Annotated in this window: 71 protein-coding genes and 1 pseudogene (1 of these 72 cut by a window edge); 25 read left to right on the forward strand and 47 right to left on the reverse strand. The window is 59.2% G+C overall.

Annotated elements, in window-relative coordinates:
* Window positions 1-45: 45 nt before the first annotated feature.
* The 10 genes from HU729_RS25940 to HU729_RS05350 all read right to left on the reverse strand — a co-directional run bounded on the left by HU729_RS25940 (window position 46) and on the right by HU729_RS05350 (window position 10,220).
* Window positions 46-642, reverse strand: coding sequence for a tail fiber assembly protein (locus tag HU729_RS25940; protein WP_272995640.1), 597 nt, complete (start codon window positions 640-642; stop codon window positions 46-48).
* A complete protein-coding gene (locus HU729_RS05310; RefSeq protein WP_186708726.1) occupies window positions 642-1,730 on the reverse strand; it encodes a hypothetical protein in 1,089 nt (362 codons plus the stop codon). Before HU729_RS05310 ends, HU729_RS25940 begins: the two co-directional genes overlap by 1 nt.
* Before the next feature lie 9 nt (window positions 1,731-1,739).
* Window positions 1,740-2,597 (reverse strand): hypothetical protein, encoded by an 858-nt coding sequence (locus HU729_RS05315; RefSeq protein WP_186708729.1) that lies wholly within the window; start codon window positions 2,595-2,597, stop codon window positions 1,740-1,742.
* Window positions 2,598-2,910: 313 nt separating this feature from the next.
* Window positions 2,911-6,381 carry a phage tail protein gene (locus tag HU729_RS05320; protein WP_186708732.1) on the reverse strand — a complete coding sequence of 1,157 codons (3,471 nt, stop codon included), beginning with the start codon at window positions 6,379-6,381 and terminating at the stop codon, window positions 2,911-2,913.
* A gap of 60 nt (window positions 6,382-6,441) precedes the next feature.
* Window positions 6,442-7,044, reverse strand: a complete 603-nt coding sequence (locus HU729_RS05325; RefSeq protein ID WP_186708735.1) for a tail assembly protein — start codon at window positions 7,042-7,044, stop codon at window positions 6,442-6,444.
* A gap of 61 nt (window positions 7,045-7,105) precedes the next feature.
* On the reverse strand, window positions 7,106-7,465 hold the full coding sequence (locus HU729_RS05330) for a hypothetical protein (protein ID WP_186708738.1): 360 nt from the start codon (window positions 7,463-7,465) through the stop codon (window positions 7,106-7,108).
* Between the two features lie 30 nt (window positions 7,466-7,495).
* Window positions 7,496-8,113, reverse strand: a complete 618-nt coding sequence (locus tag HU729_RS05335) for a hypothetical protein (RefSeq protein WP_186708741.1) — start codon at window positions 8,111-8,113, stop codon at window positions 7,496-7,498.
* 145 nt (window positions 8,114-8,258) lie between these two features.
* The gene (locus HU729_RS05340; RefSeq protein ID WP_186708744.1) at window positions 8,259-9,032 is read right to left on the reverse strand and encodes a KilA-N domain-containing protein; all 774 of its coding nucleotides are present in this window, start codon (window positions 9,030-9,032) and stop codon (window positions 8,259-8,261) included.
* On the reverse strand, window positions 9,029-10,081 hold the full coding sequence (locus HU729_RS25745) for a phage antirepressor N-terminal domain-containing protein (protein WP_238348308.1): 1,053 nt from the start codon (window positions 10,079-10,081) through the stop codon (window positions 9,029-9,031). Before HU729_RS25745 ends, HU729_RS05340 begins: the two co-directional genes overlap by 4 nt.
* On the reverse strand, window positions 10,059-10,220 hold the full coding sequence (locus tag HU729_RS05350) for a hypothetical protein (protein ID WP_186708747.1): 162 nt from the start codon (window positions 10,218-10,220) through the stop codon (window positions 10,059-10,061). Before HU729_RS05350 ends, HU729_RS25745 begins: the two co-directional genes overlap by 23 nt.
* A gap of 76 nt (window positions 10,221-10,296) precedes the next feature.
* On the opposite strand from HU729_RS05350, the gene HU729_RS05355 reads away from it, so the two are divergent.
* The 3 genes from HU729_RS05355 to HU729_RS05365 all read left to right on the forward strand — a co-directional run bounded on the left by HU729_RS05355 (window position 10,297) and on the right by HU729_RS05365 (window position 12,131).
* Window positions 10,297-10,701 (forward strand): Arc family DNA-binding protein, encoded by a 405-nt coding sequence (locus HU729_RS05355; RefSeq protein WP_189662302.1) that lies wholly within the window; start codon window positions 10,297-10,299, stop codon window positions 10,699-10,701.
* Window positions 10,702-10,740: 39 nt separating this feature from the next.
* A complete protein-coding gene (locus HU729_RS05360) occupies window positions 10,741-11,070 on the forward strand; it encodes a hypothetical protein (protein ID WP_186708753.1) in 330 nt (109 codons plus the stop codon).
* 341 nt (window positions 11,071-11,411) lie between these two features.
* Window positions 11,412-12,131, forward strand: a complete 720-nt coding sequence (locus HU729_RS05365; RefSeq protein WP_186708756.1) for a DUF2971 domain-containing protein — start codon at window positions 11,412-11,414, stop codon at window positions 12,129-12,131.
* An 81-nt stretch (window positions 12,132-12,212) separates the two neighbouring features.
* Here the strand turns inward: HU729_RS05365 and HU729_RS05370 are convergent, their stop codons facing one another.
* Window positions 12,213-12,572 (reverse strand): hypothetical protein, encoded by a 360-nt coding sequence (locus tag HU729_RS05370; protein WP_186708759.1) that lies wholly within the window; start codon window positions 12,570-12,572, stop codon window positions 12,213-12,215.
* Entirely contained in the window at window positions 12,569-12,988 is a 420-nt protein-coding gene (locus HU729_RS05375) for a hypothetical protein (RefSeq protein ID WP_186708762.1), read from the reverse strand. Before HU729_RS05375 ends, HU729_RS05370 begins: the two co-directional genes overlap by 4 nt.
* A 231-nt stretch (window positions 12,989-13,219) precedes the next feature.
* Here HU729_RS05375 and HU729_RS05380 point away from each other — a divergent pair, with 231 nt between their 5' ends.
* Window positions 13,220-13,483, forward strand: a complete 264-nt coding sequence (locus tag HU729_RS05380; RefSeq protein ID WP_186708764.1) for a hypothetical protein — start codon at window positions 13,220-13,222, stop codon at window positions 13,481-13,483.
* Here the strand turns inward: HU729_RS05380 and HU729_RS25750 are convergent.
* From HU729_RS25750 to HU729_RS05500, 25 genes are all read right to left on the reverse strand, one after another.
* Complete coding sequence (locus tag HU729_RS25750) at window positions 13,461-13,892, reverse strand: hypothetical protein (RefSeq protein WP_238348309.1); 432 nt, start codon at window positions 13,890-13,892, stop codon at window positions 13,461-13,463. The genes HU729_RS05380 and HU729_RS25750 overlap by 23 nt on opposite strands.
* Complete coding sequence (locus HU729_RS05390; protein WP_186708767.1) at window positions 13,837-14,673, reverse strand: C40 family peptidase; 837 nt, start codon at window positions 14,671-14,673, stop codon at window positions 13,837-13,839. Before HU729_RS05390 ends, HU729_RS25750 begins: the two co-directional genes overlap by 56 nt.
* Window positions 14,674-14,675: 2 nt before the next feature.
* Window positions 14,676-15,425 carry a phage minor tail protein L gene (locus tag HU729_RS05395; RefSeq protein ID WP_186708769.1) on the reverse strand — a complete coding sequence of 250 codons (750 nt, stop codon included), beginning with the start codon at window positions 15,423-15,425 and terminating at the stop codon, window positions 14,676-14,678.
* Window positions 15,422-15,760: a phage tail protein gene (locus HU729_RS05400; RefSeq protein WP_186708771.1), complete on the reverse strand. Its 339-nt coding sequence runs from the start codon at window positions 15,758-15,760 to the stop codon at window positions 15,422-15,424. Before HU729_RS05400 ends, HU729_RS05395 begins: the two co-directional genes overlap by 4 nt.
* Window positions 15,761-15,762: 2 nt before the next feature.
* Window positions 15,763-19,050 carry a phage tail tape measure protein gene (locus HU729_RS05405; RefSeq protein ID WP_186708773.1) on the reverse strand — a complete coding sequence of 1,096 codons (3,288 nt, stop codon included), beginning with the start codon at window positions 19,048-19,050 and terminating at the stop codon, window positions 15,763-15,765.
* Window positions 19,051-19,091: 41 nt separating this feature from the next.
* Window positions 19,092-19,334, reverse strand: a complete 243-nt coding sequence (locus HU729_RS26035; RefSeq protein WP_346655288.1) for a hypothetical protein — start codon at window positions 19,332-19,334, stop codon at window positions 19,092-19,094.
* A complete protein-coding gene (locus HU729_RS05410; RefSeq protein ID WP_186708775.1) occupies window positions 19,331-19,675 on the reverse strand; it encodes a hypothetical protein in 345 nt (114 codons plus the stop codon). Before HU729_RS05410 ends, HU729_RS26035 begins: the two co-directional genes overlap by 4 nt.
* A 40-nt stretch (window positions 19,676-19,715) precedes the next feature.
* Window positions 19,716-20,216: a hypothetical protein gene (locus HU729_RS05415; protein ID WP_186708777.1), complete on the reverse strand. Its 501-nt coding sequence runs from the start codon at window positions 20,214-20,216 to the stop codon at window positions 19,716-19,718.
* A 54-nt stretch (window positions 20,217-20,270) separates the two neighbouring features.
* Complete coding sequence (locus HU729_RS05420; protein ID WP_063545375.1) at window positions 20,271-20,657, reverse strand: DUF3168 domain-containing protein; 387 nt, start codon at window positions 20,655-20,657, stop codon at window positions 20,271-20,273.
* Window positions 20,650-21,150 (reverse strand): HK97 gp10 family phage protein, encoded by a 501-nt coding sequence (locus HU729_RS05425; protein ID WP_186708779.1) that lies wholly within the window; start codon window positions 21,148-21,150, stop codon window positions 20,650-20,652. Before HU729_RS05425 ends, HU729_RS05420 begins: the two co-directional genes overlap by 8 nt.
* 3 nt (window positions 21,151-21,153) lie before the next feature.
* Window positions 21,154-21,336 carry a hypothetical protein gene (locus tag HU729_RS05430; protein ID WP_186708781.1) on the reverse strand — a complete coding sequence of 61 codons (183 nt, stop codon included), beginning with the start codon at window positions 21,334-21,336 and terminating at the stop codon, window positions 21,154-21,156.
* Between the two features lie 8 nt (window positions 21,337-21,344).
* Window positions 21,345-21,671 (reverse strand): phage head closure protein, encoded by a 327-nt coding sequence (locus HU729_RS05435; RefSeq protein ID WP_186708783.1) that lies wholly within the window; start codon window positions 21,669-21,671, stop codon window positions 21,345-21,347.
* Window positions 21,668-22,009, reverse strand: coding sequence for a head-tail connector protein (locus HU729_RS05440; RefSeq protein WP_125929544.1), 342 nt, complete (start codon window positions 22,007-22,009; stop codon window positions 21,668-21,670). Before HU729_RS05440 ends, HU729_RS05435 begins: the two co-directional genes overlap by 4 nt.
* Window positions 22,010-22,013: 4 nt before the next feature.
* Window positions 22,014-22,547, reverse strand: coding sequence for a hypothetical protein (locus HU729_RS05445; protein WP_186708785.1), 534 nt, complete (start codon window positions 22,545-22,547; stop codon window positions 22,014-22,016).
* A 48-nt stretch (window positions 22,548-22,595) separates the two neighbouring features.
* The gene (locus HU729_RS05450; protein WP_186708787.1) at window positions 22,596-23,777 is read right to left on the reverse strand and encodes a phage major capsid protein; all 1,182 of its coding nucleotides are present in this window, start codon (window positions 23,775-23,777) and stop codon (window positions 22,596-22,598) included.
* Between the two features lie 2 nt (window positions 23,778-23,779).
* A complete protein-coding gene (locus tag HU729_RS05455) occupies window positions 23,780-24,637 on the reverse strand; it encodes a head maturation protease, ClpP-related (RefSeq protein ID WP_176509435.1) in 858 nt (285 codons plus the stop codon).
* A gap of 16 nt (window positions 24,638-24,653) precedes the next feature.
* The gene (locus tag HU729_RS05460) at window positions 24,654-25,952 is read right to left on the reverse strand and encodes a phage portal protein (protein WP_186708789.1); all 1,299 of its coding nucleotides are present in this window, start codon (window positions 25,950-25,952) and stop codon (window positions 24,654-24,656) included.
* A 150-nt stretch (window positions 25,953-26,102) separates the two neighbouring features.
* The gene (locus tag HU729_RS05465) at window positions 26,103-27,782 is read right to left on the reverse strand and encodes a terminase large subunit (RefSeq protein ID WP_186708791.1); all 1,680 of its coding nucleotides are present in this window, start codon (window positions 27,780-27,782) and stop codon (window positions 26,103-26,105) included.
* A 3-nt stretch (window positions 27,783-27,785) separates the two neighbouring features.
* Window positions 27,786-28,286: a terminase small subunit gene (locus HU729_RS05470; RefSeq protein ID WP_186708794.1), complete on the reverse strand. Its 501-nt coding sequence runs from the start codon at window positions 28,284-28,286 to the stop codon at window positions 27,786-27,788.
* Window positions 28,287-28,443: 157 nt separating this feature from the next.
* Complete coding sequence (locus HU729_RS05475) at window positions 28,444-28,782, reverse strand: HNH endonuclease (RefSeq protein WP_186708797.1); 339 nt, start codon at window positions 28,780-28,782, stop codon at window positions 28,444-28,446.
* On the reverse strand, window positions 28,782-28,940 hold the full coding sequence (locus HU729_RS05480) for a hypothetical protein (protein ID WP_186708799.1): 159 nt from the start codon (window positions 28,938-28,940) through the stop codon (window positions 28,782-28,784). Before HU729_RS05480 ends, HU729_RS05475 begins: the two co-directional genes overlap by 1 nt.
* Before the next feature lie 12 nt (window positions 28,941-28,952).
* Window positions 28,953-29,183, reverse strand: coding sequence for a hypothetical protein (locus HU729_RS05485; protein WP_186708802.1), 231 nt, complete (start codon window positions 29,181-29,183; stop codon window positions 28,953-28,955).
* Window positions 29,184-29,186: 3 nt separating this feature from the next.
* Window positions 29,187-29,384, reverse strand: a complete 198-nt coding sequence (locus HU729_RS05490) for a hypothetical protein (RefSeq protein ID WP_186708804.1) — start codon at window positions 29,382-29,384, stop codon at window positions 29,187-29,189.
* Window positions 29,381-29,710 (reverse strand): hypothetical protein, encoded by a 330-nt coding sequence (locus tag HU729_RS05495; protein ID WP_186708806.1) that lies wholly within the window; start codon window positions 29,708-29,710, stop codon window positions 29,381-29,383. The genes HU729_RS05490 and HU729_RS05495 overlap by 4 nt, the downstream gene beginning before the upstream one ends.
* Complete coding sequence (locus HU729_RS05500; RefSeq protein WP_186708808.1) at window positions 29,710-30,081, reverse strand: chemotaxis protein; 372 nt, start codon at window positions 30,079-30,081, stop codon at window positions 29,710-29,712. The genes HU729_RS05495 and HU729_RS05500 overlap by 1 nt, the downstream gene beginning before the upstream one ends.
* A 137-nt stretch (window positions 30,082-30,218) precedes the next feature.
* Here HU729_RS05500 and HU729_RS05505 point away from each other — a divergent pair, with 137 nt between their 5' ends.
* A complete protein-coding gene (locus HU729_RS05505) occupies window positions 30,219-31,016 on the forward strand; it encodes a hypothetical protein (RefSeq protein ID WP_186708810.1) in 798 nt (265 codons plus the stop codon).
* A 100-nt stretch (window positions 31,017-31,116) separates the two neighbouring features.
* Here the strand turns inward: HU729_RS05505 and HU729_RS05510 are convergent, their stop codons facing one another.
* Genes HU729_RS05510 through HU729_RS05540 form a run of 7 tightly spaced genes read right to left on the reverse strand, consistent with a single transcriptional unit; the run spans window position 31,117 to window position 35,507 of the window.
* Entirely contained in the window at window positions 31,117-31,506 is a 390-nt protein-coding gene (locus HU729_RS05510) for an antiterminator Q family protein (protein ID WP_027609633.1), read from the reverse strand.
* Between the two features lie 11 nt (window positions 31,507-31,517).
* Window positions 31,518-31,835 carry a hypothetical protein gene (locus HU729_RS05515; RefSeq protein WP_186708812.1) on the reverse strand — a complete coding sequence of 106 codons (318 nt, stop codon included), beginning with the start codon at window positions 31,833-31,835 and terminating at the stop codon, window positions 31,518-31,520.
* Window positions 31,832-33,133, reverse strand: coding sequence for a site-specific integrase (locus tag HU729_RS05520; RefSeq protein WP_186708814.1), 1,302 nt, complete (start codon window positions 33,131-33,133; stop codon window positions 31,832-31,834). The genes HU729_RS05515 and HU729_RS05520 overlap by 4 nt, the downstream gene beginning before the upstream one ends.
* Entirely contained in the window at window positions 33,130-33,558 is a 429-nt protein-coding gene (locus HU729_RS05525; protein ID WP_186708816.1) for a VRR-NUC domain-containing protein, read from the reverse strand. Before HU729_RS05525 ends, HU729_RS05520 begins: the two co-directional genes overlap by 4 nt.
* A complete protein-coding gene (locus HU729_RS05530; RefSeq protein WP_186708818.1) occupies window positions 33,555-33,851 on the reverse strand; it encodes a DUF1364 domain-containing protein in 297 nt (98 codons plus the stop codon). Before HU729_RS05530 ends, HU729_RS05525 begins: the two co-directional genes overlap by 4 nt.
* A gap of 2 nt (window positions 33,852-33,853) precedes the next feature.
* A complete protein-coding gene (locus HU729_RS05535; protein WP_054892299.1) occupies window positions 33,854-34,666 on the reverse strand; it encodes an ATP-binding protein in 813 nt (270 codons plus the stop codon).
* Window positions 34,656-35,507, reverse strand: coding sequence for a replication protein (locus tag HU729_RS05540; RefSeq protein ID WP_186708819.1), 852 nt, complete (start codon window positions 35,505-35,507; stop codon window positions 34,656-34,658). The genes HU729_RS05535 and HU729_RS05540 overlap by 11 nt, the downstream gene beginning before the upstream one ends.
* A gap of 504 nt (window positions 35,508-36,011) precedes the next feature.
* On the opposite strand from HU729_RS05540, the gene HU729_RS05545 reads away from it, so the two are divergent.
* The 7 genes and pseudogenes from HU729_RS05545 to HU729_RS05570 all read left to right on the forward strand — a co-directional run bounded on the left by HU729_RS05545 (window position 36,012) and on the right by HU729_RS05570 (window position 40,561).
* Window positions 36,012-36,818, forward strand: a complete 807-nt coding sequence (locus HU729_RS05545) for a S24 family peptidase (RefSeq protein ID WP_186708821.1) — start codon at window positions 36,012-36,014, stop codon at window positions 36,816-36,818.
* 2 nt (window positions 36,819-36,820) lie between these two features.
* Window positions 36,821-37,053 (forward strand): annotated as a pseudogene (locus tag HU729_RS25755) (hypothetical protein).
* Window positions 37,054-37,171: 118 nt separating this feature from the next.
* Window positions 37,172-37,801 (forward strand): hypothetical protein, encoded by a 630-nt coding sequence (locus tag HU729_RS05550; protein WP_186708823.1) that lies wholly within the window; start codon window positions 37,172-37,174, stop codon window positions 37,799-37,801.
* Window positions 37,788-38,930 (forward strand): XRE family transcriptional regulator, encoded by a 1,143-nt coding sequence (locus tag HU729_RS05555; RefSeq protein ID WP_186708825.1) that lies wholly within the window; start codon window positions 37,788-37,790, stop codon window positions 38,928-38,930. Before HU729_RS05550 ends, HU729_RS05555 begins: the two co-directional genes overlap by 14 nt.
* 187 nt (window positions 38,931-39,117) lie before the next feature.
* Window positions 39,118-39,546 carry a hypothetical protein gene (locus tag HU729_RS05560; protein WP_125929521.1) on the forward strand — a complete coding sequence of 143 codons (429 nt, stop codon included), beginning with the start codon at window positions 39,118-39,120 and terminating at the stop codon, window positions 39,544-39,546.
* A gap of 153 nt (window positions 39,547-39,699) precedes the next feature.
* On the forward strand, window positions 39,700-39,993 hold the full coding sequence (locus HU729_RS05565) for a hypothetical protein (RefSeq protein WP_186708827.1): 294 nt from the start codon (window positions 39,700-39,702) through the stop codon (window positions 39,991-39,993).
* A gap of 61 nt (window positions 39,994-40,054) precedes the next feature.
* A complete protein-coding gene (locus tag HU729_RS05570) occupies window positions 40,055-40,561 on the forward strand; it encodes a hypothetical protein (protein ID WP_186708829.1) in 507 nt (168 codons plus the stop codon).
* Between the two features lie 50 nt (window positions 40,562-40,611).
* On the opposite strand, the gene HU729_RS05575 is transcribed toward HU729_RS05570, so the two are convergent.
* Window positions 40,612-40,944, reverse strand: coding sequence for a DUF1654 domain-containing protein (locus HU729_RS05575; protein WP_186708832.1), 333 nt, complete (start codon window positions 40,942-40,944; stop codon window positions 40,612-40,614).
* A 488-nt stretch (window positions 40,945-41,432) separates the two neighbouring features.
* Here HU729_RS05575 and HU729_RS05580 point away from each other — a divergent pair, with 488 nt between their 5' ends.
* From HU729_RS05580 to HU729_RS05605, 7 genes are all read left to right on the forward strand, one after another.
* Window positions 41,433-42,107, forward strand: coding sequence for a polysaccharide lyase family 7 protein (locus HU729_RS05580; protein ID WP_186708835.1), 675 nt, complete (start codon window positions 41,433-41,435; stop codon window positions 42,105-42,107).
* A gap of 145 nt (window positions 42,108-42,252) precedes the next feature.
* A complete protein-coding gene (locus HU729_RS25760) occupies window positions 42,253-42,747 on the forward strand; it encodes a ParB N-terminal domain-containing protein (protein ID WP_238348310.1) in 495 nt (164 codons plus the stop codon).
* A 42-nt stretch (window positions 42,748-42,789) separates the two neighbouring features.
* Window positions 42,790-43,104 carry a hypothetical protein gene (locus HU729_RS25765; protein ID WP_238348312.1) on the forward strand — a complete coding sequence of 105 codons (315 nt, stop codon included), beginning with the start codon at window positions 42,790-42,792 and terminating at the stop codon, window positions 43,102-43,104.
* A gap of 3 nt (window positions 43,105-43,107) precedes the next feature.
* The gene (locus HU729_RS05590) at window positions 43,108-43,491 is read left to right on the forward strand and encodes a helix-turn-helix transcriptional regulator (protein WP_186708838.1); all 384 of its coding nucleotides are present in this window, start codon (window positions 43,108-43,110) and stop codon (window positions 43,489-43,491) included.
* A gap of 19 nt (window positions 43,492-43,510) precedes the next feature.
* Entirely contained in the window at window positions 43,511-43,777 is a 267-nt protein-coding gene (locus tag HU729_RS05595; RefSeq protein ID WP_186708841.1) for a hypothetical protein, read from the forward strand.
* Complete coding sequence (locus HU729_RS05600; RefSeq protein ID WP_186708843.1) at window positions 43,774-44,232, forward strand: hypothetical protein; 459 nt, start codon at window positions 43,774-43,776, stop codon at window positions 44,230-44,232. The genes HU729_RS05595 and HU729_RS05600 overlap by 4 nt, the downstream gene beginning before the upstream one ends.
* An 81-nt stretch (window positions 44,233-44,313) precedes the next feature.
* A complete protein-coding gene (locus HU729_RS05605; protein WP_186708845.1) occupies window positions 44,314-44,832 on the forward strand; it encodes a hypothetical protein in 519 nt (172 codons plus the stop codon).
* Here HU729_RS05605 and HU729_RS05610 read toward each other — a convergent pair.
* Window positions 44,829-45,455 (reverse strand): NYN domain-containing protein, encoded by a 627-nt coding sequence (locus HU729_RS05610; RefSeq protein WP_186708847.1) that lies wholly within the window; start codon window positions 45,453-45,455, stop codon window positions 44,829-44,831. The two genes, HU729_RS05605 and HU729_RS05610, sit on opposite strands and share 4 nt — an antisense overlap.
* A gap of 116 nt (window positions 45,456-45,571) precedes the next feature.
* Between HU729_RS05610 and yejK the strand changes: the two genes are divergently transcribed.
* On the forward strand, window positions 45,572-46,582 hold the full coding sequence (gene yejK, locus HU729_RS05615; RefSeq protein WP_186708849.1) for a nucleoid-associated protein YejK: 1,011 nt from the start codon (window positions 45,572-45,574) through the stop codon (window positions 46,580-46,582).
* A 6-nt stretch (window positions 46,583-46,588) separates the two neighbouring features.
* Here the strand turns inward: yejK and HU729_RS05620 are convergent, their stop codons facing one another.
* Window positions 46,589-46,936, reverse strand: a complete 348-nt coding sequence (locus HU729_RS05620) for a hypothetical protein (RefSeq protein ID WP_186708851.1) — start codon at window positions 46,934-46,936, stop codon at window positions 46,589-46,591.
* A gap of 103 nt (window positions 46,937-47,039) precedes the next feature.
* Here HU729_RS05620 and HU729_RS05625 point away from each other — a divergent pair, with 103 nt between their 5' ends.
* The 5 genes from HU729_RS05625 to HU729_RS05645 all read left to right on the forward strand — a co-directional run.
* Entirely contained in the window at window positions 47,040-47,663 is a 624-nt protein-coding gene (locus HU729_RS05625; RefSeq protein ID WP_186708853.1) for a hypothetical protein, read from the forward strand.
* 297 nt (window positions 47,664-47,960) lie between these two features.
* Entirely contained in the window at window positions 47,961-48,806 is an 846-nt protein-coding gene (locus tag HU729_RS05630) for a DNA adenine methylase (protein ID WP_186708855.1), read from the forward strand.
* Between the two features lie 19 nt (window positions 48,807-48,825).
* Window positions 48,826-49,749: a DNA cytosine methyltransferase gene (locus tag HU729_RS05635; protein WP_186708858.1), complete on the forward strand. Its 924-nt coding sequence runs from the start codon at window positions 48,826-48,828 to the stop codon at window positions 49,747-49,749.
* 1,099 nt (window positions 49,750-50,848) lie between these two features.
* Entirely contained in the window at window positions 50,849-51,460 is a 612-nt protein-coding gene (locus HU729_RS25770; RefSeq protein ID WP_238348313.1) for a hypothetical protein, read from the forward strand.
* Window positions 51,451-51,622: the start of an HNH endonuclease gene (locus HU729_RS05645; RefSeq protein ID WP_186708861.1), read on the forward strand. 206 nt of this gene lie beyond the right edge of the window; only the first 172 of its 378 coding nucleotides appear in the window; its start codon is at window positions 51,451-51,453; its stop codon lies off the right edge, out of view. Before HU729_RS25770 ends, HU729_RS05645 begins: the two co-directional genes overlap by 10 nt.

Here is a 51,622-nt window from a genome sequence, read left to right on the forward strand (position 1 = left end):
AAAAAAAAACCCCGCCAGCGGCGGTCGTGTGTCGGATGTGTAGATTTATGCCGGCGGCGCTGGCCAGTCGATGGTGTGCGGGTAGCCGTCCTGCTCAGGCAGGCGATTGAGCGCCACGCGATAGCGCTTCCATTCCTTCAGTAGCGCCACCTCCGCCTCTGTGGCTTCGTCGAGATCGACGGCATCTTGCAACGGGGCGATTGCGGAGTCGGCCACACCTCGGCGCCGAGACACCTCGGCGAGGGCGGCGACAAGCATTTGCTCGGCAGCGGCTGCGGCTTTCTGTTCAGCAGTGATGACCTGGCTCCAATCAATAACGCCTACCGCGGCGGGCGCAGTATCCCCCAACTCCTGCCCAGGAAGCCGGATCTGCCCCTCAGCCGGGTCAACGATATCAGCGGGGAATCGCGCTGACTCTGGAGCATCGGCGGCGTGCGGCAGACGCAGCGTTACGACGAGCTTTCCGTCGACACGCTCAACCGGGTCCATAACGCATCCACCACCCACGGCATCGGCCGGCAGCGTGGCACCATCCGGAAGTCGCGCAAAGTCCAATGCGATGTTGTTGATTGTCAGCATGTCGCCCAGGCGGGTGACACAAAGTTGCGCGTCAGAGCGCACAGGAGAAAGCTTAATGATCATTAGTACCACCGCCCTTTCGCAAGCCAGGCAATTGTGACCGCCGTCGACGTTGACGAGTACGCCTGTATCGTCGCGGAGTTCAGGTTGACATTTGTTGGCCTTGCACCGAATCCAGAGCCTGAAGTGATTGTTGGAATAACAACTATCGAGCCTGCAAAGGCAGCGGGAAATGCAATAGAAATGTTGGCGAAGTAGATCACTCCGGCCGTAGACCCCGTGAAGTTGCTTGATGTGAGCGGAAGCGTCCCAGAGTCCAGCGTGCCCCAGCACTCAAGTGTGCCGTCGGCGTACTTTGTGTAGTTACCACTGGCATTCGCACCGCGCTCAATAATTGCCCCGGTGGGTACCCCGGAGGCCTGAGTGGCCGTACCCACGATGTTTCCAGAATGAACAAGCCGACGTAGCGGGTACTCAGTCGAGCCAGCTCGCTTTCCCAGATAAACGTCGAGGCTTGCATCGCCCACGACTGGATGAACAAGGCGCAACGCACTCGTGTCGTTATCCCAGGGAAACGTGTGTACAAGCGACGTGTTCGCGGAGGGAAGTCCGCCAGAGTCGCCGTTGAGAGCACGCGTTCCGCCCTTCGTCAGCGTCGATAGAGCCGTTGTCGATCGGGCCGGTGCGTTTCCGCCCAGGCCATGATCGCCTACGCCGAGCAGGCGTCCGGCGGTGCTGTCTATCGGGGACGCAGTGCGCACCAGGCCGAGATTCGTCCTGGCATCAGCCTGGGTTGTCGCCCCAGTACCACCCTTCGAAACCGGAACGATGTTCTCTGTCGCCACCGTGCCCAGGCTGGCGAGGGTTGCCCCCCACTGATCCACGAGCAGCTTGACCCGATCGGCAAGGTCCTTGGGATACCCCTGCATCGGCTTTATTACATAGCTGCCAGCAGAAACAGTCACGCCTCGATATGCAGGCAAGATGCTTAGCGCGGTAGATGATGGGACATTGGCAATTTCATATTCTAGGCCATCAGGCCCAACAAAACCGTCACCGGCCCGAGCGTTCAGGGTGAAGTTTGTACCAGTCCCAGTTACTGTCGTTTGCCCGGCGGTGACTGCAACGGTTCCTACTTTGTACCACGGCATAGGATTTACCTAGTTGAATGGAAATGGATAGCTTGAAGTTTTAATTGCAAGCGCCACCGGGTAGCGGTCTGTCGGCACATCAATATAAAGTTGGTAGCTCTGTATTGGTGTCCTATTCTGCGGCAGCTTTGTTGATCTTGCTGCAATGCAGAAGATGAACTCCACGCCACCGGAAACTCCGTATGCGCCTTCTTGCTGTGCAGTCAGAAATGGATAGTTCTGAGGGTCAGCGCCAAGCGCGGCCACTCTGGAAAAATTCGTATAGGCCGCATATTCCTGACCCGCCTGCAAATTGACCTTCACCCAAGACAACTTGTTAGGTGGCCCACCTGGAGTTGCCGGCCCGATGGATCCCGTACCACCAACATAAGGGGTGCTCCGGTAGGTTGTACCAGGGATAACTATCGGTCCAGGCTCTGGAGGAGTTGCCGTGGCGGTGATGTTGAGAGGCACCTGGGCAGTATTGAAGGTCAGCACGCCATCTTCACGGAAATGTTTCATTCCGGTGATAAGTCCGTTATCCCGCATTGTGTCGAAATAGTAGAACTTAGTCTGAGTCGTTGCGGCGATGAAATAGAACGTCGTCACATTGCCTGACGTAGAAGACCCGCACGCACATCCTCGACCTGAAATGAACACCATGGGTGCCACAGCTCCAGTTACGGAGAAGCCAAGTATCGGATCGGCCTCGGCACTTTCGGTCCAGCTTGAAGGGTCGCCAGGATCTGACTGCGCAGACCGCAGGTCGAGTCTAGGCCAGCTTGTCACGGCTGAAAGATAGCCGCTTTTCAACAGGCCATAGGTTATCTTCCGAGTGTCGTACAGCAGTAGGCCATCTTCGCGATAAGCCTCGAATAATGCAGGCATATTGGCCCCAACTAAAAATATCCGTAGTGGATTCGGCAGTTCATCGAGTAGAACCCCCACCCACCGGCGTAGGAATAGGTCCACGACAAAGTGTTTCCACTGAGGGTCACACCTGGTCGCTTGCCCAAGTACCTGTCCTGCGGGCTGAGGTCAGAAATGGCGTAGAACAGGGTTCTGCCTGCAGGCGCCGCCGGTATGACTGCTGACCCATTTGCCGCGTTGGTATCCACATACCCGAGCATCTGACTGATCGGAACAGTCATATCAACGAGCGGTGTGCCGTCCATGGCAAACGATAGGAAGCCGGTAGCCATCAGATGTTGATCCCCATCTTCGTGGCCACCTGGCCGTTCGGGTAGTAGGTGTTCACCGAGCTGTTCGTGATCGTCAGTCGTTCACCACTGGTGCCGGTACCGTTGATCTCGATCGCTCCACTCTTCTGAATGCGCCAGCCACGCTGCCCGGCAATAAAGTCATTCGACTGGATCGTGTCACCGATCATGGCGTTGGTGATCCAGCCAGTGCCGATCAGGGCCTGACTGATGAACACCTGGCCACCCTGGACAGTGAACGGCGAGGTGAGCGTCCCGTTGATGTTGTTCACTACAGCGAAGCGCCCAGCATCGATCAGGAAAGTGCTCTGCAGTCCGGCAGGTCCGTTCTCGATTCCGAGCCCAATCCCGGCAGCGACATACTGCCCCTGCGAGTTGACCTGCAGCTTGACCGCCCACATTGCGCTTGCTTTGCCGTCGAGCTCGGCCTGCGCCTGGCTTACCGTCTGCACAGCTGCATTGGTCTCACCGACTGTTGCCTCGAGCGTTTCGGTCTTGCGAACGATCGCGGCCTCACGGGTCGCTGTTGCCTTGACCTCAGTGGCAAATGCTGCGGTCGAATCCCACTGTTGTAGCGCGCCAGCCAAGTCGCCGTCGGCGTTATCGTCACGATATGACGCGCGGAGCACCTGAAGACTTTCAGCAGTCACGGTGACCCGGTCATCCACCTCCTCGATCCTGGTCGTGTTCGTCTGAACCTGCTGGGCCAGGCCGTTGGCAGACTCGATCGACTGACCCACGTCATCCCACAACGCTGGATTCGGTGGGGCATTGGCGCCAGATGGGTCAGCTGGCACTGGGTTGCGCGCTTGGTAGATCCGACCGTCGCCAACGACCATCTGGCCTTTCTCGTACGCCTCGTCCTTGTTGTAGGCCTTGAGCCCATCCAGGGCGTCGATCTGGTCTTGCAGGCCATCGATCTTGTCCTTGAGCTCCTCTCCGAGCATCGACTCGTCGATTTCACCGCTGATCAACTCGAGGATCGGGCCGGGATCGGTGCTTGCCGTTCCCTGGACGGCTGTCGGCGGCACCGGGAAGAATGGGCCGATGTTGCCGGTACGATCCACCAGGCGCGCCCAGAAGAAGAACGAAGCGCCAGCAGACAGGCCGGAGAGCACGTACTCCGACTGGGGGTAGGACAGGTCGGCCAGCTTGGTCGCCGTGGCCAAATCGTTCGCCGGGTTACGCCAGATCTCGGTGCGCTGGGTGTCCTCAGCACCTGCAGGAATGCCCCAGTTCAAACGGATGGCGAACAGCTCACTGGTAGCAGTCAGGAACGTCACCGCCGGTGGCTGGCCCTCCTTTCCCTTCAGGTCGGTCAGCATCGAGTCACGCCAGATCGACGTGATATCGAACGCACTGACCGCCCGAACACGCGCAAGGTAGGCGCCAGCGTAGATGCCCGTCACGTCCACTGACGTGGTGCCCACTCGCTGCAAGCGTATCCAGTTGCCGTTGTTCCTGCGCCACTCCACTTCGTATGCGACCGCGCCCTCCACTGCCGGCCATGCGATCGTCATCGTGCTGACAGCAATGCCCTGGTCGACTGCGTAGCCAGAGGTCAGGGTTACGCTCGCCGGCGGTGGCACCGTTGTCACAGGGATAACGCTGATCGGCCGCTCCTCGAGCTTGGCGCCTGTGTCGATTGCTGCGAACTTGCTTGGGTTGAACTCCAGCGCGGTGAACTCGTACTCGCCCTCAGTGGTGCGCACGCGCTTGAGCACACGGAACAGCTGGACGGCCAGGTCTTCGTAGTCGATCGCCCACTGCAGCTCAGGTTCTGGCTGCAAGCCATAGGCAGTCGTCACAGTCACTGCGCGACCGCTCACCGACTGCACGGTCCTGCCTTGGGCGGTGCCGTTGGGCAGGTTGATGATCAAGCGGTCACCGGCCTTGATCGGCGTGTCACGGTCCAAGGTCACGACGCGGCCTGCGGCGGCAGAGATGCGGCCACCGTTCGGGCGCCCGGCGACGAGCTCATCAGCAACCGGGATGACGAAGCCAGGCAACACGTTTGCGCCTTCCATCCCGGTCTTGAACGAGACCGTGCGGTCCTGGTTGTTGCTCAGCAGCGCCCACTTGCCGCGGCGCTGGGCCTCGCTGGCACGGGTGCAGCCGATGGCGGAGATTTCAACGGGGCGATCCCGGTAGCGGCGCTGCAGTGCAATGTCGGTGACCGGTATTACGTCCGTGTCGTAGTTGTTCGCCGGGTTGTCGTAGCTCACCAGGGCGCGGCTGTAGTGCGTGTCGCGACCGGCGCCGCCGTAAACAAAGTCGCCGTCGATTACGTTCGACCGAGTGAAGACGTAGTCGATGTCCTGCGCACGCGGCATGTCGGCCTGCATGTACAGCGAACCCTGCGCCCAATAGACCATCCCCCGATAGATTGCAGAGAGGTCGCGCAGCAGCGTCCAGGCCTCTGCCTTCCCTTGGAGGTTCAGGTCGCACAGGTAGCGAGGCTCCTGGCCGCCCAAGCCGTCCGGCACGAGCTGGTCGCAATACTGGGCGATGCGGTACATCTCCCACTTGTCGACCATCCATGGCTGGATTCGCTTGCCCAGGCCGAAGCGGTCATTCACACACAGGCCGTAGGTGGCCCACACCGGGTTGTTGGTCCAGGCCTGCTTGAAAGTGCCATCCCAAATGCCTGTGTAGGTACGGGTCTCCGGGTCGTAGTTGCTCGGTACCGGCCAGCGCTGCGCCTTGCAGTTAACCGTCACCGCCGGGATGTTCTGGAACTGCTCGGCGTTGAACTCGATGTACAGCAGCGCGGTGTTCGGGTAGCGCAGCTTCTGGTCAATGATCTCGGTGTAGCCAGCGATCACCATCTGGTCGGCAATTGTGCCGCTGTTGGCGTTGGGCGTAATGCGGCGAACACGGAAGGCCCAGCCGGAGGTGGCCGGAGGTAGGTTCACAGACTCGGACCGCTGGTAGCCATTGGTGGTCTTGCCGTCCACGGCTGAACGCAGGGATTCCACGAACGCACCACCGTCGGTGGAAACATCGATGGCGTACTCGATCCGGTAACCATTGGTGTTGCCGCTGCTGTCCTGGCTGACCAGGCGCTGCCATGAGAACCGGACACGAACCCGCGAGAGCTGCAGGTTACTCAGCGTGCGCGTGAAGGGCGTGTCGCTGCGGAGCTCGACGTTCACCGTCGTCTCGTTCTCGATCGCTGGAATACCCTGGATGTAGTCCTGCTCGATCGAGCCTGGGCGCCACTCCCACTTCACGCCGGGGAAATTCACGTTGCCGCTGGCATCCATGATCGGCGTGTTGTCGAGGTAGATATCGCGGTCGGTCGGCGTACCGTCGAACTCGCCCTCGCCCACTGCCAGCAGGATCTTGGCGATGTTCGTCGATCGCAGGCTGTCCGGTGCTTCGACCGGGTTCGTCGGCTTCTTCTCGCCGCCCTTGGCGCCGGTGACTTCTGGCAGGAGTGCTGCGCCCATGCTTTCCTCCGGGCAATAAAAAACCGCCAGGAGGCGGTTGGTGGTGTTTCGTTCGAGTGACTACGCTTTGTCCTCTGCGTAGACAGAGGCGGATATGATCGCCCCGCCCCAGCGCCGCTTACCGATACAGATCGGTACCGGGTTGCCGCTGGCCGTGGTGTTCTTGGCGCTGCCAAAGGCATACGAGGGTAGGTTCTCGGGCGCGCCACTCATGGATAGCCCTTTGGCTTGAGGGCTGAGCATCTGGATGACGCCTCCGAGCGCCATTGACCCACCACCCATGCCAACTGCAAGCGCAGTAGCCGCGGACCATCCGAGGGGGTTCCACCATGCCAAAGCGACAATCGCGACACCGATGATGGTCTGGATCAGGCCTCCACGCTTGCTACCGCTGACAACGGGCGCAATACGAATTTCCCCATCCCCAGCGAAGCAGAGCTCCTCTTCCTTGAGATTCCTTGAACCTCGGAAGACTGCGAACTCAACCCCTTCGCTCTTGGCCGTTATGAGAAACCTTTCAAATCCCGGAATCTGCACGCAGAGCGCCTTGATCGCCTCCGCTGGAGATCGCACGGACAGCCTGAACGACCGCCCGAACTGCCTGAGTTTTCCGTAAAGCACCACGGTGGTAACCGGCTGATATTCGATTGCAAGAGCCGCCATTATTTTCTCCAGACAATAAAAAACCACCCGAAGGTGGTTTGTGAGTAGCAGGACCAATCTATCAGATGCAGCCTTTGACGCCAGCGGTAACGCGGTCGAGCGGCGACTGCCAGGTCCGGTAGAAGTGGTATTTGACCAATGACCCCTTTCCGCTCGGAATAATATCGACCAAGTGGAGCGGTGACTGAGCGTCTGGTGCCAATACCGAATAGCGGTTTCCGGAGGTTTGTAGAACTCCGCCAATGCTCGCCCCCAGCACTGTTGTGTTCTGCCAGGTATTGCGAATGCATTCCGCAACTGCCCTCGGAGTCTTCGATGACTGAAGCTCCAATAGTGGTGGGTTACTCCGGGTATCCCCAACACTCGCGCAGCCCCCCATTACCATCAACATCAAAGCCGCAGCAGCGATCAGAATTCGCATGTGACCCCTCCCGTGAGCATACGATGCATCTTACCTAACCATGTCCAAGATTTTCGACTCAAGGGTTCCCTTTGCAAAGCAGGTTAGCTCGGGAGACGAGTGCGGGCTTTTGGTCGAGAAGTCAAAGGTCACGCTCTGATTGCCGCCTGGACGCCCATCGAACCCTACCGCTCTGAAATCGACTGTGAACACGTATTTCGTATTGACTGAAATATCGGTGCCCTCTTGGCTAGGGGCCACGTACACATTAACCCTGCCTTCAAGCTTGGTAGCCCGAAATGCGTTAAATGCGATGTGCTGGTCGTTCACCACAACGAACTGCGACGAGTCCGCTGGCAGATAGGTATAGACCTGCTCGCCGCGAGCATTGCTGAAGCGTCGAGTAGTCGAGCCGCAGTCAATGAACTCCGAAGGACGAGATGAAGAGAAGCTGACATTGATCAGTCGAGAGCTTTTGTCAATGTTGTTGATTACAAAAAAATCAGCGCTTAGCTGGCGGACTAGGTCATCCCAGGCTCTGTCAAAATCCTTCAAGACTTTCTTTGTGTTCGTTATGGACGACCCACTAGGTGGCCGATAGTCAACGGATGAGGTGGCGCAGCCAGATATGGAGGCGGCAATAACCATCAAACCAACAACTTTGCGCATCTTTCAGCTCCTTTGAAGATGGCACAAAAGTATCACAAAGCCGCCTCAACCGGCGATAAGCACAAAAACCCCGCGACGGCAGGGTTCGGCTTTGATCAGATGATTACCGCGTCAAGCCATGCGCGACGACCTCCGGTATTTCAGCCTAGAGCTTCTCTGTAAGGCGACTCAGCGGCTTGGCCACCGACTCCTTCCAGAGGATCTGCTGGATTGGCTTGCCGTCGTTGTGCTTCTTGGCGGTGTCGGTAATGACCGCGAACTCCTTGCCTTCCGGAGTGACCTCCCAACGTTTCTTGCCAGGTTTGTAGGTGACGTGATGCTGGAGTCCGCACTGCGCAAGCAGCTTGTTCATGCTGTTCGCAGTCATCCCGAACTTCGCGCCAAGCTCGCTGGGCAGAAAGTTCAACTCCTGGGCTTCGTTGAGCAGCCGCTTCACGCCGGCCATTTCCATCAGATCGATACCGATCGCCGAGCGGACCATGCTGTTGGCACTGAGAATAGCCTGATTCCCTTCAAGGCCCAGGTTCTCGGCGATGCGCTTGGCGGCGTCGAAGTTGTCGGCCGCCACGGGCAGACACCGCTCCAGGGGAATCACCGAGTCGTTCGCCGCCGCCAATTCGAATGTACGAATTACATGGAGGTGGAATTTTGCGCTGACCCACATGGCATAGGAATAAACCAGCTCCTTCACCACGTAGGTGCCACCATAGCGGCCAGCCTTGGAAGCCGTAGGGGCGTAATTCTGCTCCACGGCAGAGTTAGAAATTTCCTCGATCAGTTCAATAGTTTCCGGACGCTTCATGAAGAACGCCGGCTGATGCTTCGTTTCGCCTCCGGCTGCCCTATGGAAATCGTTCAGGCTGAAGCGTCCATGATGGTCTTGGTGAATCTCGATACTCGCGATCATTAGTGCGCTCATGCTGTTGCCCTCCTCTCAGATACTTCGACCGCATAACGGGTTGGCCGCTGCATGGCAACGCCCAGGCCAGTCAGGAATGAGTTCAGGTCATACAGCCTATTGCGCAGGCTTCGAACCTCGAACCAAGCTCCGTCGATCTCGTAACCGGCATCGCGGAGCTCGCACAAGATCTTCTCGCACAAGGACAGATCCTGTGGGCGCGAGCAGACATCACTCATGCTCACGTCGAGCCAGGCCTGGCCCATGCCGCGATGCTCAAGCATCTCAGGGCGGCGCCGGACCAGAGTTTCGAGCGGATAGTAGATATCCAGTTTTGGCTTAGGTTTTTCGTTGCCGAGGAATTCACCCTCAAGCACTGCGTATGAAGCGATAAAATTGCGAGCACCATCCAAGTGCTCTGCCGGGATGTCAGCCGCTGAGCGAACGCCAAAGGCAACGTGGACTTGGGACCAGATCTTTGCTGTGACCCTGCGTTGGATAGGAGCAGGAAACGAAGATACCTTGCCCTTCACAATCGCCCCCAACATGTGGAAGCCATCGGTTCCGATGGTCTGGCCGAGCAGGGTCATTGATTGATTCAGCTCGCGATGATTCACCGCATGCCCCTCGCTCCAGTACGACCACAAGGCGTCATCACACTCGTTCTGGTAGGCGAGCACGCCATCGCGCAGCTCCAGGCGAACCTTGCTGGCGTGAATCGACATCAGCCAGCCCGCGAGTTTACGCAGGGGAAGACATGCCATTTCGTACTGCTTACCGTCGGCACCAGTTGTGGTGATCATCACCATGACTGAATTGAATCGACCCCCTTGAAGCTTTGCGTGCTGGCTTTTCCAATCCAGCCCCATGCCTTCGACCACTGGCTTCATTGGAACGAATGGCTGACCGTCGTGCTCAACGAGCAGGAGCTTTGCCGAACGGAACGGGATGACACTGGATACAGCTGTGCTATTATTCATCTCGACGTTTTTCCTAGACCGATTGACGTTATCCAAAGCCTCAGCGCCTGCCAGCACTGGGGCTTTTTCATGCTCGCTTGAGTTGCTCATCTCGCACCATCGCCTCCCTCAAAGCTTTCGCGGCAAGCCAGTTTTGGCTTCGATCATCCTGCTTTGCCTTTCTCTCCAACCACTCCTTCACATCTGGCTCGATGCGCAGAATCACCTGTGCCATGTCACGCACCCTCATGATTGCCTCCTAATGCATCACCGTTGTGCACGAAACAAATGTAGAACGGTGGTGCATTGCTGTCAATACCACCGTGATGCATTCTTGTAATACCAGTCAACTTTCCCATTGCGTGGTATTCGTGAGCCGCACCGACCCCCAATTCAATCTCCGCATACCTGAAGCCTTGCGTGACAAGGTGATGGCTGCCGCTAAGGACAATAAGCGTTCGGCTACTGCCGAGATCCTGGCCCGTTTGGAGGGTAGCTTTTCGGAGCAAGAGGGGTTTGATGGTTCTCGGGCAGCAGGGCCGAAGAAGGATATGCTGGTTATTGGTGCGGATGGGCCTGGCGCTCGCCCTATCACCAGAGCTGAAATTTGGGATGTTTTGGGGCAAGCCATTGAGCAAGCGCTTGACGAAATGACCATTGGATCGCCGCCGGACGGAGGGCCATCAACTAGCAGTCGCCAAAAACCGCGTACGGGACGACCCAAGAAGTAGTTCAATCCCGGCCAAACGCCGCTCATTCAAGGAGATCCGATGCACAAAGTTTTGCTCGCTGTCAGAGTCGTCCAGAAGGGTGAATTGGTAGGCTACTGCAGCCATCAGCTCGACCTTCCATTCGTGCCTTTTCCCGGCCTCCACCTTGAGCAAGGCACCAGCTGCAAGCTCTGGGAAACAATGACCGGGTCAGAGCTTGAACCTGCCGTTGAGCGCGTCATCTACGATCTGGATGAAGAGCAGTTTGTCTGCCTATTCAACGTCGACATCCCATTGCGTGCCTCGTTTTGGTACGACGATGTCGATCCTACCCCTGGGACGACCAGTGCCATAGGCGAATACTTCCGCCACATGCGTATCCCAGCATGAACCTGATGGGAAAGCTCATAGCCGCCATTCAGAGATTTCAGAGACAACCGTATGCCGAGCTCAGCGACTGGGCTCTAACATTGATAGGCATACCTAATTTCTTGGTGGGCGCCTACTACTTGTGGGTGTCAGGAAACTCGACCATAGATTTGGTCCAGTGGTCCAAAGACCATGCCATCACATGGGACGCCGCCTTAGCTTTCGTTTTTGTCGGGTTGATCGCATTCAGCGGCCTGTATTTCGCAACCGTTGCTCGTCGGTGCTACGAGCTGATTTACGAACGAAATTTTAAGTAACCCCAAGCCCGGCCAAGCGCCGGGCTTTTCAAATCAGGAGCGGCGATGATCGTTTACAAGTACATGAGCCTGGCTGGTTTAGATGCTTGCCTTTCGAGTCGAACGATCCGCTTCACCAAGCCGATCAGTTTTAACGATCCATTCGACTGCGCAGCCTCAGCCAGCGACACCATGCAGGGTTTGAACATTCGTACAGTCGGATCAACAAATGCCGATCGACTGTTCTGCATACGAAACGCGATCGGGATACTGTCGCTCACTCGCAATCCGCTAAATCCCCTGATGTGGGCCCACTACGGACAGAACCACACTGGCGGCGTCGTCGCAATCGATGCCGAGGCAGCCGGCCTGGAATGTGCGGACTCGAACATCATCACCGCCAGTACAGGAAACATCATCTATACCACGGTAAGACCAAGCGTGGATGGTGATGAGCTTCCATACCACGATGAGATTTCCGCTCAGCATGACAGACTTATGCTCGAAAGACTGTTCCTGTACAAATCACTGCATTGGTCATACGAGGAAGAGGTCCGGGTAGCTCGGCGCGTGGAGTATACACCGCAGGTCAAGCATCAAGACTTCACGATTCCACAATCAGCGATCGTCGAGGTCTTTCTGGGCGCCAAATATTTTTCAGCTCTAAACGAGGACTACGACGGAAAGCTACCGAAGGTGCATTTACTGTATCCCGAGTTCTCGTATCGGTCCTGCTACGAAGATTCCCGGACTTGGGACCTTCGCTCCGAGCCTTACAAACCTTAGCCAGTCAAGGTCAGTACCAGATGCAAAAAGCCCAGCGCGGGGCTGGGCTGGATACAGCCCAAACAACCTAAACCACCAGTGCTATGGAGACTTATGCCTCCACTCTCGCACATTAAGCAGGACTGCAGTATTGTTTGATTCGGCGCCCCATATAGCTTTATTAAGCTGCCAATAATAAAAATGAACCACACGACCATCATCTAGTGTTTTCTTGCTGGATTTTCCTTGCTTACTGTAAACGACGACCAAGTCACCAGCTTTGACAGACACATCTGGCAACCAATATGCCGTTTTTGATCCAGACTTAGGATTTCCCGAGCTACCCTTTTTGGATCTCAGCAGGATATACTTCCCAATATCTAAATCCTCACTAGCCTTCATAACGACGCGTTCTTTTTGCAAGTTTCCCGCTTCAGGTATCCGGTCAATTTCGAGCTTCATTTGTTACTCCACTTTGACCAAACGCTTCCGCCAACAAGCCCTACTCCGCCGAAAAAAACCACGAAAGTCAAAGGCCAGTTCCCCCAAGCTGTTGGCAAATAACCCAACACCAAGCAACCAACACCTAGTGCCGCAGATTGCAAGGCATCAAGTGATGCAACTCTCTTTGAAGACGACTCAGCCACAGCAAGTTTACTTTTAACATCATAGTAAGCAGCTCTAAATCTCTCCAAGGTAGAAATATTATTTTCAGCCACATGAAGGCGATCCAAGATCATTTTCTGTACACCTGGATGTTTGAGCTCGTCATCATTGAGCTGTCGTTCTACCCGGGAAAGTGCCCTCTTTTCCGTTAGGGCATCATTCTTAATTTCTATTGCGTCACTGTCATCTGAGGCCTGATCGACCTGAGCCATAGTCCATTACCTAATTAGAGTCCCGAATAGCGGGCAAGCCAGCCCACCGTAGTGAGAACGGCTCTCACACTAAACTTCATAAAATACAATGAACCACTAAAATTTCCAACTGGACGGAAAGCCAGTACGTGGCCCTGGCCGGGGCGTAGTAGCGTTGCGCCTCCCAACGAACCGCCCCGGTCCGTTGCCGGAAAGCCCAAGGACTGGGGCGCTGATGGCCTAGGAGGCTCTATGCAAACGATTTTCCCGTACTTCCTAATCACCCGCGATGAAGAGGTCGTGGCCAAAGCTTCAGAAATATCCTTGAGCGGCGTCGAGGAGGCCCGTGGCATTTATGCTTTCCTGGCTGCAATGCAGTTCAATCAAGTTCGAGATGCGCTGGTTTCGACGGGCAAGGAAGTCGCTCTGATCCAGGCCCACGATTTCCAGTACATCCATGCACTCGGTGATTTGGCCAGGCTGTTCGCCCACCTCAACCGAGTGCCGCCCCGCTGAACAGCAATCTTCCGTCAACCACCTCGATCCGGCCACCCTCTCCAAGGCTGTATGGGCCGCTGAGCAGGTACTCAGCGCGCCCATCTTGCACATCGACCTCGACGGGCAAGCGGTCAGGCGGATTGCTCAGACGTCGACGCCAAGCAATTACTGACTTGTAGGGATCGGCGTCGGACTTATCCCACGCAAAACTGAGCGCCTTAGGACCTGAGATCAATCGAGCGGTCAGACCTGGCTTGCCGGTGTAGCTTCGTCGGTAGCCTTTCTGGCCCTGGCATTTGCCGTTGATCGTGACGCGGTCAACCTCCTGGTCGCCATCCATGATGGCGATCACAGCCTCACCTCCGCACACATTACTTCCGTTCATCGTGAACAGGTCCCAGATCGTCAGCATGTAACGTTGCTGCATGTCCTTCTCCTGCGGCCTGGCCGCTTGATTTCGCGTCTTGATGACGCAATACAAGGCGCGTCCGATCGAGCCACGGCCCGCCGAACACGATGATTTCTGATGGCCTGCCGTAGAGGTGGTGCAGCAGGAAAGGACCAGGGCCGAACACCTCAGCCTGCTCGCTGGGGAGGCCTGGGTCTGAGCCCAGATAGATCCCTGCATGGTTCGGGTGCACGGTGCGCCCCACGGCCATGACGATCATGTCGCCACGTTGTGGCCGGTCAACCTGGTAGAACCCAGCCTGCTCGTAGAGTTGCTCGTACAGACTCGGGTTGTCTGCTTGCTCCCACCAACCATCCTCTCGGGCGTAGGCCGGGAAATCCAGCCCCCACTCGCGCTGGTACCAGTCCGCGCAGACCTGCCAGCAGTCCCAGGCGCCGTGCACGAATGGACGACCCAGCAGCGCGGTCTCGCCGGTCGGTGTGATGGTCCGCAGGTCGCCCTCCGGCCACGACAGAATGTGCCATGGCAGCCCTGTAGCCTCGCACATGGCCAGGTCGCGCGGGGACGGTCTGCTGGTGGCGTCAGGGTGCGAGTGCACGACGCCGATGACCTGGCCCTGGTCTTCTGCCTCGGCGTACTGCTCGGCCGCGATACGAAACTCCTCGGTTGGTTCGGTGGCCACGTTCTCGCATGGGAAGTAGACCTGCTTTCGGCCAACCGCCAGCAGCAGCCCGCAACACTCGCGCGGGTGTTCAGCCGCGGCGTGTGCTTGCACGGCGGCAAGGATGTGTTTGCGCATGCTCAGCTCCGAGCGATCAGGGAAACGGCGGGAAATCCGCCAAAGGGCAGCGGGTTACCCACGCCGAAGCGCGGGACGCACCCGGTGCCCAGGCAGCCGTCGCATTCGTCCAGTTCAGGGTTTCCGGTCAGGTTGCCGTCCTTGTCACGGTACGGACCGGTGTAGCCACAGTTCGGCCCCCGGTATCCGTTGGTCATGGCCCAGTGGCACAGCGTGGTCATCTGCCGCCCGATGGTCTCCCCGCCTACATCGCCAGGGCTGGCCAGCTCCCAAGAAACCATCTGGCCGTTCTCCGACACTTTCTGGTCGATGTACCAGACCTCGATGCTCTCCTGGGTTGGGTCTGCCCCAGGGTTGCCGGCCGGGAAGTTCGCCGCGTCCAGGAACTGGCCGAGCGTATTCCGGATGGTCAGCTTGAATTCGAGCAGGTCGGCGAAGGCGAAGCACAGCGCGGTGATCCTGCCGTTGACGTTGCCGACCGATATCGTCGGGCGCACAGCGGTACCGTCCGAGTTTGCCTCAATACCCTCAACCTGCAGCGGCCAGGCGCCATACTCCTCCCCCTGCCACCAGATCGATTTCGCCGGCAGCTGATCGGCGTCGGCGCCAGCGGCTGCGAGCTCCTGCGCCGTGTGCGGAATGGCGTGGCCATGAAAGCGCAGCACATCGGCGCCGAAGTCAGAGCCATCCAGTTCGAACAGCAGCACCTCAGAGCCTGGCTCAAGCTTTTGGATCTGTGAAATCAGGCTCATGGGTGGTATGCCCTTTCAAAAGTCAGGCTGATGACGGCAATGCCGCCGGGGCGGCGCTGCTGGCCGATTCGCTCGCAGCGATACAGCCCGAGCTCGCCGCCTGGCGGGGTCCACAGGAAAGACCGGAAACCGCGATGGGAGCGGATGAAGGCGACGATGGGGTCCACTTCCTCCGCGACGCCGCCGAATGACAACGTCCAACTGTCGTTCTCGGCGTTGATCCCATCACCCACCACCTGGGTGTAGTTGTCGCCGAATTGCGACTTCCGGGTTTTCAGCGTGCTCTCGCCACTGGCCTCATCATCTGGCGACCACGTGAATGTCTCGATAGCCACGACTACCTCCCCTTCATGTTTCGATAGCTTGCCCCACCTGGTCGCCAGGATGCTGCAATCGCGCGGTCGGCTACGCCTTGCATCTGCTGCTGCAGGTTCTGCTCGAGCGCTGCCGTATCGAGCTCCATACCCTCACTGCTACGGTCAGGAACGGTGATGCTCGTCGGCGCGTTGATCTGCACGAATGTCCCGCCGCTCTGGCTACCGCCGACCACCTGCACGCCCAGCGAGCCATCGGCGCCCCGGGCCAGCGGCATGATGGCCTCCGGTCCGGCCTCACCAGCGATACCAAGACCGCCGCCAGCCACGCTGAACGGCGTGGGCGTGTTCAAGATGTTATTGGTGCCAAAGGCGGCGCCCTTGGCGAACATTTGCACACCGCCATCCCAGGCACCGCCCAAGGCTTGGAAGTAGGCGTTGGAGTAACCTGCCTGGGAGGCGCCAAGGTTTGACGATACAGCTCCGGCAGATCCGGCCGGCAGGCCATTGCCGCCACCGCCGCCGAAGTAGCTGCCGACCGCGGACACCCCAATACCTACCAGGCCGCTGAGCAACGAGCTCGCAGCCTGCTGGCTGGCAATTCTGGCCATGTCGCTGATGATGCTGGTGGCGAAGTCCTTGAACTTCATCTTGCCGGTCATGGTGAAGTTCGCGAGCGAGGCGCTGGCCGAATCGAAGCCGGCGGTCAGGGCGCGGTCCGTTGCACCAGCTACATCAGTCGCATCCGCCTGGATGTTCGCCCACGCCCGGCGCGCGCCGTTGCGATAGTCGCGCTGGGCTTCAAGGCGGGCGCTGTGGCCGTCCACCTCCATCTGTAGTTCGCGCGCCTGGTAGTCTGCCAAGTCGGCCAGACGTTCCTCGTAGGCTTGCTGGCTGAGACGCCGAGAGACATCCTCCTGCTGCTCCTCCAACTGCCGGCGCGCCTCGGCGTACTTCTGCCGTACAGCGTTCAGGCGGTCGGCCTGCTCGCGCTCATCGTCACCCATACCGACCCCGGCCACGTCGGCGTTGATCGCGTCCTGCCGGGTCTGCAGCACCACCTCCATGGCCTTGCGGTAGGCCTCGGCGCTGTTGCGCCGCTGCTCGGCAAGCTTCCGCTCAGCCTCGGTGCGCTGCTGAATGGTCGTGTCGCCGTAGGCGCTGTTCAAGTTCTTGATGCCAAGCTCCATCTCGGCAGTGGTGATCTTGCCCTGGGCCTGGGCTTTACGCAGACCCTCCACCCCCTTGGCCAGATCCTCCAGCCGTTTCTTCTCGGGCAACGCGCGGTCGATGATGGCGTCCAGCGCCTTGATCTCATCGTTCAGTGCCTTGGTGCGTTCCTTGGTACCTGCCGTGGCGTCCTTGTTGGCCTTCTTCTGCGACTCGATTGCGCTCGCCGCCGACAGGATGGCTTGCCGATCCGTCTCGGTGAGGTCTGCATTCTCAGCGATGTAGCGATTGGCGATCTTGAGCGCATCGCCGTTGTCCTGCAGGCCTGCCAGCTGCTTCTGCAGGGTCTCCAGGTAGGTCTGACCTGCAGTGCTCATCCCTGCCTTGGCCGCATTGTTGGCCAGGGTCTGCGCGGTATTTTCTTCGGTGACGCCGTTGAGCACGCGCAGCGTTTCAGCAATAAGCGCTGAACGCTGGTCAGCGTCACTGACGGCGCCGGCCTGGGTGATCCATTTCTGCACCGTACCTGCAGGCAGATTCAGACGATCCCCCACGTCACGCAGAATCGGTGCCAGGTCATCACCGGCAGCACGGGCCTCATTCAGTCGGTCGACCAGCTCCTGATAGGCGCGCAGCTGCTGGTTGTACTGGCCGCCCGAATCACGCGCGGGCGCCGTAACCACTGACTGGCGGATGGACTGGGCCAGATCGCCGTAGGCGCTGCGTACTGCATCTGCAGCCCCGACCTGCTCCTGCTGCCATCTGACCAGCGATGCCTCGCGCTGGTCGCGGTTGAGCTTGGCGAACTCCTCGCGCAACTGCGCTACCGGCTTGTGCATGTCGTCCAGGCTGACACCGGCCTTGTCGGCGCTGTCGCCCAGGAACAGGAAGCTGGCGGCGGCGGTGCCGGCGAGCAGAGCCAGGCCAGCAGGCCCGCCGAGCGCAGCCAGCAGGCCACCCGTGGCCGCTCGGGTGAGGTTTGCCTGGGCAATGGCCAGCGCGTCGGTGGACGCCTTGAGCGCCGCCTGCTTGGGCAACAGCTGTGTCTGCACCAGCGACAAGCGCTGCAGGCCCGTCGCAGCGACGACAGAGGCCTGAGCCTGCTGCACCTGAGCCTGTGCATAGATACGCTGGGCCTCGGCCCCACGCAGGGCGGCGCGGGCGTTCTCCACCTCTGCAGCGCGCTGAGCCAGGGCTGCCTTCACAGCCAGGCCGGCCTTGGCAACGTACAGGGTGAGCGCGGCGGCACCCGCCCCGCCCATGGCGTTGGCAACCAGGTCCACATTGTCAGCCAGCACCAGCAGGACTTTCGAGAGTCCGCCGACCGCCCCGGTGCGCTCCTCCATGTTGCCGAGGAAGGTGCCGATGGCGTTATTGATGTTGACCAGGGCGTCCTGCACGCTGGTGGACATATCAGCAGCGGCCTTGCGGTTGGCTTCCACCGTCCGCAACAGGCCGGTGTTTAGGTCATCCAGAGAAAGCTTGCCCTGCACCCCAAGCTTGCGGATCTCCGCAGCACTCTTTCCGGTACCGGCGGCGATGGCGTCCACAATGGTCGGCATCGCGCTCTGAATAGAAACCCAACCGTCAGCATCGATCTTGCCCGTCTGCAGCGCCTTGGAGTAGGCGTCGAGCGCAGAGCCTGCCTTGTCGGCAGACGCCGCGTTGGTCACCAGCAGGAAGCTGAAGCTGTCGGTGATATCCAGGGTTTGCTGGGTGTTGAAGCCCAGGCTGCGCATCACGTCCGCCGTGCGGATGTAGAGCTCCTGTGCCTCAGCCAGTGGGCGATAGGTTTCCTGGGCGGTGCGCAGGAGACGCTCCTGCACCACCTGGTATTCGCCGGCGCTGCCAGCTGCAGCCCTCATCCGGTCGGACATCTGCCCGTAGGCGTCCACCTGCTTGATGATGCCACCGATCAGGCCCGCGCCAGCAACTGCGGCAAACGCGCCACGCATCAGCACGCCGGCAGACTGCGCGGCAGATCCCGCCCTGTCGAAGGCCGAATCGACGGTGGCCAGGTTACGGTCCATCGCCTGGGCGCTGCGCGCCACCACCTGGTCAGCGTTGGCCAGTTCCCGGCGCAGTTGAGCGGTGGTCGCCTCGATCTGGACCAACATGCCCTGGACTTGTTGATCGGCCATGCATTTCTCCAAGCACAAAAAAACCGCACGGAGGCGGCGAGTTACTCTTCCTGGCGGCCCCGGAAGAAAGCCTTCAACTTGTCAGCCACGCTCACCGGTCGTCGCGGCGCGGATCGATGGCCAGAGGCCTGTCCCTGGGCCTGCCCGCGGCCGGACCAGTCGAGCCGAGCATCGAGCGCGATCATGATTTGGGGTATTGGGGTGCGCCAGGCAGTGTCAGGCGGCCAACCAAGCCAGCCGGTGGCCACGCCGAACAAATAGTCGACGTAGCTCCCGTCCTTCACTGCGCTGTGCTGTCCGCCTCGTCCTTTCCCCGGGCGACCACGCTCGGCGGTACCGGGTTGAGCAGGACAGTGATGAACTCGGTCAGCTGGGTGGAGACCTTGGCCACGCCGGTCTGGAACACTTCGGCGGCGACCTGGGCATGCTGGTCAGCCTGCAGGCCAGCGCCAGCGACAATGATGTCAGCGCTGGCACCGATGCTCATAAGTCGCATCGACTCGAGCGCACCGCGCAGTCCGCCGAAGCGACTTTCGATCAGCAGCGCCGCTTCCAAGGTTGGGCGCAGGGTGTAGGTTCGCGCACCGACCACCAGCGTCTTGGTGCCATACAGAGCTTCGCTCATGGGCTTCTCTCAGTAGAGGACGGGGCCGAAGCCCCATCGATCAGGGGGTAGCCGGACCCGGCAGGATTTCGAGGATGTCGGTGTTGATGCCGAGCGTGATGTTGCGGCGCACGACGTTGTCGGCGGAGCCGGCAGCCACGGTGTTGTTCATGACCTTGACCGCGAAGTAGAACGTGGTCGGCAGAATCGCCGGGGTCGCACCGGGGTCGCCGTCGTTGAGCGTGACCTTGATGTTGTAGTTGCCCTTGGTGCGGTCCTTGTGCGCGGCGGCGACCGCCTTCTGGCCAAGGTCGCCGTTGTCCAGGCCCACGGTCAGGGTCATGTTGCCGGCGTCGGCGGTGCCCTTGTACTTGCGCACGCGGCCGTCGGCCAGGGAGGTGAAGTTCACCGGGTTGAAGGTGTCGCCGAACTCGCCCAGGTCTTCGATCTCGCCCACATCGACGTAGGTGTCGGCCTTGTACTCGGTTTCGGTGTCGGCACCGGTCTTGCCGCCAATGGCCAGGCGGCAGCCGGCGGCTGTGTTGAGGTTGTCTTCGGCCATGGGGGTTCCTCCAAAGGCACATTGGATAAAGCCGCAGCGCGGCCGGTGGTTGAATCAGTGGGTGGTGATGACGCGGACCGTGATCGAGCCCTGGTAGGTAACGCCGTCAGCATCGCGCTGGGCGTCCGACTGGATGACGCGAACCGATACGGCGCGGCCAACCTCCAGCGGCAGCGGTCGCTCGTCCAGTGCGGCGATCACCTCGCCGTTGATGCGCTTCACTTCGGCTTGGCCGACAGCATCAGACCAGACCGACAGGTACAGCAGGCGCTGCTCGCGCTTGCGCCCGGAGATCGGGCTTTCGTTGACCGAGACCTCGCGGTCGATCGACACGTAGGGCATATCGGCGTTCATCGGCGCGCCGTCGTAAATCGGGCAACTGACCTCGGCGAGGAGCCTCGCAAACAGCGCCTCTTGCAACGCAACAGACGGATCAGCCATTACCTACCCCCTGGCTCGCTTTACGGAGCGTGCGCCGTACGGCGGTCTCGATGTCAGCCATGACGTACTCGCGGTTCACGTCGATGGAGGGCCGAAGCCAGGGGTGCGCCGGCCGGGCCGGAATGTCCGGGTACTTGCCGAAGAAGTGTCCGCCGTCGCTCTTGTTGGTGGCTCGACGGTTGCGATTCCCAGCGCGCTTGCCGCCGATGTAACCTTTGGTACCGTACTCGATGAAGCGCAGGTAGAAGAACTTGCGGTTGTCGCGCTTGCCGCGGATTCCGATCTGCGCATCCAGGCCGCTGGGCGCGACGTAGATCTTCAGCGCTGCGGCGGCTGCGCCTGTGTCCCTGGGCATCAACTGCTGCTGGGTGGCAAGGACACGCTCAGCGGCGTGGCGCATGGCCGGGGCCAATTCGTTGTCCATCGTCTTGTGGATGTTGCGCAGCGTTCGCCGAAGGCGGATATCGCCGCGCATCTTCGAGCGGCGGGCCATGGCCTACTCCTTGGCCTGGTCAGCCTTGGTTGGCTTGGCGGTCTTCTCGGTGGCAACCTCGGTCACCTCCTCGGCATAGCCGCGGGCGATCAGCCCGGCGCCATACTCCTTGTCGACCACGAACTCTTCACCCTTCTCGCGATCGCCAGAGGCGCCGGAGAGGATGCCCAGTGCACGAATTTTCATGGTTCACCTCATGGATTCGGTACCGATGAGCAAAGCAGCCTCATCAGGGTGTTCTCGTTGTCCGGTAACACTGCCTCGACCTGGTAGGTGACCCCACGCCGCGTCAGTCGAGACCCGGCAACAATGTCCAAGCGCGGCCTGGCAATGATTTCTGCCGTAACAACTGCACTCAGCTTTTCCGCGACTGCCGTTACGCGCCCTGTAGGGGTGCGGACTTCGCCCCACATTTCAGGGCGAGCTGCAGGAAGCCACGTCACTGTGGCTCCCCCGGACTTATTGCGCTCTTCATGTCGGTGGGTCACCTCGAGCCGGTGACGTAGAGGCCCGGCTCTCATACGCCCCACCCGATACGGTGTGGGGTCAGGAGCGCCTTCGACCCTTGCGGCAGTTCGGTGGCAATGGTTCCGATTACAACGTCCTCACGGTTCGCGTAAAGGTGGCCGAGGATCAGCAAACAGGCAGCCTTGATCTGCTTGTTGCTGACCATGGGAGACTCGCCGGCATCCCCGGCGGCGATAGCCTCATCCAGCGCCTGCTGGTCCACATAGAAACGGCGGTTCAGATAGTCCATCGCCTGACCTTCGGCCGCCTCGATCAGTAGTTCCAGGTACGCGTCATCGTCGTCGGGATCCCGCAGGTGATGCCGGGCGATGGTCATGCTGATGACCGGCATGTCGCTACTCCTCCAGCGGCTCGAACGATGCCAGCTTCCGCTCCACCAACTCCTCTGCATGCCGACGTGGCACCACGTAAGCGGGGCCACCGCGGCGACGCAGTTCGCCCTCGTCCATGTAGGACCGCACCGGGTAGATCTGAAGAGTTGCTGGATTGGGGTTAGCCGCAATCTCACCCTCTCCAGCCGACTGATCGGCTTCGTCAGCGTTGTCGGTCACGCCCGGCCCATTCTGATCTGCGACTTCCGATGCGACCGTGTCCGTACCGGGGGCTTCGGCAATGGTGCCTAGGTCGCTTGCAGCGCTGTCCGATCCGGTACCCGAGTCTGCCTGTGTTTCCGGCAGCACCTGCTCTGCGCTCTCACCCGAGCCTGGAGCTGTTGGGGGAGCGCCCGACTCGCCAGGACTTGGCGAGACTGTTTCACCAGGCGAAGGGGGCAAAGCCCCATCCACGGCCTGGCCGCCGCTGGTTTCAGTGGTCGAGACAGGTTCCTTCGGCTCAACCGTGGACTCTGGTTTTTCCTGTTTACGTGCCATGGGAGTACTCCAATCGGGCGTCATTGCTGACGCCCCTAGCCAGAGAAATCAAGGAGTGATCAGCGGACCGGTGACGAACGCCTCATCGCGATAAATCGCAAAGGCCAGACGCTCCTCAGCACGGATCGTCGCCATGTTGTTCTCGAAGTCCTTGTCGTTCTCGGTCGAGATCAGCACTTCGATTTCCATGCGGTCGAAAATCTGAGCGCCGAGCTTGAAGGCTCCGACCAGGAAGTCGTTCTGTGTCATGGCCTGGGTAGAAACCACTGGGCGATTCCAGAGTTTCGCGTTGGTGCCTTCCTGAGGCTGACCGATGATGTACCGGCCTTCCCCGTCCTTAGTCAGCTCGATCGCTGCCCAGTCGATCGGGTTGAGCACAATGCCGTCGGATGGAAACTCGGCCAGTTCGGCCTGCAGCAGCGCCAGGCGCAGGCGGTCGATTCGCTGCTCGCCCACTACTGTCACGCCAGCGGGCTGGGCGTAAAGCTGCGCGACAGTCATGAGGCCTTGCAGGTTTGCACCGGTGCCGCTGCCGTAAAGCAACTGGGCTTCTTCAGCCATGTTCAGGCCGTAGCGCGCACGAGCGTCGATGTAGCTCTGCAATGCCTTGGCATCGTCCAGCATCTGGCGGCTGGCCTTGAACAGGTGAGCGATGGTACGAACGTTTGCGGTCGCCAGGGCGAAGGTGATGTCGGAGTACGGCTTGGCGGTGCCCTCCGCCACGGTGCGCGCGTTGTTGGTGTAGCCGGTTTCACGGATGTACTCGATGGAGTTCGACTCCGTCTCACCCGGCGCCACCAGGTCGCGGATCGTCAGTCGGCGCTGCGGCGGCGCGACGACACCGGGCAAACGCTGGGCGGGAACCAGGTCGCCACCGGTAGCAGTGGTGATAGCCGCGCGCGGCACGGAGACGCGACGCGAGCCACGGAAGGACGAGTTCATGTCCTGCATTTCTTCGCTGCCGATCACCAGGGCACCCACCGACTTTTGCGGTTCTTCCTGATGAGAGCGGTCACGGCTCGCATTCACGAGCTTCTGCTCAGCCTCGCCCAGGCGCGCCTGCAGCTCGCCCTGCTTGGTCAGCATCTCATCGACCTTGGCGCGAGTTTCGGTGTTCATCTCGCCGCTGGCCTTGATCTGTTTCTCGACCGCCTCGGCCTGGCTTTTGATCTGGTCGCCAATGCCCTTGAGGCTGGCATTGAGTTCTTTGACTTGGGCTTCAAAGTCCATGGTCATTTTCCTTTCAGAGAATTGAGGAGATTGGTTGCCGCGCTCAGAGAGGCGGAGAGGTCTGGCGCGACAGCGCGGGGCTTATCGGTCGGGGCAGCGTTATGCGTGCCCCCGCCGGCAGCGCGAGGCATACCGGACTTGAAACTGGCGAACAGTTCGCGGCGCTCGGAGCGAGGCATACCGCCCTTGGCCAGGGCTACGTCCATCGCCTTGAGCGCATTGGCCTGGGCGGCGTCTTCGGTTTCGCGCTCGGTGACCTCGGTGGACGACAACAGTCCAGTGGCCAGGCCAAGTTCCACAGCACGCTTGCCGCGGATGTAGGTTTCGTCGTCCATCAGTTCGGCCATGTCTTCAGCCGACTGCCCGCTGGTCTCGGCATAGAGGTCGGCCATCGCCGCGTCGAACTCCTCCATGTCGTCGGCGATATCGCGGAGGTAGTTGCGATTGCCAGCGAGCCAGGTCCAGCAGTTGTGGATCATGAGGAAGGCGCTGCTGGCCACCTCTCGCTTCTTCCCCGCGAGGAAGACAATCGAAGCAGCGCTGGCCGCCATGCCCAGCACCTTGGTGGTGACCTCGTGGCTGTGCTCTTGGAGGCGGTTATAGATGGCGATGCCTTCGAACATGTCGCCACCTGGGGAATTGATGTAAACGGTGACATCTCGCTCCCCGATCGCCCGCAAGGCGGCGTCGATTCGTTTCAGCGTGACGCCCTCGCCATACCAGTCTTCGCCGATCACGCCGTACACCGTGATGGTGTCCGATGTGTTCTCGACGGCCGCCTGGATCGCGGGGTTCCATTTATCGAGCGCGCGCGGGCTCATCTCGCTGCGCAGGCCGCGAGACTGGATCTTGTGTTTCATGGATTACTCCCGAGATTTACTTTTCCGGCTGTTGAAGCCAGTTCATCAGTGCGGCCCTTGCGGCCTGACCATCGTCTTGCTTGCCGAGCTGGTCCAGCGGCACCAGGTTCGACTGAACCGTCAGAACGTCACCGCCTGGCATGTGAGGCATGTTGTCTTTTCGCCGCCCTTCGTTGCGGGTGATGAAGCCGTTCTGGGCCATCGTGCTGAGGTACGCCGCGCGCCCAGAGCTGTCGGCCCGCAGAAACGCTTCGAGCGAGAACTCCGAATAGAAGTTGATCCGGTCTACTGCCGTCATGCACCACTTGTTTACGCACTGCTCGATCGGCGCCGTGAAGGACATGATGCAGTAGGTGAGGAACGCGATCTGCTGTTGTTCCAGGCCGGTCCCCCAGTTACTGCCCTTGTCGGTCTTCATCACCATCCAGGGCGGGACGCCGAACCATCGACAAATCTCCTCGATGCTGTGCCCTCTCGACTCCAGCAGCTGCGCGTCAGCGGGGTTGATGCCGATCATCTCCGGCTTCACGCCTTGCTCAAGCACAGGACTCTTGCCAGCGTTCAGCGCCCCGGAGATGGTCTTGACGTACTCACGAAACTCAACGCGCTGGGCCGGGTTAAGTGTCTTGTCGACCGAAAACGCGACCGTAGGCATCATGCCGTTGCGGAAAGTGCTGTTGGCCGCGTCGTCTGCCGACATCGCCGAGCCAAACACATCCGCGCCGTAGCGAATGGCTGAAAGGCCAACCCGGCCGTCCAAGGTAAAGGCCGGGATGTGCAGCATGTTCTGCCGCACAATCTCCCGGCGCGCCCCTTTTCGCGGCCTGAAGAAGTATCTCAGCCGGCCGTCATCATCAAACTCAAGGTCGACTCGGGACGGCATCAGGAAGTCCAGCGCAATGACGCGACCTGCAGATCGGTGAATCTCGCAGTAAGCATTCCCCCACAACAGCATCGAGGCAACGACTGCCTGCCAGAAGTGGAAGGCGGCCATGTCCTCGTTGGGGCTGGTGTGCACCACGTCGTACAGCGGGAAGTCCCGTGCACTCTCACGACTACCATCAGGCATCCTCCGGTAGATGCTCAGGGGCAAGCCCGCAACCGAGGTGGAGATGATGCGGACGCAGGCCCACACTGTGGAAAGCCGCATCGCCTTGTCGACGCTGACCGATTTTCCGCTACTGGACTGAGCCCCGAGAAACGCGCCCCAGAAGCCGCCATCTGACAGCTTGATGCTCTTGCCCAACCATTCGCTCATGCTGGCTGATGGCTTGGCAGCCGCAGCCCCCAAAGCCTGGGACAAGGTTTTAATCACTGGTCAGCCCTCGGCGAAGGAAACCGGCGATGCAGAAGAAACTCACAGCTCCTGCAATCAAGGCCCAGCCAGTACCGGCCAGCACCCATACCCCAGCACATGCAAGGGAGAAAGCCACCAGAGCGCAGGCGATGAAAATGTGAAGTGCGTTCATACGATCAGTGGGTCCCGAATGCCAGCCATGAAGTTGTCCATTCCCCCGCGTCCCTCAGGATTGAGGCTGATCAGAGAAACAGCGTTGAATGTAGCCATTAGCGGGTCGATCTTCGCCGTGCCCGAGGCTTGCTTGGTGATCAAGAAGGCGTTGGCTGACGGCACCCCTTTGGCGTTGCCGCACGACCAGGCCATGAGCGGCTGGCCGCAATGCAACAGCGTGCCCTCAGCGAGCTTGCGCTCCGTCGTCTTGATCGCGCCGGTAAGTTTCCAGCCTTGGGAGATGCCAACGATCTTGTCCTCTTCGACACCAGCGTCGGCCAGGGCGTCGAGAACAGAACCAATCCCCGCCGGGTCGAGCCCGACCTTGTCCAGCAAGCCGGTCTCGTTGATGCGGGCGACGATGGCTGCGAACTGCTCCACGTCCTCACCGATGCGCTTGACAATGGTCAGATCGCCCACCGCCTCGAGATCCTTTAGCCGCGGGGCTTCGGACTTGCGACGCTCAAGGACCGACGGGTGGGCCCAAGCGTGAGCCCAGTGGAACCAACGGCGGGTGCTCGCTTCCCGGCCGACGACGGCAAGCCCAAGCAAGTCGTCGAGCCCTCCTCCATCACCACCCACATCGATGACTTCACACCGCTCAAGGATTTCATTTAGGTTGAGCCAAGTGGCTGCCTGTGGCTCCCAGAATTCGGCACCAACCCAGGCATCAGACATCAGGGCCAGGCCGATCTCGATGTTGAGGTGCTTGGCCAGGAAACCACGCAGCTCCGCCTCCCCGTCGATCTCCGCCTGCATGAACAAGCGCTCAAGCGTTGGGCGGTCGACTGAGAACCCCATATTGGGATTCACCAGGTGGAAGTTCTCTGGCTTGCGGGCATCACCGCTGTCGATCATCTCCTTGGAGAATTCGTAGATGATCGGCAGAAAGCGATTGTCGTTGATCCGGCCATCACGCACGCCGCGTGCATAGTTCAGCTTCGACCGGAATACCCCAGCGGGCGGTTCGTTCGACTGCGTGGTCAGCCAGATAACGAAGCCTTCGGGCCGGGACAGCAGACCGCCGGTGGCCTCCCGAATCATGTCGGCCGCTTTCGGGTTCTTGCCGAACAACCAGGCCTCATCGATCAGCACGCCCACGGCCTTTTTGCCGCCCACCACGTCGCTGTCAGCGGCGACTACCTTCAGCGTGGCGCCGGTCTCCCGATGGGTGATCAGTCGAAGGTGTGGCTGCACATGCAGCAGATCCTTCAACTCGTCATCATTGTTGACCATGTCCTTGGCCGGAACGAAGGCGTTGTCGGCAATCTCTTTGGTCGGCGCGAGGATGATGAACTCTGCCGACATCCGCCAGTTCCGGACCAGGGCTGTCAGCATGATCGCGGCGGCGATGGTCGACTTGCTGTTTTTCTTTGGGATGCAGAGCATGAACTCCCGAATCAGGCGTTCACCGGTCTCGCTGTTGTAACTGCCAAAGACAGCACCTGCGAAAGCCAGGACCCATGGGGCACATGCGCTTTCGATAGTTGGACTGCCCGGGGCATCGACAATGCGAAGGCCCTTGAAAACCTCGAGGCTTTCTTCTGCCTCCTGGGGAAAGAGCGGTTCAGGAATGATGGATTCGCTGGCAGCCAGACGCCGCCACCAGTCAGGACAGGCCGTGGTCCAAAGCATGAGTCACCCCTTGACGACTGTGAGGGGCGGCTTGCTCTGGGAGTACTTGCCTTTGCCCGCCTCTTTCGCGGCTTCCGCCTTCTGCTCTTTCTTGCCTGCCTCGGCTTTCTTCCCGTAGATGTACGGCACGGCCGTCTGCGCAGCGTTGCGCCGGTCGAAGACTTTGGCCCGAGGCTCGTTCATCAGCGCAATCAACCACTCGAGCGGATCCTGTGTGTCTGGAAGACAGCTCAGGAACTCGCCGTCCGCCTCGTTGACCTCGACAGGGTCTTCAGCGGCATCATCGGCCTTCGCTTTGCCTCTACGTTTTTTCGGCTCAGGGTTAACACTGAGCTCTGCTCTTCGAGCGAGAATTGCGGCCACAATTTTCGGATCAGTAGCCCAACGCGAGCCAGCCGCTGCAGCTGCCGAAGGCTTGCTGCCCGCGGCTTCGGCCGCTTCTTTGTTTGACGCACCCCGGGCCTTAGCGTCAACAAACTGTCGCTGTTTGTCTGTTAACACCATTAACAAAAACCTTTAGGGGGGAGAAAAATGTATACGTGGGGTCGGTGGCGGTCTAGCTAGATGGGAATCCCAAGCTTTGACCCCCCTACCCCTTTTTGAAGCACGCCACTGGCGTGCCATAGTCTATCGCGCCGGATTTTGGCGATCCGATGAGGTGTCAGCCCCCCACTCCTGCCGCCTCTTCGGCCTGCTTGACGGAGTCATGGCAAGGCTTGCAGAGACTCTGCCAGTTGGTCTGATCCCAGAAGAGGATCATGTCTCCACGGTGAGCAACGATATGGTCGACAACCCTGGCGGCAGTTATGCGGCCGCTCCGCTCGCAGTAGATGCACAGCGGGTTGTCGCGCAGGTACTGCTCTCGTGCCTTCTGCCATCGGTAGTCGTAGCCACGCTGGGAACTGGTCATACCGCTTCGCCAACTGCCTGGGTTCACCACCTTGACCCTAGTACTAGTGCTCTCCAGCAGGCGCGGACTGATCGTCTTGAGTCTGCCCATCAGCGCAACTCAACCACGATGGCGCGCTCGATCCAGCGCATGACCCGGGCCGAGTCCGGCTCGCGCCCAGTGAGGTGGGACATGACCAGGACGCCGACCAGGTAGTACTTCAGCCACCAGCGTTGGCGGCAAACGATTGTTGCGGTTACACGGGCCATGGGTTGCGCTCCTCATCTCTTGTACCAGGTCAGCTGGTAGCACGGCGCATCGGGCAGCACCTCGGCGATCGGCCAGCGTAGGCAGTCCATGTGCTTGCGATCTTGTCGCGTGCGGCTCACCCGCAACGTCTGCACCAGGTAGGCGGAACCAGCAGCGGTAGTGATGAAGTCGCCAACCGCGATACCGTCAGCGCCGTCCACGTACAGCTTGCAGGGTGTGTAAGGGGCTCGATTCCTGGCCACCGGTCACTCCTCTCGGCGCATCCCGACTTGGCCGGCGATATCGGCAGCGCGCTCACGCACCTCCAGCACATGGCCGTCGAACGTATGGACAATGGCGCAGACGCCGTGCCACTGGGAGCTGGTGCCAGCCTCCTGCACGCGAGCGATGGCGCTGGGAGCCACGAAGTGATCGCGCCCTTTGTTGTCAGTCAGGTTGATCATTGTTGGCTCTCCGCCTGCGCTTTGTTGAGGGCTTCGTCGGCCTTGTCTACCGCCTGGGTCGCCGTCGTGGCTGCCTTGGAAGCCTTGGCTGCGGCGGTATCTGTGCGGCGTGTCAGTTCGTCCAATCGCTGGTCCCTCTGCTTGGTCGCCTCGTCGTACGCCTGACGAACTGTGGCAACCTGCTCCAGGTAGCTCTTGGCCAAGGCCCACTGCGCGAGCTGGTAGCCACAGAAGCCGCCACCGACGACGAGCAAAAGCGCGATCATCCAGACCTCGACGCGCCGCCACCAGCGCCTGGCTATGTACTCCAGTACGCATCTGTCCATCACGATGTACCTCCCAGCTTGGTGCGCAGCCGAGCGATCTCATCGCTCTGCAGCGTTACTCGCTCTGTGAGGCTGACTACCTGGCTGGTTAGCGCCTCGATCTTTCCTTCCATCCGACCGACTGTTGCAGCCAGGTCGTTGCGTTCCTTGGCGAACTGATCAGCCCGAGCCTCCGCCTCTTTACGGCCTCCACGCTCGATATCGAGCAGCTCATTTAGGCGACGGACGACGCCGATATCAGCGGTATCCATTGCTCTGTCGGTGGCGTCTCTGGACAGCCACTTGCGCAACCAGAGGAAGGCACCTAGCAGCACAGTGCCCGACCCTGTCAGCCAGGTGGCTGTGCCTGGGCCGAGATCGGTCGGGTCCATTGTTCACTCCTGAAGCTTGACCCACATAAATCAGGTCTTGCTCTACCAAAAATTAAGGGATAAAAAGTCGCACGTCCGGGCACACAGATCCCAGTGGATCGCTGCGCGCACCCAGAAAACACAAAAAGGATGAAAGCTTGGAAGTCGTCATAAAATGGCTCGTTTCCGCCTGGCCAATCGCCTCAGATATTCTAAAGGTGATTCCCGGCATCGTAATCTTTCCACTGAGCTGGTTCCTTGCAGTGAAGAAGATTGGCGTAAGCGCTGAGATAAGCTACTCAACCAGCGCAAGCCTTGTATCTGAGTACTTTTTTGACACGATCACGGTTACCAACCATAAAGACAAAGCTCTCACAATATTTGAGATCTTCGTGATCTATGAGAAGGATTTAATTATCCCCTTACTGACGTGCGAGCCGCCGCTTCTTGTGAAAGCCTACGAGGCAGCCAACTGCGACATACCACCAATTTCTGGCCTATCGTGCGGTGGAATGGAAATGTCACTTTTAGCCGACAGCCGTAAGCTTTTTGAGTTTTATATTTCCACGCCAAGCGGAGTCAGAAAATGCAAAACAGCACGTAGACCTAACTCAGTTACCGAAATGGTAAAAAACAACTACCGAATGATGTCTATAAAAAGAAACACCTACAATGGAGCCGTCTACTCTTCGTCGGTTGCTTATGCGATCAACTACAAGTACAACGGAAAAGAGGGTTTTTCGTTTATCACGGTAAACGGAATGATCTACCTAGATTGGCCTCTCCGAGAGAATCGTGTTCCGGAGGACTGGCTCGACTCACCGGAGACACTTGTTAGGAAGCTTAAAGATACCAATATCGCCAGCGACCTTGAAAGTTTCTCGATTGCGGACCTCAGGGATCAGTCCTTACGAGGCTTATTGCAACAACGGTTCTCAAGGCCAACGCACACGTAACAAAAACCCCGACACTATGGTCGGGGTGCGGCTGTGTCGCGTTGCTTGCAAGCTGGACACGCTGCTATGAAAACAGGTGTTTATCCGCGCGGAAAGCTTTTTATGCAGCCTCGCGCAATTGTTCAAGGGCGCAATCGATCCAAGCCACTCCAGTGTTGATTAGCTCGCGTGCCTTGGCTTCACTCATTTTGTGCTCGCGAGCGATGCGCAGCGCCGGCCACTTAGCACCGAAGTACAGCCAGACGAAGCCGCCCATTTGCGGGTTACGCTTATTCAGCCTGGCTACGGCGCCGTCTACCGCAAGTGCTAGGTCGTCCGTGATCACGTATTGTTTGAGTCCTCCTTCCGCTGGAGCGTGCTCCTTCATAAGCGCATACAGCGGGCATACGTACTGAGGCACGCCCATGCCATCCATACGCCACCAGCCCCATTGCTCGAGCATGTACGCGGTGTCACCAAGGGCCTTGTCTACGTAGGTTCGCTTTTTCATGTCCTTCCCCCTCAATCCCCGGTGTAGTTGGTGCCGCCGGCGCCGCGCCGGTTGCTTCCCTGATATGTCGCCCCAGGTCCGGATGCCTGGGGGTTCTTCAACTGCTCGATCTGCCGCGTCGCGGCCTGCAGGGCCATGCTGAGCTGGGTCACCAGTTCATCCAGGGCCAGGGCCTCGCCTGATGCAGCCGCTACCCAGCCCGAGGCGTTGCAGTGGTCGCATGGCAGGTCGTGAAACACGCCCTGAGTGACCGCTCTCCCACGGCACAAAGGGCACTGAGCCAACTCGATCACAGCCTTCTTGAAGGCCGGGCCGTGGCTCTTCCTCATCGTTTTGAATCCTCGCTAGTAACAAATTCGGGATGGGTGCTAGAGGCCTTGTCCCCTGCCGCCTGCGCCTGAATCTGTGGGATTTCGGATAAGGCCCCTGTAAGGCCGTGAATGGCACCAAAGCCAATGCCGTCTAACCAGGCATGCCACTTCTCCAGTGCTGCCCTGCGCTGCTGCATCGCTTGGGTGTGGATGTATGTGCTGGCGATCTTGCCCAGCGAGTGATTCAGCAGCATTTCGCCGATGTGCCCGTCGATACCGAGGTCGGTCCAGGTGCTGCGGGAGACTTTCCGCAGGTCGTGGCTAGTCCACTCGCCCCGGCCCAGGTAGGTGAATACAGCGCTGGCTTGGCTCTCGCTCAGGCACCCGCCGCGACGACTGGGGAACAGGTACACGCCGTCGTACCCTTCGGCCTGCTGGATTGCCCGGTAGCGCTTCAGCAGCGCACGGAGCTGGTCGGTCAGCGGCAGCCGGTGCTCTGTGCGGGTCTTGGCATTCGCTGCCGGGATGAACCACTCGCCAGCGGTGACCGATACCTCGCTCCAGCGGGCCTTTCGGGTCTCGCCAATGCGGGTGCCGTGCGCCAGCATCATCAGCGCCAGCATGGCCTTGGATGGGGCTTCGTCGAAGACCTCGGCCAGCTGCTTCATCACGTCCGCCAGGTGCACCGAGCGCAGACGGGCCGACTTCGGCAGGATCTTGGCCTTGGTGAAGTCGCTGAAGCGCATCCCGGCCATGGGGTCAGACTCGATCAGTCCCAGGCGCTTGGCTTGCTTGAACGCGGTCAGCAGCAGCGCGAACATCTGGCGCAGGTAGGACAACGACACATCGGCCTGCGCTGGCCACATCAGCTGCTTGTCCAGCGTGTCGGCAGTCACGTCGGTAAGCACCATGTCATCCAGGCGCGGCTTTAGGTGCTGAGCAATGGCGGATCGTGCGCCGGCCTTGCGCTTCACCGACAGCGAGCGGTCACGAGCCATTCGGTCGCCGTACCAGTCCAGCAGCTGACCCACGGTGGCCATACTCGAAACCACCAGAGCGGTGGACGGTTCGCGCAACAGGCGCTGACGAAGCGCGGGCAGCTCAGCCAGCACCGCCGCGACGCTCAGCTCTGGCCAGCGGGCGACCGGCACCCACTTCTTGCCGCGCACTAGGTGCCATGTGCCCCGCTCGCGGTTGCTCCAGAAGCGCAGGTACAGCCCAGGGTGACGGGGGTCGCGCAGATCGCGCACGGTCACGTCGGCGGCCTGGCGGCGCACCTCAGCCTCGCTGAACTTCACTTCGCGGGTTGCGCTCATGCGGCCACCGTCGCAGGCTGGAGCAGGTAGGCGCGAATCGCCTCGACGGCATCGATACAGCCCCGGCAGACAATCGCCAAGTATCCTTGGGCGTTCAGCGCCTGGATGTACGCATCCTGGCTGGGCGAAACCTCAGCATCGAAGAGAGGCTTGGCCTTAAATTCGATGTACAGGCCGAAATAGCCGCCACGAGCCATTGGTAGCACCAGGTCGGGAACACCAGCCTTAACGCCCTGCCCCTTCAGCTTTGCGGCGACCAACTTGTGCCGGTGCCCACCGTTCGGGACGTGGTAGATCAGCTTGTAGGCCTGCGGGTAGCGCAGTTGCAGTTCCTGCATGAGCGCGGCCTGCTCCTGCCCTTCCCTGTCGACGGGCTTTGCGCGGGCCGGCTTGGCCTTGAACGGGCGAAGGACAGAGCCACTCATGCGACCACCACGGACTCGGCCAGTAAAATCGACTGGGTGCGCATCACGCCCTCGGCGTGGTACTGACGGGCGATCTCGCGATCAATGGCCCGGCTTCGGCCATCGCAGGCATCGTGGCAGGCGCTGCAAGCCCATGCCCCCTGAAGGTCGTGCGGCTTCTTGCCCAAGCCGCAGGTGCCGGCCAGGCGGTAGTGAGCAAGGACGGTGGTCTCTGGATTGCCGTTGCACACGCCCGGAATGCGCACTTGGCACTCCCTGCCGCGAGCAGCCCTGGTCAACTTGGTTTGTCGCATGGTCAGAGCTCCTCCTTGCCACGGTGAGACTCCCACTCGAAGGGCACCACTACCCCGCCGCCCTCGCGCAGGCGGTCGTAACACCGCTCACCCATGGCGTGGCGCAGTTGGGCTGGCTCGAGGTTGGAAATCACCACCGTGGGGCGCATCTGCTCGTAGCGCCCGTTGATGATCGAAAACAGGGTTGTCAGCTCGAACTCGCTCGGCTGCTCCTTGCTGACGCCGACTTCGTCCAGAACCAGCAGCGATGGCTCGACCAGGCTGGACAGGATGTCGGCCTCGGACTGCTCGCTGTGGCGATCGTAGGTCGCCCGGATGGATTGCAGGACGGCCCCAACCGTCCGGTAGACGGCAGTAGCCGAGGTGTTGCGCATGAGCTCGTTGGCCATTCCAGCGCCCAGGTGGGTCTTGCCAGTACCGACCTTGCCCAGAAGCATCAGGCACCGCCCGGTACGTTCAATCTCCTCGAACGCGGCCACGTAGCGGGCGCAGTAGGCAAGCGCCTTGCGCTGCCCTTCGTGCTCGACGCGGTAGTTGCCCAGGGTGCGATCGGCGAAGCGCTTCGGGATCAGCGCCGAACCCAGCTTGCGGGTCATGGCCTCGCGCTTCAGGCGGGTTTCCTCGGCCTGCTGCTTCGCCTCTCGCTCAGCAATGGCGGCCTTCTCGCACTCAGGGCATCGGCCAACGATTTCGCGGCCCATAAGCATGGTCACGCGCTGTTCGAAGTCGCCGTGGTGCTCGCAGTGAGCAGGCTGGACGCGGAAGCCGGCAGCGTTTCGCACCTCGGACATGGTGATCACCGATTCAGATCGCATAGGTACCGTCCTCGCGCTCGGTCAGGCCGCCGGTGTAGTCGCGGTCACTGAAGCCGTGGTGGCGGCTGTTGGGGTTAGCAGGCAGCTGGGCGGCGAGACGCTTGGTCACCCAGTCCACCTCGAATCCGCGCCATCCGCTCTCGACGGCGACCTCCAAGGCCTGGGCAGGCTGAATGCCGAATGCCTTGCACTGCTCCAGCTTGGCATTCAGGCCGGACCAGATCCGGGCAGTCACCGGGGCTTTTGCGGCCTTGCGGACAGTCAGGTAGTCAGCGATCAGCGACTCATCCAGGCCGTGCGGGTTGTCGGCCAACATGGCGGCCTTCCCGAATGGCGCCTTGCGGTCAGCCTTGGCCGGAGTCTGCTGCCCATCGCTGGGGGGGCATGTATTTTCTTCCGAAGGAAGAAATACATAGGGGGTTAGATTCTTAGAATAAAGAAGGGACTTGGCGGTTTTGGTCTGTTTCGGCTCTTCTCCGATTCGGACCACTTGAGCCGACTCGGCTGTTTTGGTCTGTTTCGGCTCAGTGACGTAGACCCAGTCTTCCGGGTCATTCACGCCGATGTCACCCCGGGCACCACCTTCGCGAAACAACACGCGGCGGCGCAGCAGACTGGAAATCGCCTTGGACACGGAATCAGGGTGGGCGTTGATGGCCTTTGCGATGTCGGTCGCCGGGATGCGCTGGGCGCCCGCGCCGAAGTTGATGGTGGCCTTGGCCACGTACAGCACAATCTTCATCTCCCTGGCCGGAAGATCGATAGCCAACAGGCCATCCATGAGCTGGTTGTCCATCCGGGTGAACCCCCTGGACTTGTCAATTTGGACGATGTTTGTCATGCTTCTTCTCGATCTAAAGCTGTAGAGAAAGCCGCCCTGCCAGGCGGTTTTTTTTCGCCTACTGTTCAGGCACTGGATGCATGAACAGCGGGGCGGACTCACTATTGGCGCAAGGCCAGATCATGGAATATTCACTTCAGCGATCAACTCATCGCTGCCTGAGTACCCTCAAGTGCTTTTCGGGCGAATGGAATTAGGTCGGGGCGCAGTCCAGCGATAGTGATTTCGCCACCCGACGCGTCTTGCAGACGCTCCGCCAGCTCAGCGGAAGCTTTGCGATGGCCTCCGGCAAGCTGCCAAAGGTGGCCGACGGACGTATCTGCTGCTGTTGCGACTTGCTGTCGGCGCTCAATCGTGGCCCCGGCTAGCCAGCCTCGGAGGTGGTCATTCATGGGGTTCTCCTTACACATACCGGGAAATTTAGCTCATGGCTAATATTCGAGCAAGGATAATTTAGCTTTGCGCACATTTAGCAGCCAGCTAAAGACTGGCATTCTTCGCCGCATGGATATCTACGAGATTCGCAAGCACAACCTGGTAAAGCTGATTGGCAGCCAGAGAAAAGGGGCCTGTGCCGAGCGCTGGGAAATGTCGGCTGCGCACTTGAGCCAGATCCTTTCCGACAAGACGGCCAAGAACCTGGGCGATGACGTTGCTCGGCGCATTGAAGTGGTAGAAGGCCTACCCCGCGGATGGTTCGACTCAATGCCGGATGGTGGGCAAGAGGTCGAACCCGGTCCGGCGTCAGCAAGCGACCTGGTCAAGCAGATGCTCGCGAAGAGTGGCAAAGGCATATCTGACGCAACGCGCAGGCGGCTCATCGCTGCTGCAGAAGAGCCTCAAACGAACGTCATCACTGCCGACTTCTCCCGCCCAGGCCTGGTCGGTGACGAGGTGTGGATTGCCCACTACGACGTTCGAGCCGCTATGGGTGGCGGGCAGATCCCACATGACTACCCCGAAATGCTCCAGGACATTCGGGTCAGTCCTACGCATTTGCGCGAGATGGGTGTGAAGTTCAAAGAGCACTTCCACCTGAAAATGATTACTGGATGGGGCCAGTCGATGGCTCCGACCATCAAGGATCGCGACCCTTTGCTGGTCGACATCACGGTCCGCGAATTCACCGGGGATGGCATCTACCTGTTCTCCCACGACCAGCTGCTTTACGTGAAGCGCTTACAGAAGAAAGGCAAGGACCGCTTCAGGATGATCTCCGACAACAAGCACCATGAGCCCGAAGAAATTCGCGTGGATGACACGCACATCCTGGCTAGGGTGCTTTACGTATGGAACGGGCAGCCGGTGTAACCATGCCCCTCCTAACCAAACCCAACCAAGACCTCCGCCGCGACCTTCAGGGCCTAGCCTCAGACCTCAAATGGTCAGCCGTCGAGCTGATGCGAATAGCGGTTCGCCTGAGCGAGGCAGGAAACGAGGCTGACGCCAAGGCAGTAATCAGGATCTGCCAGGTGATGCAGGCTGGGGAGGATAGGCTGGCGGGGTATGGGGTGAGGTGAAGGCGGGAACAATAGCTCGGGAATAGTAACAATTGGGTGCCAGTCCGTAAGCACTGCGGAGATCACCTAAGCTCCTTCGCTCGGTTGACAAATTAGAGTTTTTGGGCAAAATGGTTGACACGCCCCTCGTCAACCGGACGCGCCATGCCAACTATTCCTGAAATCATTGATGCGGACCTTCCATTCACCAAGATGGCTGAAATTTCCAAAGCTATCGCCCTTGGCTACAGGGCTTCTGCAGCGATCATGCGCGCTAACCCTGTCCTTGGAACAAATCCCATGGCCTCATCGGGACATATTAAGCGCTCCTGCATTGACCATTTCCTCGCAGCGGTTCCTGGAGCAATTCATGGTGGCGGTATCAGTGCTCAGATTGAGAGCAACCGCAACGGGTCTTCTAGGCACATTGTGCTTCGAGCGGATCGTACGATCTTAACCGCACATCATGTTCAAAGCACCCGGTCAAAAATGATCAAGAGCTCTTTGTATAACCGGGTGCTATCTAGTCCGAACTATGATCTTTTTTCAGATGCTCACTCAGAGCATGAGGCAGCCACTCTCTGCTGTCAGTTGCTGCACGGCTCTAAGTCCACCTTGGAGTTCATCAGCCTGGTAGTTCCAGACCCTAGCTGCAAAGTGGCCCTGTACACCAGAGCGATACCACTCCCCACAATCGAAGAAATCAAAGAAGAAAAGATCGAAGACAGCATTGGGGCACTCTTCAATCAAATCTCTGAAGAAATTAAGCAACAAAGCGGCCATGAAAAAATTTAATCCCCTGCGACTAACGGAGGCAAGGCTTGCAAGCGGCATGACAATGGCGTCTCTTTCTGAGCGCATAGGCGTCAGCCGGCAGGCGGTCTCGATCTTTGAGAAGGGTGCGAAATGCCCTACCCACGAGAACCTTGAAAAAATTGCTCGAGAACTAGGGGTGGACATTGCGTTTCTTTATACTCCCAGCCGGACCATAAAGGAAATCACAACTCCATCTCACTTTAGAAGTTTCAAGACTGCCGCTAAAAAATCACGCACAAAGGCCACAATCCAGGAAGCTTGGTTTGCCGAATTTTCTCAGTACCTCCTGTCAAAGATAAACTATCCTGGAGCGAACATCTATCAATCTAGCTTTCTGGACTTTAGCTTATTGACCAACGAGGACATTGAGAGCATTGCGCTCGAGACTCGTCGTCACTGGGGGCTAGGATCTGGCCCGCTGAGTAATGTAACACGACTACTAGAAAATAATGGCGTGCTTATTGCGCAGCTCGCCATGGATAAAACCACTCAGGCTTTTTCCAATTGGAGGGGAGACCTAGCATACATCGTCACCGAAAAGGGCAATAGCAATGCACGGCATAGGTTCAACCTTGCCCACGAACTTGGGCATCTTGTAATGCATAGCTCTGTGTCTGATGAAGATCACGAAGACGATGAACTGGTCCAGCAAAAGGAAGATCAAGCAAACTACTTTGCGAGCGCTTTCATTTTCCCTAAAAACTCTTTCCTTCAAGAGTTTACATCCTGCTCCTTGGATGCACTAATAGCTCTTAAGAGGCGCTGGGGTATTTCCATAGCGGCCATTACAGTCCGCGCTCGCAATCTTGGACTTATATCTGAGAACCAGAGCGTATATGTATTTAAACAGCTTGCAGGGCTTCCAGGCGGTCGAAAGCAAGAGCCGCTCGACAAGGAAACCCCAAAGGAATCTAGCAAGCTAGTTAGTGAAATGATTGATTTTTTGGTTGGCAATGGGCGCCTCAGTCCAGATGAGATAAGATCACTTCTCCCCCTCCCTGTGCCGCGTCTTGCAGAAATGTCTGGAAAGTCAGCAGAGTACTTTATGCCACCTGAACATTCATCTTCAAATGTGATCTCATTTCAGCTTAAGCGAGCCTCTTCCTAAGCAGAGAACATTCAATCTAACCAAGCCCGCCCCGGCGGGCTTTTCATGCCTGGCGATTTCGCGCGCATGTGGCCATGCCTACAGCTCCAGCCCCTAAGCAGATGAGGCAATATGCCATCATCTGCGATAGAATCCCCCTCCTCCCGCGGCGTGCGGGAAAGTCGAGAAAATCAACAAGGGGTCATGGATGTTCGCGCTTCGTACTCTGGTGGCTGCTGCCGTTATTGCAATGACAACCGGCTGCGCCACAGGGCTCAACTCAACACAAGAATCAGAGCTCGCTAAATACCGGGCCAATAACATGGCTGTACAGGAAAAGAGCCCAGGAGGTGCTGCTGCGCTGGGCCTTCTGCCGGGTGGCGGATCGTTCTACGGTCGTTCGTACGGGTATGGCGTGGTGAACCTACTGTTCTGGCCTGTCTCGATCCTCTGGGATCCGGTCAGCGGCTACAATGCAGCGGAGTCCATCAACTACCAGGCAACCAGGGCGCATGTGGCCAGCCTGAAGCGGCACGATATGGATCTGCTCGACACTAGGCTGTCGACCAAAGAGATCGATTTGGAGCGCTATACGCTCGAGAAGCGCAAGGTGGATGACAAGTACTCCAGCCTCTGATGCCGCGCAAGGAAGCCCGCTCCACGCGGGCTTTTTCATGCATTCAGGTTTCTCCACCAGTGCCAACACAGTGAAACCTCATACGCTCCTCTACATTGGCCCGCATAGCAGTGCGGGCCGTTCTTTGCCTGGATGATCCAAGAAGGAGCTTGAATGAAGGCAGCCATATCGTTTCTCGTGCTGAGCGTCCTCTTCGGCTACGCCTCTCTGCTTCCAGCCGCAGTAATACCCAAGCCATACGGCCTATGGGTTTCGATTCCCCTTCTCTTCGCTAACACCTTCGCCGCGTTCGGGCTGACTATGAGAATCAACGACGGTAAGCTACGCAGCCTGGCTGATATCGCTGCCGCGCTGAGCGACGGCAAAGACCTCTTCCTTTCTTGGTCGATCTATATGGGATCGACGACCATCATTGCTGGCGTGATCGCGCTTCTGGTTCGCGCATGACGCGCGGATGATGGCTAATGGCCGGGATGGTAGGATGGCGGCTTTCCTCAATGAGAGAGTTATGCGAAACACCCTGACCGCATTTATCATTTCCGCAACCGTTCTGGCTGGCTGCGCGCCGATTAAACCTAGCTCCGGCGGATATGCCGCAGCGCCGGTCAAGAAAGAGCCTCACGTTTTCAAGCCGCGCCCCTACACCTATGACAAGGAATCGCCAGAGGCGACCAACTTTGCCAGTCAGCTCGATATGCCGGCTTTCCAGTGCGACCTGGAGGCGATGCTGGGTCGCGATGCTGTTAGATACGGCCTGCGCGACCGGCAAGCCGAGTACAGCAACTCATTCATGGAGTGCGTGAAATTCGCCCATGCCCAGGGCAATGAGGCTGTAACTAGGCTGAAGGCCTCCAAGATTCCCACCAAGCAGCTTGAGTTGAGCAAGGATCTTTACGCCAAATGGTCAGCCTATTTATCCTCGATGAGCCCCTACCGCCTACCTGACCAGCGTGCAAAGTCGGACTACCAGGCTGCCAAGCAGGCGCTCGCTACCGAGGTCAAGTTCTCTAAGTAAGCCAAGCATCAAGCAGAAGCCCGCTCAACGCGGGCTTTTTTTGCTGGCTGTCAGAACGGCGGCTGCTCCTCTATGGTGTCGCCGCCGATCTCTTCCTCGTTCTGCGTTCTTACGGAAACCTGTTCGTCCTCTGGTTTAGCCCACTGCAGAATCACTGATCCATCATCGCAGAAGGTCATGTCCAGGCCTTCCGTTTCGGATAGCAGTTCCATGATCGCATCCCAATCCTGGTCGCTGTCCGTGTCCAGGCGGTGAATAAGCACCCTCCTCCCCAGCTGCGCGATCGGTGAGTTGATCATCGCCGACACGCGCAGGCCTAGCCGCTCGATTCCAGACAGTTCCTCCCGCACAGGGAGCGAAATTTCCTGAAGTACTGCTGCCATGCCCTACCCTCCATTACTGTATATTCGTACAGGTATTTTTGAATCATAGCTGAATGCTAAATCGAACGTAAAGGGTCCAGGTGTATAGCTGGCCAGCCGACGGTTTGGCGCCTAGCGAAAATAATTTAGCTCTGAGCTATTGACGATATTTTAGCTTTAGGCTAAATTTCAACTCAAGCAGTCACAAACCATGGACTGACCAGGCCCTCACCGGCCGCCGCTCTTTAGCGACACAACTTTGCCGGATCGACACCGGCCCAGATTCAAAGGCAGCGATGGACAGGCCTCAACAGTCCAGAGGGGTGGCAACTGCCCCGGGTGTGCAGGGTAAAGCACCGAGATCAGTTATCCGGCGGGAAGGTCCGCGGTCGGAGTCAACAACCAGAAGAGTGCCGCGCAACCGACTCCAGTAGAGGGCCGCGGCTGAAGATTTCACCGGCTGGCCTTCGATGCTGAGGCCAGACGGGAAATCAGCCGGAGGAAACACCATGGCCGTAAACATCAGCAGATTAACCATCACTACTCCCGTAGCTACTTCCCCAACCAACCCAGTTGCACTTGAGCTAAGCGGAGCAGAAGCGATCGCGCAGCTCCCGGAAATTGTGACTGCCGTGCCCGATGGCTCTATTCGCTTCACAGCACCCACTAAAGGCGCCTCGAGCAAAAGCACCCATCGCACCCGTTGTGAGTGGTCTGAGTCAACCAACTGGACCCTGGCCAGCGCGACGAATCACCAAAATCGCCAGCAGATGACGCTCACCAAGGTCAACTCCGCGCAGAAGGTCGTGATCTCGCAGATGCATGTAAGAGGCGATGACAGCCCACCGGTGAAGGTGTTCTGGAACAAGGGCAACATCACGATGGGCTTTCGCACCACCTACAACCAAGCCACCCCGGTGAACACCACCGTACTCAAAGGTGTGCCGCTCGGGGCAAAGTTCACCGTTGCCATCGACGTTACGACACATGGCCTGGTGACTGTTTCAGCCCAGTGCAACGGTGTGTCCGGGTCTTCAGGAACCCTGCAGCTCGACGACACCTGGGACTCTCGCCTGTTCGAGTTCCATGGCGGCGTCTACAACCAGGTCGATTACACCGACTCGACTCCCGCCGCGGATGGCTCGATCTGCGTCATCAGCAGTCTCTCGCTGACCCATAGCTGACCAAGACAGCCGGAAAGACGGCCCGATCCACCTGGTCCCCCATCACCAGGCTGCATCGGAGAGCCTTCCCGACCCTACATCGAGCATGTTCAGGGAGACAGGCGGGATCGGCTCTCCAATGCAGCCCCAACGGAAGTGAATTGCAATGGCGAAGTCGTTCAAGCAAATGATCAAAGATGGCGAGGTGCGACGCGCCGACGCCATGAAGGTTCAGCTGGAGGATCTTCACGAAGAACCCGGCTTCAACCTCCGCACCGAGGGCGAAGCGCTCGAATCGGGCATCGACTCCCTTGCAGAGTTCATCGCCGCAGGCGGCCAAATTCCACCGCTGGAGGTTCGCCCTCGCGCAGAGGGCGGCGTCTGGCTTGTAGATGGTCACCGCCGCCGTCGAGCGCTGCTGAAGCTGGACGCAGCAGGCCGTCTCCCAAGAACGCCGAACAAGGAGAACCCGGCGATTCTCGAAGCTTGGGTGCCGGTGATTGCGTTTGAAGGCAGTGATGCAGATCGGGTCGCACGCATCATTACCAGCCAGGAGAACGAAAAGCTCTCCCCTCTTGAGCTGGCCGAGGGTTACAAGCGACTGAGGTCATTTGGCTGGTCAGTCGAGCAGATCGCGAAGAAGGTCGCGAAGACCCGATAGCATGTCGAACAAGTACTCACTGTCGGCAACGCGAACACCGACGTGCAGAACCTGGTCGCCGCTGGGCATGTATCGGCAACCACTGCCGCTCAGGTGGTTCGGGAACACGGCGACGGAGCAGGAACGGTGTTGGACGCAGAGTTGAAGAAAGCCCAGGCCAGCGGCAAGACGAAGGTCACCGCTGGATCAATCAAAGGCCCCTCGATTCCAAAGCCCCGCCTCGAGGCCGTTCACACAGCATCACGCAATTTGATTGCTTCGCTTGATGCAATCGACGAAGACACCAGAAGCCTCACCATTTCCACGGCACTCGTCATCGAGCTGCGTAAGGCATTGGAAAGCGCACAACCGAGATAACCCATGGGCACGATCACAAGCGGCTCCTGGATGGGCCACCTTGGGCGCGGTCTTGCGCCCCGCGAGCTGGAGTGTGTTCTCGATGTTGCCCAGGGCATGACCTCGAAGCAGATAGCCCGACACTTCGGCATCAGCGAGGGCGGCGTCGAGAAGCGCATCGCCGCCGCCATGTTCAAGCTTGAGGTGCCGCGCCGCGCAGCCCTGGTCGCCGAAGCTATGCGCCGCAACATCATCAGCCCGATGTGCTTCCTGCTCGTCGCTCTGGTCGCCGCTCACGCCGCCATCGGCGACAGCGACCCCATGCGCCGCGATCGCCGAGTACCCGAACGCCGGATCGCTCAGGTCCGCGTTCTCCGTAAAGCCGAGTCACTCGACTACCACGCCTGATTCCCACGAGGAACATCCCATGCACCACTCCATGCAACAGCGCGTGGGCGGCCTAGCCGCCCTGCGTGCACGCTCGCTCATGGCTACTGCCGAGTTCTACGGGTTGATTGGCCTGCCAGCTCCTACCGCTCGCCCTCTGTACCAGGCGGTCGCCAAGGGAAAGGCCTGGCACATCATTGAGATCGCCACCGGCAAGACCAAAGGCTTTTGCTTCAGTCACCAGGCGGCCATGCGATTTGTTGATGCGATGGAGGCCGGTGCCGCCACCAAAGGCGTGCGGCAATGAGCAAGCGCAAACCCCACAACATGCGGGCGCGCCTGGAGCGGACTTGCCGGGCACTGGTATCGGCTAACCATGCGGCCGTGGTCAATATCGACCCCAGCGGACAGCAGGTGCTGATCAACTGGAAGAATCTCAAGCAGATCCGCGTGCGCCAGGTCGTCGACGCCGTTTGCGATATCCCGCACCGGTGGACCATCTACCTCAGCGTCTTGTGTCGGACGGAGTTCGGCGAGCGCTACAACAAGTCGATCGAGGTTGCGCCGCAGGGCAACTACCTGGCCGAGCACCTGACAGACGTAATCGAGGCTACCTACGCAGATCTGCGGGCAACGGCCAATCCAAAGCATCTGGTGGCCTCCGGCTGGATCGCCATTCCCTTCGACACAACGCTCGACGAAGCAGAGGCCGCCAAGATCTTTGCAGCTGTCGGTGCCTGGAATCAGCAGAAAGCAGCATGAAACGCATAACCGCGCGCGCCCGGCACGGCCGGCGCCAGCAGCACATCAATCTGCCGCCCAGCGGCTTGGGAGGTATTGACCATGGCAATGGACCAGGCGGGGCGCGACAGGCGCCGGCGCGAGAAGGCCGAGCGCCTGAAGGAAGAAGACGTGCGCTTGAAGGTTCGACCAGGGACTAAGCAGACCCTGCTGGAGCTGATGAAGTGGGCCGGAATCGAGGAACAGGGCGAGGCGATGACGCTGATGATTCATCACGTCGAGGCGCTCGGGCATCACGCCCTGTTCAGGATCGCGCGCCACGAAATCGAAGGTAACCGATCCGTGGCGCGGACTGAGTCGCTGCGGCTATCAGCCAGGAAGCGAACAGGACAGCACCTGCGAGCGATATGCGGCTGGGCTGACGCCACCTACAGCCAGATGATCGAGGCACTGATCCACGGAATTCACGCCCTAGGCCGGCTGCACGCGGCGAAGTTTCTCACCCCGCCGCGTCACGAAATCAGCATCTCGCCTCGCCTAGCCTTGGCCTTCGATCGGAAGAGCATGCTGATGATTCAGCTGGATCCCGGGGATGAGCTAATACAACCGCCCTACCACTAGAGTTTTAGCTTATCTACAACTCTTCCCGCCAAATGTATGGACGCACCGTTGACGTTGTAGTCGCCTTCTTGGATGAAGGTCAGGGCTTTATAGAATGGATCAAATTGATGAACAACTAGCTTGCCAGTGGTCGCCTCTGCAAGGCGGGCATATTTTCCAGACTGCTGGTCCTGCCAAGACCAAACATGAACTTCCCAGCCTCGCTTCAGGGCGCGCTCTACCTGCTTCAAGAAGCTAGTGCCGAAGTCAGATTCGTTGCCATCTCCAGTCACCAAGACCAGAACTTGGGGCGCCTCGAAATCGAGCAGAACATTTGCGATCTTCAGATGTACGATCTCGTCGACACCCTGCTCAGCCAAGCGCCCATCATCGCGGTCAACTCGATGCAGCAAGTCGGTGTTGTAGCCTTGGGCACGGGAATACTCCCAGAGCGGTTCGTTACCGGGCGGCAGAGAGCCCGCCAGGATCTTTGTCACCGGCTTGAAACCATCCTCGATCAACTTAAAGAGGTTTCGGTAGTAGATGCGAACTGATTTACGTACCGAGCCTGGCTCTAGCTTCTCTGCCGCCCTTTGAGCGCCGCCAAAAACATTCGAGTTATCGATAAAAATGTGCGCGTCCAATTTGCTCACTCCTTGACCCGGCCCCATGCCGGTCACCCGTAATACCCCATCCCAAACCAAATTGCCACCATGCCGCCACCAGCGTGGAGGGCGGCGCATGCCCAGGAGAAACACCCATGCCCATTCACCACGCTGTTATCCACCAGATCGACAAGAAGCCAGACGGAAGTCCGGCGGTGCTTCACCTCGCCGGCGCCACCATCCCCACCAGTGCAGCAATCGAAAACCTGCTGCATGACGTGGCCGACACCTACAACGCGAAACAGGGCAAGGCCTGGGGCTTCTTCCATGGTGAATCCGGCGCCTATCCGCTGAGCGGCTGGCTGTCCAAGTACATGGCAGGCAGCATCGAGTTCATCGACCTCACCCGCGAGGCAGCTCAGCACCTGACGCGGCTGATGGAAGAGTCGAACCTCACTGTGGGTGGTCATGTGCTGTTCGCCCACTACCAGCAAGGCATGACCGAATACCTGGCGATCGCCATTTTGCACCAGGTCGAAACGGTATCGGTCGCAACAGACCTCAGTGTTGCGGTTTCGCGTAACTTGGACACCACCACGCTGAGCTTCGCAGCGCGCATATGCCTCAGCGAATGGCAGAACAATCCGAAGTCGCGGCAGTACATTTCGTTCATCAAAAGCAAAAGCGGCAAGAAGATCTCGGGCTACTTCCAAGATTTCATCGGTTGCCAAGAGGGCGTCGACGGTCCCGGCGAAACCCGTACCCTGCTCAAAGCCTTCAGCGATTTTATCGAAAGCGAAGATTTGCCAGAGGAATCCGCGCGGGAGAAGACTCAGACCCTGGTCGACTACGCCACCATCCAGACCAAACGCGGCGAGCCGGTGACCCTCGAGGAGCTCTCGGAGCTGATCGACGAAGACCGCCCCAAGGCCTTTTACGACCACATCAGCAACAAGGACTACGGCCTGTCGCAGGAGATCCCCGCCGATAAGCGCACCATCAACCAGTTCCGGCGTTTCACCGGACGCGCCGAGGGCCTGTCAATCAGCTTCGAGGCGCACCTGCTGGGCACCAAGGTAGAGTTCGACCAGGAAGCCGGCACCTTGATGATCAAGGGGGTACCGACCCAGTTGGTCGACCAGCTCAAACGCTCTACGGCAGCGTGAGCGGTCTCAACGAGTAGGCCAATTGCGCGGAACGCCCCAGTCGTCTGCATCCTTGTCCGATTTAGCCTGCAGATGAGCTCTCCCTACTGTCAGTGAGTGATCGTTCAATCGGCAGATCATGAAGTAATTGCCACAAGGCACATCATGCTCGTAGACCAAAAGTTCTGAGCCATCTTCGACCAGCGCAGCCAGATGATCTGCGTAGACAGAAAGCAGCCTTCTGGGAAGCTCTTCGGGAATAGCACTTAGTGAGTGGTAGTAACTGATAAAACCAGTGGCCTCCAGCAATTCAAGATGCTCGCCAACGCGCTGAGCATCGACATAGGTGGTGCCGCTGTGGGTGAACGCGACCATTAATCCTCCGCGAAATCCAAACAGTCACAGATATCCCATTCCAGACCAAATTGCCACCATGCCGCATCCGTCGACGGAGGGCGGCGCATGCATGGAGAAAGCCATGACCCAGTTCTACCTGCAGGACAGTCGCACCGATGTTGGTGATGGGCTGATGTTCTGGGCCTTGGGCGGCGGCTACACCACCAGCCTCGACAAGGCGGAGCTGTTCACCCAAGAACAGGCCTGCGGCCATCGGGAAACAGACATTCCATGGCCAAAGGACTACGTCGACGCCCGCGCACATCTCGGCGTCGACCACCAATACATCAGCCTGGACGAAGCCCGCGACCAGTTGACCCCGCGGTGCACTGTTGCCCTGCAGATCCCTGGGCACTGGAACGGGAACGACATTGCCCTGGCCAGGTGGCCAATAGGCCACACCTTCCGATTCGAGAAGGCACACCACCTCACCCTTGAGGCAGCCGAAGCGATCGGCAATACCCCAGAGGAAGCGGTGATTTGGCCATTGGCTTACCTCGAGACAAAGGCCAGGCGCCTGGTTCACAAGCGTGACGTGAATATCAAAGAGGCCCTGCGCGGTACAGGTATCGAAATGGCGGTGCCGAGGAAGCAGCGCAAGCCCTGGCAGAGGCCGCTCAACTGCCACGGCTGTGGACGATTCATCAGCTGGGACGGCAGATTCCTCAACGACTGCCAGAACTGCGGCGCGAACAACTGCCCCTGACCCTCCAGCGCTGCCCGCCGGCGCCTCAAAGGTAAAGAGCCGGCAAGACGCCATGATTTTGCAGCAAAAGCAGAATACTCATCAGCAAATCCATGAGGTTGATGAGCAGGTCTGCCGCTTCCAGAGCGAGTTTGAATTTCTGCATTTGAGGTAAACCTCGTAAGTGGCTGCTACTGGGGTATGTGACGTTTATTTTTCCCCATGCCCCTTTCCGATTTCCTCTTGTGGGTTTTCCACCTTCCTCTATTCAACGATAACGCCTCCCCGGCGAGGGCGGCGCCTGCAATGGAGTGTTCCATGACCATCTCAGCGCCGGTGATCCGATACCACGGCTCCAAGTTCCGACTTGCGGCGTGGGTCACCCAGTATTTCCCAAGGCATACGTGCTATGTCGAGCCCTTCGGCGGTGCCGCCGGCGTTTTGATGCAGAAGCCCCGCTCCTACGCCGAGGTTTACAACGACCTGGACGGCGACATCGTGAACTTGTTCCGCGTGCTGCAGGACCCGCAGAGCCGGGCAGCGCTGTTTGAGGCGGTGGTACTGACGCCATATGCCAGGCAGGAGTTCGAGCGCGCCTGGGAGCCGGCTGAAGATCCAGTCGAACGGGCACGGAGGACCATCATCCGTGCACAGATGGGCTTCGGCTCAGCCGGCGCCACTAAAGGCATCACGGGTTTTCGTATCGACACCAAGCGCGAGTACGGCACCGCCCAATCACTCTGGCTCGAGTATCCAGAGTCGATCGCCACAATCGGGCAGCGACTGACTGGCGTTCTCATAGAAAACCGGCCGGCGATCGAGGTCATGCAGGCGCACGATGCCAGGACAACCCTGCACTACGTAGATCCGCCGTACGTGCACGAGACCAGATACAAAAACGCACAGAGCGGCCGGTACTACCGGCACGAAATGGACGACAGACAGCACGCCGATCTGCTCAAGCAATTGCTCGAGCTAGAAGGAATGGTTGCCCTGTCCGGTTACCCCAGCGAGCTCTATGACGACACTCTGACCAACTGGACCAGGCACACCACATCAGCCCGGATATCTGCGGGCCGAGGGACAGCCTGCCGCACCGAATGCCTCTGGCTAAACCCTGCCTGCCAACGATCGAGCAGCCAATTCAGCCTGTTCGGCAGCTGACCACCACAGCGAGACCACAATGACCACAGCAATCGACCTGTTCGCCGGCCTCGGCGGATGGAGCACCGGCGCGCGCGCCGCCGGCGTCCAGGTTCTCTGGGCAGCCAACCACTGGCCTGTCGCCGTTGAATGGCACAGCGCCAACCACCCCGATACACAGCACGTCTGCCAGGACCTGCACCAGGCTCGCTGGGAGCAGGTGCCGGCGCACGACATCCTGCTCGCCTCGCCCTGCTGCCAGGGCCACGCCAAGGCCCGCGGCAAGAAATCGGGCGACCCTGAGCACGACGCATCACGCTCGACGGCCTGGGCTCCAGTAGCTGCTCTGGAATTCCATCGGTCCCAGGCGGCGGTGATTGAGAACGTGCCGGAGTTCACCGATTGGGTTTTGTACCCGGCCTGGCTGCAGGCCGTTCAGGCGCTTGGGTATCAGGCAGCGCCGCACATCGTGGACTGCGCCGACCTCGGCGTACCGCAGCACCGGGTGCGCCTGTTCATGGTCCTGACGCGCAGCAAAGCGCCGCTCCTGCTGCAACTGCCGCAGGAGCGACATGTGCCGGCAGCCAGCTTCCTCGACTTCGACGCCGGGCGCTGGTCACAGATCGAGAAGCCAGGCCGGGCCCAGGCCACGCTCGACCGAGTGCGCAACGGGCGCCAGCGCTTCGGCGATCGCTTCATCATGCCCTACTATGGAAAGGGCTCCGGAACCACCGGCCGCGACATCAACCGGCCGATCGGCACCATCACCACTCTCGACCGCTGGGCCTTGGTCGACGGCGACCGGATGCGCATGCTCAGCGCCAGCGAGGCCTTAGCTGCCATGTCATTCCCGGCCAACACTCTGCGTCCTGACAACCACCGGCTTACCATGCACATGGCCGGTAATGCGGTACCGCCGCTGGCAGGCCAGCGCGTTGTTGAAGCCCTCCTGGCTGCGGGGTGATTAAATTCAGCAACTAAAACTGCATGAAAGATAACTTCTTCACTTACCTCAACAGACCATCCAAGATTGAATCCAAACCACTCGATTTGGATCGCACAGCAAAGAACAAATTCGCAAGAGCTGGCGAGCTATGTCTCTGATCAACAATTAGCACGTCTCCCTGCAACATTGCAAAGCGAGCTTCCGAACTCCAGGTAAAATTCTCCTCATCGTGGAAATATCTATACCTGGCCTCATAAACAGCAACATCCACATTTCCATATTGGGCACAATAATAGACCGGAATGATGTTGTCGGTGGCATACGTCAAGTAACTCGGGGGCTCTTCTATCCTCCAATTCACTCGCCCCTCATTTGTATCTCGAAGGAGCTGCATAATCAGCTGATTGATTCTTTCATTGGAATTCATAGCGGCACCCTCATATCACTCACCCGCTGCCCAAGCCTAGACGCAAGCGAATTTAATTCAACACAGATCTCATCGGCATCAATAAAGTTAAGCTTTGCCAAAGGCACGACAAAAAAAGCGCCCGCCTTCGATTAAGCCTAGCCAACATCTTGTTAACCGCCTTCAACTCCTCTGAAGAGACATGATACTTCGCATTAACAAGTATGCCTTGTATTTTGCCAAGCTTCATTATTGCCTCTGAGGAAACCGTATCCGGCGATGCCCGCCAAGACTCCACCGCTTCAATGTACCCTGAGACCTCATGATTTAAGTCCTTCACAACCATAGGAAGCCTAGTTTTGGACATCAAATCTTGTTTGATTTTTTTAGTCCTTAGCCAAACCGCATAAGTCAGAAGTAGGCCAACCACAGAGCAGACCGAAGATAAATCAACGAAAATTTGTGGCAGATAGCTATCCATAAAATTATATACACCAACCTTCCGTAATTCAGCGGTAATCGTGCGTGCAACCCCGCATCTTACATTTACGCTCTGAAATCTCAAGAGGCACCTCGCGAGTAGCGCTAGGAAGCCACGGTACGTTTTCGCCCCGCACAGATTCTACTCAAGAAGTACATCTGTATTTCTCAGCTGTAAGCCCCCTCCCCTCTATTCAATTCACTGCCGCGAGCAAGCGGCGAGGAATCGTGATGCCAGAGAAAATTGAGTTGGACCTCGAAGCGATCGAGGCGGCAGCCAAGGCCGCGACGCCGCAAGAATTTGTCAGCGCCCAAGTCGGCGGGGCCGAAGAAGGCTGGATGGAATGCCCTGGGTGCGGCGGCGAAGGCGCAGTCGAGCTGACGGCCGACTACCTGAACTACGACGGCGTGGCCCTGGGCGTGCAGTTCTATGGCATTGGTGAGCCGCACGTACACGCCGAAGCCTTCTACCGCGCTGCCAGGCCTGCCGCGGTGCTGGCCATGGTTGAAGAAATCCGCAGCCTGCGCCAGCAGCTGGAGCGGCAGATGGGTGCCACTCAAGGTTACGCCCTGGTGCCGAGGAGCATGCTGCTCAGCAAAGAGGTGATCGGCGTCATCAACTTCCACTGCGGCGACACCGACCAGGAAGAAGGCGGCCAGTTTGGACAGTACACCGATGGCCGGCTGTGGGTCGGCTACGTGCTAGACGACGATGGGAACAAGGTCCATGGCCTGCACATCGCGACCGACGAATACCCGGAGGAAGGAAGCACGACGTTGATCGAGTTTCCAGAGCATGGCGCTGATCTGGAGTCCGAGCGGGGTGAGCAACCATGCGCCTGAAGAAAGCCGAACGCGAGCAGGTCCGCTTGAAGTACGGCGGCCGCTGCGCATATTGCGGCGTCGAACTGGGCGAGCAATGGCACGCCGACCACTTCGAGCCAGTGGTGCGCAACTGGGGCGAGGCGGCGAAGACCGTGCCAGCCGTCCGCCCGGAGAACCACA

This window comes from Pseudomonas sp. RW10S2 (assembly GCF_014268985.1).
In the GTDB taxonomy this organism is placed as follows: Bacteria; Pseudomonadota; Gammaproteobacteria; order Pseudomonadales; family Pseudomonadaceae; genus Aquipseudomonas; species Aquipseudomonas wayambapalatensis.

Coding starts and splice junctions, on each gene's coding strand:
- HU729_RS25940 (WP_272995640.1), bottom strand. CDS start 642: ATGATCATTAAGCTTTCTCCTGTGCGCTCTGACGCGCAACTTTGTGTC.
- HU729_RS05310 (WP_186708726.1), bottom strand. CDS start 1,730: ATGCCGTGGTACAAAGTAGGAACCGTTGCAGTCACCGCCGGGCAAACG.
- HU729_RS05315 (WP_186708729.1), bottom strand. CDS start 2,597: ATGCCTGCATTATTCGAGGCTTATCGCGAAGATGGCCTACTGCTGTAC.
- HU729_RS05320 (WP_186708732.1), bottom strand. CDS start 6,381: ATGGGCGCAGCACTCCTGCCAGAAGTCACCGGCGCCAAGGGCGGCGAG.
- HU729_RS05325 (WP_186708735.1), bottom strand. CDS start 7,044: ATGGCGGCTCTTGCAATCGAATATCAGCCGGTTACCACCGTGGTGCTT.
- HU729_RS05330 (WP_186708738.1), bottom strand. CDS start 7,465: ATGCGAATTCTGATCGCTGCTGCGGCTTTGATGTTGATGGTAATGGGG.
- HU729_RS05335 (WP_186708741.1), bottom strand. CDS start 8,113: ATGCGCAAAGTTGTTGGTTTGATGGTTATTGCCGCCTCCATATCTGGC.
- HU729_RS05340 (WP_186708744.1), bottom strand. CDS start 9,032: ATGAGCGCACTAATGATCGCGAGTATCGAGATTCACCAAGACCATCAT.
- HU729_RS25745 (WP_238348308.1), bottom strand. CDS start 10,081: ATGAGCAACTCAAGCGAGCATGAAAAAGCCCCAGTGCTGGCAGGCGCT.
- HU729_RS05350 (WP_186708747.1), bottom strand. CDS start 10,220: ATGAGGGTGCGTGACATGGCACAGGTGATTCTGCGCATCGAGCCAGAT.
- HU729_RS05355 (WP_189662302.1), top strand. CDS start 10,297: ATGCATTCTTGTAATACCAGTCAACTTTCCCATTGCGTGGTATTCGTG.
- HU729_RS05360 (WP_186708753.1), top strand. CDS start 10,741: ATGCACAAAGTTTTGCTCGCTGTCAGAGTCGTCCAGAAGGGTGAATTG.
- HU729_RS05365 (WP_186708756.1), top strand. CDS start 11,412: ATGATCGTTTACAAGTACATGAGCCTGGCTGGTTTAGATGCTTGCCTT.
- HU729_RS05370 (WP_186708759.1), bottom strand. CDS start 12,572: ATGAAGCTCGAAATTGACCGGATACCTGAAGCGGGAAACTTGCAAAAA.
- HU729_RS05375 (WP_186708762.1), bottom strand. CDS start 12,988: ATGGCTCAGGTCGATCAGGCCTCAGATGACAGTGACGCAATAGAAATT.
- HU729_RS05380 (WP_186708764.1), top strand. CDS start 13,220: ATGCAAACGATTTTCCCGTACTTCCTAATCACCCGCGATGAAGAGGTC.
- HU729_RS25750 (WP_238348309.1), bottom strand. CDS start 13,892: ATGCAGCAACGTTACATGCTGACGATCTGGGACCTGTTCACGATGAAC.
- HU729_RS05390 (WP_186708767.1), bottom strand. CDS start 14,673: ATGCGCAAACACATCCTTGCCGCCGTGCAAGCACACGCCGCGGCTGAA.
- HU729_RS05395 (WP_186708769.1), bottom strand. CDS start 15,425: ATGAGCCTGATTTCACAGATCCAAAAGCTTGAGCCAGGCTCTGAGGTG.
- HU729_RS05405 (WP_186708773.1), bottom strand. CDS start 19,050: ATGGCCGATCAACAAGTCCAGGGCATGTTGGTCCAGATCGAGGCGACC.
- HU729_RS05410 (WP_186708775.1), bottom strand. CDS start 19,675: ATGAGCGAAGCTCTGTATGGCACCAAGACGCTGGTGGTCGGTGCGCGA.
- HU729_RS05415 (WP_186708777.1), bottom strand. CDS start 20,216: ATGGCCGAAGACAACCTCAACACAGCCGCCGGCTGCCGCCTGGCCATT.
- HU729_RS05420 (WP_063545375.1), bottom strand. CDS start 20,657: ATGGCTGATCCGTCTGTTGCGTTGCAAGAGGCGCTGTTTGCGAGGCTC.
- HU729_RS05425 (WP_186708779.1), bottom strand. CDS start 21,150: ATGGCCCGCCGCTCGAAGATGCGCGGCGATATCCGCCTTCGGCGAACG.
- HU729_RS05430 (WP_186708781.1), bottom strand. CDS start 21,336: ATGAAAATTCGTGCACTGGGCATCCTCTCCGGCGCCTCTGGCGATCGC.
- HU729_RS05435 (WP_186708783.1), bottom strand. CDS start 21,671: ATGAGAGCCGGGCCTCTACGTCACCGGCTCGAGGTGACCCACCGACAT.
- HU729_RS05440 (WP_125929544.1), bottom strand. CDS start 22,009: ATGCCGGTCATCAGCATGACCATCGCCCGGCATCACCTGCGGGATCCC.
- HU729_RS05445 (WP_186708785.1), bottom strand. CDS start 22,547: ATGGCACGTAAACAGGAAAAACCAGAGTCCACGGTTGAGCCGAAGGAA.
- HU729_RS05450 (WP_186708787.1), bottom strand. CDS start 23,777: ATGGACTTTGAAGCCCAAGTCAAAGAACTCAATGCCAGCCTCAAGGGC.
- HU729_RS05455 (WP_176509435.1), bottom strand. CDS start 24,637: ATGAAACACAAGATCCAGTCTCGCGGCCTGCGCAGCGAGATGAGCCCG.
- HU729_RS05465 (WP_186708791.1), bottom strand. CDS start 27,782: ATGCTTTGGACCACGGCCTGTCCTGACTGGTGGCGGCGTCTGGCTGCC.
- HU729_RS05470 (WP_186708794.1), bottom strand. CDS start 28,286: ATGGTGTTAACAGACAAACAGCGACAGTTTGTTGACGCTAAGGCCCGG.
- HU729_RS05475 (WP_186708797.1), bottom strand. CDS start 28,782: ATGGGCAGACTCAAGACGATCAGTCCGCGCCTGCTGGAGAGCACTAGT.
- HU729_RS05480 (WP_186708799.1), bottom strand. CDS start 28,940: ATGGCCCGTGTAACCGCAACAATCGTTTGCCGCCAACGCTGGTGGCTG.
- HU729_RS05490 (WP_186708804.1), bottom strand. CDS start 29,384: ATGATCAACCTGACTGACAACAAAGGGCGCGATCACTTCGTGGCTCCC.
- HU729_RS05495 (WP_186708806.1), bottom strand. CDS start 29,710: ATGGACAGATGCGTACTGGAGTACATAGCCAGGCGCTGGTGGCGGCGC.
- HU729_RS05500 (WP_186708808.1), bottom strand. CDS start 30,081: ATGGACCCGACCGATCTCGGCCCAGGCACAGCCACCTGGCTGACAGGG.
- HU729_RS05510 (WP_027609633.1), bottom strand. CDS start 31,506: ATGAAAAAGCGAACCTACGTAGACAAGGCCCTTGGTGACACCGCGTAC.
- HU729_RS05515 (WP_186708812.1), bottom strand. CDS start 31,835: ATGAGGAAGAGCCACGGCCCGGCCTTCAAGAAGGCTGTGATCGAGTTG.
- HU729_RS05520 (WP_186708814.1), bottom strand. CDS start 33,133: ATGAGCGCAACCCGCGAAGTGAAGTTCAGCGAGGCTGAGGTGCGCCGC.
- HU729_RS05525 (WP_186708816.1), bottom strand. CDS start 33,558: ATGAGTGGCTCTGTCCTTCGCCCGTTCAAGGCCAAGCCGGCCCGCGCA.
- HU729_RS05530 (WP_186708818.1), bottom strand. CDS start 33,851: ATGCGACAAACCAAGTTGACCAGGGCTGCTCGCGGCAGGGAGTGCCAA.
- HU729_RS05535 (WP_054892299.1), bottom strand. CDS start 34,666: ATGCGATCTGAATCGGTGATCACCATGTCCGAGGTGCGAAACGCTGCC.
- HU729_RS05540 (WP_186708819.1), bottom strand. CDS start 35,507: ATGACAAACATCGTCCAAATTGACAAGTCCAGGGGGTTCACCCGGATG.
- HU729_RS05545 (WP_186708821.1), top strand. CDS start 36,012: ATGGATATCTACGAGATTCGCAAGCACAACCTGGTAAAGCTGATTGGC.
- HU729_RS05550 (WP_186708823.1), top strand. CDS start 37,172: ATGCCAACTATTCCTGAAATCATTGATGCGGACCTTCCATTCACCAAG.
- HU729_RS05555 (WP_186708825.1), top strand. CDS start 37,788: ATGAAAAAATTTAATCCCCTGCGACTAACGGAGGCAAGGCTTGCAAGC.
- HU729_RS05560 (WP_125929521.1), top strand. CDS start 39,118: ATGTTCGCGCTTCGTACTCTGGTGGCTGCTGCCGTTATTGCAATGACA.
- HU729_RS05565 (WP_186708827.1), top strand. CDS start 39,700: ATGAAGGCAGCCATATCGTTTCTCGTGCTGAGCGTCCTCTTCGGCTAC.
- HU729_RS05570 (WP_186708829.1), top strand. CDS start 40,055: ATGCGAAACACCCTGACCGCATTTATCATTTCCGCAACCGTTCTGGCT.
- HU729_RS05575 (WP_186708832.1), bottom strand. CDS start 40,944: ATGGCAGCAGTACTTCAGGAAATTTCGCTCCCTGTGCGGGAGGAACTG.
- HU729_RS05580 (WP_186708835.1), top strand. CDS start 41,433: ATGGCCGTAAACATCAGCAGATTAACCATCACTACTCCCGTAGCTACT.
- HU729_RS25760 (WP_238348310.1), top strand. CDS start 42,253: ATGGCGAAGTCGTTCAAGCAAATGATCAAAGATGGCGAGGTGCGACGC.
- HU729_RS05590 (WP_186708838.1), top strand. CDS start 43,108: ATGGGCACGATCACAAGCGGCTCCTGGATGGGCCACCTTGGGCGCGGT.
- HU729_RS05595 (WP_186708841.1), top strand. CDS start 43,511: ATGCACCACTCCATGCAACAGCGCGTGGGCGGCCTAGCCGCCCTGCGT.
- HU729_RS05600 (WP_186708843.1), top strand. CDS start 43,774: ATGAGCAAGCGCAAACCCCACAACATGCGGGCGCGCCTGGAGCGGACT.
- HU729_RS05605 (WP_186708845.1), top strand. CDS start 44,314: ATGGCAATGGACCAGGCGGGGCGCGACAGGCGCCGGCGCGAGAAGGCC.
- yejK (WP_186708849.1), top strand. CDS start 45,572: ATGCCCATTCACCACGCTGTTATCCACCAGATCGACAAGAAGCCAGAC.
- HU729_RS05620 (WP_186708851.1), bottom strand. CDS start 46,936: ATGGTCGCGTTCACCCACAGCGGCACCACCTATGTCGATGCTCAGCGC.
- HU729_RS05625 (WP_186708853.1), top strand. CDS start 47,040: ATGACCCAGTTCTACCTGCAGGACAGTCGCACCGATGTTGGTGATGGG.
- HU729_RS05630 (WP_186708855.1), top strand. CDS start 47,961: ATGACCATCTCAGCGCCGGTGATCCGATACCACGGCTCCAAGTTCCGA.
- HU729_RS05635 (WP_186708858.1), top strand. CDS start 48,826: ATGACCACAGCAATCGACCTGTTCGCCGGCCTCGGCGGATGGAGCACC.
- HU729_RS25770 (WP_238348313.1), top strand. CDS start 50,849: ATGCCAGAGAAAATTGAGTTGGACCTCGAAGCGATCGAGGCGGCAGCC.